The 54,021-nt window shown below is 74.7% G+C and carries 47 protein-coding genes and 2 tRNA genes; 15 read left to right on the plus strand and 34 right to left on the minus strand.

The genetic code is table 11. The annotated features are described in order from the left end of the window. The first annotated feature begins 371 nt into the window (after window positions 1-371). Window positions 372-444: transfer RNA gene (locus MUU72_RS20395), tRNA-Gly, on the plus strand. Window positions 445-491: 47 nt separating this feature from the next. On the opposite strand, the gene MUU72_RS20400 is transcribed toward MUU72_RS20395, so the two are convergent. Together MUU72_RS20400 and MUU72_RS20405 are read right to left on the minus strand one after the other, a co-directional pair. Beyond that, a complete protein-coding gene (locus tag MUU72_RS20400; RefSeq protein WP_248014762.1) occupies window positions 492-1,391 on the minus strand; it encodes a phosphoribosylaminoimidazolesuccinocarboxamide synthase in 900 nt (299 codons plus the stop codon). 88 nt (window positions 1,392-1,479) lie between these two features. Next, window positions 1,480-2,715, minus strand: a complete 1,236-nt coding sequence (locus tag MUU72_RS20405) for an MFS transporter (protein WP_248014763.1) — start codon at window positions 2,713-2,715, stop codon at window positions 1,480-1,482. Window positions 2,716-2,816: 101 nt separating this feature from the next. Here MUU72_RS20405 and MUU72_RS20410 point away from each other — a divergent pair, with 101 nt between their 5' ends. Then, on the plus strand, window positions 2,817-3,725 hold the full coding sequence (locus MUU72_RS20410) for a LysR family transcriptional regulator (RefSeq protein ID WP_248014764.1): 909 nt from the start codon (window positions 2,817-2,819) through the stop codon (window positions 3,723-3,725). 28 nt (window positions 3,726-3,753) lie between these two features. Here the strand turns inward: MUU72_RS20410 and MUU72_RS20415 are convergent, their stop codons facing one another. From MUU72_RS20415 to purD, 3 genes are all read right to left on the minus strand, one after another. After that, entirely contained in the window at window positions 3,754-5,235 is a 1,482-nt protein-coding gene (locus MUU72_RS20415; RefSeq protein ID WP_248014765.1) for a N,N-dimethylformamidase beta subunit family domain-containing protein, read from the minus strand. Window positions 5,236-5,445: 210 nt separating this feature from the next. Next, the gene (locus tag MUU72_RS20420) at window positions 5,446-7,326 is read right to left on the minus strand and encodes an amino acid adenylation domain-containing protein (RefSeq protein WP_248014766.1); all 1,881 of its coding nucleotides are present in this window, start codon (window positions 7,324-7,326) and stop codon (window positions 5,446-5,448) included. A 435-nt stretch (window positions 7,327-7,761) separates the two neighbouring features. Further along, window positions 7,762-9,018 (minus strand): phosphoribosylamine--glycine ligase, encoded by a 1,257-nt coding sequence (purD, locus tag MUU72_RS20425; RefSeq protein ID WP_248014767.1) that lies wholly within the window; start codon window positions 9,016-9,018, stop codon window positions 7,762-7,764. A 295-nt stretch (window positions 9,019-9,313) separates the two neighbouring features. Here purD and MUU72_RS20430 point away from each other — a divergent pair, with 295 nt between their 5' ends. Continuing rightward, window positions 9,314-10,126 (plus strand): SLATT domain-containing protein, encoded by an 813-nt coding sequence (locus MUU72_RS20430; protein ID WP_248014768.1) that lies wholly within the window; start codon window positions 9,314-9,316, stop codon window positions 10,124-10,126. A 64-nt stretch (window positions 10,127-10,190) separates the two neighbouring features. On the opposite strand, the gene MUU72_RS20435 is transcribed toward MUU72_RS20430, so the two are convergent. From MUU72_RS20435 to MUU72_RS20450, 4 genes are all read right to left on the minus strand, one after another. Further along, complete coding sequence (locus MUU72_RS20435) at window positions 10,191-10,841, minus strand: putative DNA-mimic protein (protein WP_248014769.1); 651 nt, start codon at window positions 10,839-10,841, stop codon at window positions 10,191-10,193. A 96-nt stretch (window positions 10,842-10,937) separates the two neighbouring features. After that, entirely contained in the window at window positions 10,938-11,615 is a 678-nt protein-coding gene (locus MUU72_RS20440; protein WP_248014770.1) for a GntR family transcriptional regulator, read from the minus strand. A 210-nt stretch (window positions 11,616-11,825) separates the two neighbouring features. Next, window positions 11,826-13,181 (minus strand): aspartate aminotransferase family protein, encoded by a 1,356-nt coding sequence (locus MUU72_RS20445; RefSeq protein WP_248014771.1) that lies wholly within the window; start codon window positions 13,179-13,181, stop codon window positions 11,826-11,828. Between the two features lie 240 nt (window positions 13,182-13,421). After that, window positions 13,422-14,222, minus strand: a complete 801-nt coding sequence (locus MUU72_RS20450; RefSeq protein ID WP_248014772.1) for a polyphosphate polymerase domain-containing protein — start codon at window positions 14,220-14,222, stop codon at window positions 13,422-13,424. A gap of 359 nt (window positions 14,223-14,581) precedes the next feature. On the opposite strand from MUU72_RS20450, the gene MUU72_RS20455 reads away from it, so the two are divergent. After that, the gene (locus MUU72_RS20455; RefSeq protein WP_248014773.1) at window positions 14,582-16,162 is read left to right on the plus strand and encodes a serine/threonine-protein kinase; all 1,581 of its coding nucleotides are present in this window, start codon (window positions 14,582-14,584) and stop codon (window positions 16,160-16,162) included. Between the two features lie 92 nt (window positions 16,163-16,254). On the opposite strand, the gene MUU72_RS20460 is transcribed toward MUU72_RS20455, so the two are convergent. After that, the gene (locus tag MUU72_RS20460; protein WP_248014774.1) at window positions 16,255-17,541 is read right to left on the minus strand and encodes an adenylosuccinate synthase; all 1,287 of its coding nucleotides are present in this window, start codon (window positions 17,539-17,541) and stop codon (window positions 16,255-16,257) included. Window positions 17,542-17,778: 237 nt separating this feature from the next. On the opposite strand from MUU72_RS20460, the gene MUU72_RS20465 reads away from it, so the two are divergent. Further along, on the plus strand, window positions 17,779-18,813 hold the full coding sequence (locus tag MUU72_RS20465; RefSeq protein WP_248014775.1) for a diacylglycerol kinase catalytic domain-containing protein: 1,035 nt from the start codon (window positions 17,779-17,781) through the stop codon (window positions 18,811-18,813). Between the two features lie 65 nt (window positions 18,814-18,878). On the opposite strand, the gene MUU72_RS20470 is transcribed toward MUU72_RS20465, so the two are convergent. The 14 genes from MUU72_RS20470 to MUU72_RS20535 all read right to left on the minus strand — a co-directional run bounded on the left by MUU72_RS20470 (window position 18,879) and on the right by MUU72_RS20535 (window position 33,408). After that, window positions 18,879-19,535, minus strand: coding sequence for a response regulator (locus tag MUU72_RS20470; protein ID WP_248014776.1), 657 nt, complete (start codon window positions 19,533-19,535; stop codon window positions 18,879-18,881). After that, window positions 19,532-20,851, minus strand: coding sequence for a sensor histidine kinase (locus tag MUU72_RS20475; protein ID WP_248014811.1), 1,320 nt, complete (start codon window positions 20,849-20,851; stop codon window positions 19,532-19,534). Before MUU72_RS20475 ends, MUU72_RS20470 begins: the two co-directional genes overlap by 4 nt. 122 nt (window positions 20,852-20,973) lie before the next feature. Next, window positions 20,974-21,747: an alpha/beta hydrolase family protein gene (locus MUU72_RS20480; RefSeq protein WP_248014777.1), complete on the minus strand. Its 774-nt coding sequence runs from the start codon at window positions 21,745-21,747 to the stop codon at window positions 20,974-20,976. Further along, window positions 21,744-23,057 carry a kynureninase gene (kynU, locus tag MUU72_RS20485; protein ID WP_248014778.1) on the minus strand — a complete coding sequence of 438 codons (1,314 nt, stop codon included), beginning with the start codon at window positions 23,055-23,057 and terminating at the stop codon, window positions 21,744-21,746. The genes MUU72_RS20480 and kynU overlap by 4 nt, the downstream gene beginning before the upstream one ends. Next, entirely contained in the window at window positions 23,050-23,934 is an 885-nt protein-coding gene (locus MUU72_RS20490; RefSeq protein WP_248014779.1) for a tryptophan 2,3-dioxygenase family protein, read from the minus strand. Before MUU72_RS20490 ends, kynU begins: the two co-directional genes overlap by 8 nt. Before the next feature lie 174 nt (window positions 23,935-24,108). After that, window positions 24,109-24,522, minus strand: coding sequence for a DUF3151 domain-containing protein (locus MUU72_RS20495; protein WP_248014780.1), 414 nt, complete (start codon window positions 24,520-24,522; stop codon window positions 24,109-24,111). A gap of 206 nt (window positions 24,523-24,728) precedes the next feature. Next, window positions 24,729-26,333, minus strand: a complete 1,605-nt coding sequence (locus MUU72_RS20500) for a DHA2 family efflux MFS transporter permease subunit (RefSeq protein WP_248014781.1) — start codon at window positions 26,331-26,333, stop codon at window positions 24,729-24,731. 127 nt (window positions 26,334-26,460) lie between these two features. Further along, window positions 26,461-27,483 (minus strand): class II fructose-bisphosphate aldolase, encoded by a 1,023-nt coding sequence (gene fbaA, locus MUU72_RS20505; RefSeq protein ID WP_248014782.1) that lies wholly within the window; start codon window positions 27,481-27,483, stop codon window positions 26,461-26,463. A 250-nt stretch (window positions 27,484-27,733) separates the two neighbouring features. Then, complete coding sequence (gene pyrE, locus MUU72_RS20510) at window positions 27,734-28,276, minus strand: orotate phosphoribosyltransferase (RefSeq protein WP_248014783.1); 543 nt, start codon at window positions 28,274-28,276, stop codon at window positions 27,734-27,736. Between the two features lie 43 nt (window positions 28,277-28,319). Then, complete coding sequence (locus tag MUU72_RS20515; RefSeq protein WP_248014784.1) at window positions 28,320-29,147, minus strand: aldose epimerase family protein; 828 nt, start codon at window positions 29,145-29,147, stop codon at window positions 28,320-28,322. Between the two features lie 79 nt (window positions 29,148-29,226). Beyond that, a complete protein-coding gene (locus MUU72_RS20520) occupies window positions 29,227-30,198 on the minus strand; it encodes an SRPBCC domain-containing protein (protein WP_248014785.1) in 972 nt (323 codons plus the stop codon). A 98-nt stretch (window positions 30,199-30,296) separates the two neighbouring features. Then, window positions 30,297-32,063, minus strand: a complete 1,767-nt coding sequence (locus tag MUU72_RS20525; protein ID WP_248014786.1) for a polyamine aminopropyltransferase — start codon at window positions 32,061-32,063, stop codon at window positions 30,297-30,299. 121 nt (window positions 32,064-32,184) lie between these two features. Continuing rightward, the gene (locus tag MUU72_RS20530; protein WP_248014787.1) at window positions 32,185-32,703 is read right to left on the minus strand and encodes a DUF2617 family protein; all 519 of its coding nucleotides are present in this window, start codon (window positions 32,701-32,703) and stop codon (window positions 32,185-32,187) included. A gap of 363 nt (window positions 32,704-33,066) precedes the next feature. Continuing rightward, entirely contained in the window at window positions 33,067-33,408 is a 342-nt protein-coding gene (locus MUU72_RS20535) for a hypothetical protein (protein WP_248014788.1), read from the minus strand. 222 nt (window positions 33,409-33,630) lie between these two features. On the opposite strand from MUU72_RS20535, the gene MUU72_RS20540 reads away from it, so the two are divergent. Both MUU72_RS20540 and MUU72_RS20545 read left to right on the plus strand, forming a co-directional pair. Continuing rightward, entirely contained in the window at window positions 33,631-34,824 is a 1,194-nt protein-coding gene (locus MUU72_RS20540; protein WP_248014789.1) for a pyridoxal phosphate-dependent aminotransferase, read from the plus strand. Between the two features lie 137 nt (window positions 34,825-34,961). After that, complete coding sequence (locus MUU72_RS20545) at window positions 34,962-36,236, plus strand: hypothetical protein (RefSeq protein WP_248014790.1); 1,275 nt, start codon at window positions 34,962-34,964, stop codon at window positions 36,234-36,236. A 103-nt stretch (window positions 36,237-36,339) separates the two neighbouring features. Here MUU72_RS20545 and MUU72_RS20550 read toward each other — a convergent pair whose 3' ends face one another. Further along, a complete protein-coding gene (locus MUU72_RS20550; protein WP_248014791.1) occupies window positions 36,340-36,876 on the minus strand; it encodes a type III secretion system chaperone family protein in 537 nt (178 codons plus the stop codon). 126 nt (window positions 36,877-37,002) lie between these two features. After that, window positions 37,003-39,642 (minus strand): ATP-dependent chaperone ClpB, encoded by a 2,640-nt coding sequence (clpB, locus tag MUU72_RS20555; protein ID WP_248014792.1) that lies wholly within the window; start codon window positions 39,640-39,642, stop codon window positions 37,003-37,005. A gap of 232 nt (window positions 39,643-39,874) precedes the next feature. On the opposite strand from clpB, the gene MUU72_RS20560 reads away from it, so the two are divergent. From MUU72_RS20560 to MUU72_RS20575, 4 genes are all read left to right on the plus strand, one after another. Then, the gene (locus MUU72_RS20560; RefSeq protein ID WP_372503230.1) at window positions 39,875-40,210 is read left to right on the plus strand and encodes a Uma2 family endonuclease; all 336 of its coding nucleotides are present in this window, start codon (window positions 39,875-39,877) and stop codon (window positions 40,208-40,210) included. Beyond that, window positions 40,150-40,554 carry a pyridoxamine 5'-phosphate oxidase family protein gene (locus MUU72_RS20565; protein ID WP_248014793.1) on the plus strand — a complete coding sequence of 135 codons (405 nt, stop codon included), beginning with the start codon at window positions 40,150-40,152 and terminating at the stop codon, window positions 40,552-40,554. The genes MUU72_RS20560 and MUU72_RS20565 overlap by 61 nt, the downstream gene beginning before the upstream one ends. A 175-nt stretch (window positions 40,555-40,729) precedes the next feature. Further along, window positions 40,730-40,975, plus strand: coding sequence for a hypothetical protein (locus MUU72_RS20570; protein WP_248014794.1), 246 nt, complete (start codon window positions 40,730-40,732; stop codon window positions 40,973-40,975). Then, window positions 40,972-41,376: a hypothetical protein gene (locus MUU72_RS20575; protein WP_248014795.1), complete on the plus strand. Its 405-nt coding sequence runs from the start codon at window positions 40,972-40,974 to the stop codon at window positions 41,374-41,376. Before MUU72_RS20570 ends, MUU72_RS20575 begins: the two co-directional genes overlap by 4 nt. A gap of 84 nt (window positions 41,377-41,460) precedes the next feature. Here the strand turns inward: MUU72_RS20575 and MUU72_RS20580 are convergent, their stop codons facing one another. From MUU72_RS20580 to dnaK, 4 genes are read right to left on the minus strand one after another with little or no spacing between them, the layout of a single operon-like run. Continuing rightward, on the minus strand, window positions 41,461-41,916 hold the full coding sequence (locus tag MUU72_RS20580) for a heat shock protein transcriptional repressor HspR (protein WP_248014796.1): 456 nt from the start codon (window positions 41,914-41,916) through the stop codon (window positions 41,461-41,463). A gap of 1 nt (window position 41,917) precedes the next feature. Further along, entirely contained in the window at window positions 41,918-43,084 is a 1,167-nt protein-coding gene (dnaJ, locus tag MUU72_RS20585; RefSeq protein WP_248014797.1) for a molecular chaperone DnaJ, read from the minus strand. Window positions 43,085-43,129: 45 nt separating this feature from the next. Continuing rightward, window positions 43,130-43,822, minus strand: coding sequence for a nucleotide exchange factor GrpE (gene grpE / locus MUU72_RS20590; RefSeq protein ID WP_248014798.1), 693 nt, complete (start codon window positions 43,820-43,822; stop codon window positions 43,130-43,132). Beyond that, on the minus strand, window positions 43,819-45,672 hold the full coding sequence (dnaK, locus tag MUU72_RS20595) for a molecular chaperone DnaK (RefSeq protein WP_248014799.1): 1,854 nt from the start codon (window positions 45,670-45,672) through the stop codon (window positions 43,819-43,821). The genes grpE and dnaK overlap by 4 nt, the downstream gene beginning before the upstream one ends. A 336-nt stretch (window positions 45,673-46,008) precedes the next feature. Between dnaK and MUU72_RS20600 the strand changes: the two genes are divergently transcribed. The 3 genes from MUU72_RS20600 (at window position 46,009) to MUU72_RS20610 (ending at window position 50,046) form a co-directional block, all read left to right on the plus strand. Continuing rightward, window positions 46,009-48,279 carry a (Fe-S)-binding protein gene (locus tag MUU72_RS20600; protein ID WP_248014800.1) on the plus strand — a complete coding sequence of 757 codons (2,271 nt, stop codon included), beginning with the start codon at window positions 46,009-46,011 and terminating at the stop codon, window positions 48,277-48,279. Between the two features lie 151 nt (window positions 48,280-48,430). Then, entirely contained in the window at window positions 48,431-49,012 is a 582-nt protein-coding gene (locus tag MUU72_RS20605) for a GNAT family N-acetyltransferase (RefSeq protein ID WP_248014801.1), read from the plus strand. Between the two features lie 98 nt (window positions 49,013-49,110). Continuing rightward, window positions 49,111-50,046, plus strand: coding sequence for a Yip1 family protein (locus MUU72_RS20610; RefSeq protein ID WP_248014812.1), 936 nt, complete (start codon window positions 49,111-49,113; stop codon window positions 50,044-50,046). A gap of 88 nt (window positions 50,047-50,134) precedes the next feature. Here MUU72_RS20610 and MUU72_RS20615 read toward each other — a convergent pair whose 3' ends face one another. From MUU72_RS20615 to MUU72_RS35350, 4 genes are all read right to left on the minus strand, one after another. Continuing rightward, window positions 50,135-51,709: a ricin-type beta-trefoil lectin domain protein gene (locus tag MUU72_RS20615; RefSeq protein WP_248014802.1), complete on the minus strand. Its 1,575-nt coding sequence runs from the start codon at window positions 51,707-51,709 to the stop codon at window positions 50,135-50,137. Window positions 51,710-51,860: 151 nt separating this feature from the next. Further along, window positions 51,861-52,358, minus strand: a complete 498-nt coding sequence (locus MUU72_RS20620) for a phosphoribosyltransferase (RefSeq protein WP_248014803.1) — start codon at window positions 52,356-52,358, stop codon at window positions 51,861-51,863. Between the two features lie 72 nt (window positions 52,359-52,430). Further along, on the minus strand, window positions 52,431-53,006 hold the full coding sequence (dcd, locus tag MUU72_RS20625; protein WP_248014804.1) for a dCTP deaminase: 576 nt from the start codon (window positions 53,004-53,006) through the stop codon (window positions 52,431-52,433). A gap of 162 nt (window positions 53,007-53,168) precedes the next feature. Further along, on the minus strand, window positions 53,169-53,291 hold the full coding sequence (locus MUU72_RS35350) for a hypothetical protein (RefSeq protein WP_267908576.1): 123 nt from the start codon (window positions 53,289-53,291) through the stop codon (window positions 53,169-53,171). 295 nt (window positions 53,292-53,586) lie between these two features. Here MUU72_RS35350 and MUU72_RS20630 point away from each other — a divergent pair. Continuing rightward, a tRNA-Gly gene (locus MUU72_RS20630) sits at window positions 53,587-53,660 on the plus strand. Window positions 53,661-54,021: the final 361 nt, after the last annotated feature.

The following is a 54,021-nucleotide window of genomic DNA, read 5'->3' on the forward strand; positions in this document are numbered from 1 at the left end:
GGGCCTTCGTCATTTCCGCGGGTCTTCCCGGAAGCGGTCCGGGGGATAAAGCCCGCGACGGGCGGGGTGTGGTGGTGGCCACATTGCCGGGGCGGCGGCGGGCGGGAACCGGGCGCTCGGGACGGAACGGGGCGACGGGGTGCCGGGGCGGCGGGCGGGGCGAAAGGCGCGGACCGGGGCGGGAATTGGGGCGGGCGGCGGCGCGCCCGCGGAAACGGCGGGGCGGCGGGTGCCGGGGGCCGGGGCGGTGCGGGGGCGGAAGCGCGCCACGGCCCGTCGGCGCCGGGCGTGCGTCCGGCGCCGGGAAGTTGGCTATAGTAGGGCTCGCACCGCGCGGCGGCGACCGGAACGGAAGCCCGCGCACGGAGCATGCGGACGTAGCTCAGTTGGTAGAGCGCAACCTTGCCAAGGTTGAGGTCGCGAGTTCGAGCCTCGTCGTCCGCTCAGAGGCAAAGGCCCCGGTCCTCGTGACCGGGGCCTTTTTCGTGCCGTCAGGACCAGGGCAGGCCGGTGAGGCGCTCGTACGCCTCCACGTACTTTTCGCGGGTGCGCTCGACGACCTCCTGCGGGAGGGCCGGCGGCGGCAGTGCGCCGGTGCGGTCCCAGCCGGCGGCGGGCGAGGTCAGCCAGTCGCGGACGAACTGCTTGTCGAAGGACGGCTGGGCGCTGCCGGGCCGCCACCGGTCGGCGGGCCAGAAGCGCGAGGAGTCCGGCGTGAGGACCTCGTCGGCCAGCACGAGCCGGTCCCCGTCGAAGCCGAACTCGAACTTGGTGTCGGCGAGGATCAGGCCGCGCTCGCGGGCGATGTCGCGGGCCCGGGAGTAGACGGCGAGGGTCAGCTGGCGAAGCCGGGCGGCGGTGTCGGCGCCGATCTGCCGGGCGACCTCCTCGTAGGAGACGTTCTCGTCGTGGTCGCCGACGGCGGCCTTGGTGGCCGGGGTGAAGATCGGCGCGGGGAGTTCGGAGCCGTCGGTCAGGCCCTCGGGCAGCGCCAGTCCGCAGACCGTGCGGGACTGCCGGTACTCGGCGAGGCCGGAGCCGGTGAGGTAGCCGCGGGCCACGCACTCCACCGGGACCATGGCGAGCGAGCGGCAGACCAGGGTGCGGCCGGCCCAGTCGGCGGGGGCGCCCACGGGGACGTCGGTGGACAGCACGTGGTGCGGGGCCAGGTCGGCGAGCTGGTCGAACCACCACAGGGACAGCTGGGTCAGGACCCGGCCCTTGTCGGGGATCTCGGTGGGGAGCACCCAGTCGTAGGCCGACAGGCGGTCGCTGGCGACCATGACCAGGTCGCCGCCGGCGTTCCGGTAGAGGTCGCGGACCTTGCCGGTGTGCAGGTGGGTGAGCCCCGGGACCTGCACGGGCTCGGGCTTTTCTACGAATCCGGACACGCTGCCTCCGCGTAGGTTGATCCAGGAGTCGGGGTGATTCTCCCGTATGCGGAACGGGGGCTCCGCCGCAGGGTCGGCGCAGCGGCCGTCAGGCGGAGGCGCGGGCTCCGGGGCGGGCGACGGCGGCGAGGGTGAGCAGGGCCAGGGCGGCGAGGCCGGCCAGGACCGCCGGCGGGGACCACACGCCGCTGAGCAGGGTGACCGCGTAGGGGGTGGCGAAGCCCAGGTAGCACACGGCCCAGAAGCGGGCGGTGAGGCGGGCCAGGAGGTGCGGGGGCGCCAGCGCGGCGACCTCGGTCAGGCCGTGGGCCACGCACAGGCCGTAGCCGGCGCCGAGCAGGGCGGCGGCGAGCAGGGCCAGGGCGGGGTCGGTGCGGGCCGCGGCGAGGGCACCGGTCAGCAGGCCCGCGGCGGTCACCGGCAGGCCGGCGGCGGCGGTGGCCAGGCGGTGCCGGGCGCTCAGGCGGCGGGCGAGCGGGGCGGTGAGGAGGCCGGCGCCGGGCGTGACGGCGGTGACGATCCCGGCGTAGAGGGTCTGCCAGCCGGGCACGCGGGGGGCGACCAGGGCTGGGAGCACGGCGAAGGCGAGCGCGGGGGCGGCGAAGACCCAGGGGGCCACCGGGAGGACCAGGCGGCGGAACGGGGTGCGGTACGCCGGGGCGGCCGCGGCCGGGGCGGCGTCCGGGGCCCGGGGCGGGGCGGTCTCCGGGGCGCGGGCGGCGAGCAGCGCGGCGGCCGCGGAGAGCACCAGGTGCGGGACGTACGCCAGCACCATCGGGTGCGGGGCCCACTGGGCTATCAGGGACGCGGCCAGGCCCCCGGTGGCGAAGCCGGCGGAGAGGAAGAGGCCGGAGCGGCGGGCGGCGGCGCCGGGGGTGGGGGCGGCGCCGTGCGGCGGGGTGGACAGCTCCTTGATCCAGACGCTGCCGGCGGTGAGCAGGGCGCCCGCGCCGGCGCCGGTCAGGAAGCGGCCGGGCCACAGCAGCGCGGGCGCGGCCGGGCCCGCCATCAGCAGGCCGGTCGCCGCGGCCGAGACGGCCAGGGCGGCGCGGGCGATCCGGCGGCGGCCGAGGCGGTCGGCGAGCGGGCCGCCCAGCAGGAGCCCGGGGATCAGGCCGACGACGTAGACGGCGAACAGCGCGGTGGTGGTGGCGGGGGTCAGGCCGAGGGCGGTGCGGTAGGCGCCGAGCAGGGAGGAGAACTGGTTGGCGCTCCAGCCGGAGGCGGTCATCAGCCAGCCGGCGCGGAGCCAGTGGCGGGGTGCGGGCGGTGCGGCCGCCGCGGCGGCGCCGGGCCGGTGCGGGCGGGTCGGTGTCACAGGCATGCCGGACGTTGTACGGCGCGGGCGGGCGGGTGCGCAGCGGGCGTTCAGGAAACGTGAACGGCGCCGGTCGGCGCGGCCGGGGGCGGCCTATCGTGGCGGCCATGGACCTGCGCCGGCTGTCATCGTTCCTGGCGGTGGTCGAGGAGCGGCACTTCGGCCGGGCCGCGGCGCGGCTGTTCCGCTCCCCCGCCGCGGTCACCCAGCACGTCCAGCAGCTGGAGCGGGAGTTCGGCACCCGGCTGCTGGACCGCGGGCGGGGGCCGGTGGTGCCGACCGCGGCCGGGCAGCGGCTGGCGGCGCACGCCCGGACGCTGCTGGCGGCCGCCGAGGCGGCGGTGGCGGACGTGACCGAGGCGGCCGCGGGCCGGCCGGCGCCGCGGCGCGGGCTGCGGGTGGGGGTGATGGGCCACGGGTCGGCGGAGGTGACGCCGGCCGCGGTGAACGCCTTCCGGCGGGCCCGGCCCGGCGTCCCGCTGCGGCTGGTCCAGCTGGACTTCACCGAGCACCTGAGCGCGCTGCGCGAGGACCGGGTGGACGCGGCGTTCGTCCGGCCGCTGGTGCGCGCCGAGGGCATCGAGGTGGACGTGCTGACCACCGAGCAGCGGATCGTGGCGGTCTCCGCGCGCTCGCCGCTGGCGGACGCGGCCCGGCAGGGGGCGCGGCTGGCGGACGTGATCGACCTGCCGTACCTGCGGCTGCCCGCGCGCACCCCGCGGCCGTTCGTGGACTACCTGTACTTCCAGGACGGCGAGCGGCGCGGGCCGGACTGCGCGCTGACCCCGCAGGACGTGCTGACGAGCGTGGCGGCGGGGCGCGGGGCGGGCTCCGGGCTGAAGTCCTTCGCCCGCTACTACCCCTGGCCGGGCGCGGTGTTCGTGCCGGTGCTGGACGCGCCGCCGGCGCAGAGCGTGCTGGCGACGCGGGCCGGGGACCCGCACCCGGAGGTGCGGATCTTCCGGGCGCTGACGGTGGCGCTGGCGCGGGAGCTGGGGGCGTACGCGGCGCGGTGACCGGCCCGGCGGCCCCGGGGGCGGGCGGTCAGTCGCGCTTGCAGATGCGGTCGAGGAGGTTGGCGGTGGCGCGCTGGACGCGCTGGTCGACGTGGCCGGGGCGGTCCAGGGCCGGGGACCAGGCGAAGGTGCCGGAGGAGAAGACCAGGGCGCCGCTGGGCGCGCGGTACAGCGAGGTCTCCTGGTGGCGGCGGGCGCCCTCGCCGTCGCGGTACGGGGAGTGCGCGAGCAGGATGCGGCGGGTGTGCTCGGGGAGGCTGGTGCGCGGGAAGTAGCGGTCGGCCTCGCCGGCGACCAGTCCGGGCAGTTCGTCGCCCTCGTGGGCGCCGGTGGCCTCCCACAGCCAGTGGCCGGCGTTGCGGACGATCAGGGGGGCGGGTTCGGGGACCCGGCCGGCGTACTGGATGCCCATCAGGCGCTGCTCGGGTTGGCCCAGCTCGCGCCAGAGGGCGGGGCGGCCGGGGCCCTGGCGTTTGCGGCAGCTGAGCAGGGCATCGGGGCCGGCCGGCGAGGGGGCCAGCTCGACCTGCCAGTACATGGTGTTGGCGGAGAGGAAGACCAGGGAGGTGCCGGCGTCCCGGGCGGCCTCGGCCGTACGGCGCATGGGCACCGACCAGTACTCGTCGTGGCCGGGGAAGACCAGGCCGCGGTAGCGGGTGGCGTCGACCCGGCCGGCGTGCAGGTCGCGGGCGGCGGCGTAGGCGAGGTCGTAGCCGTAGCGCTCGGCCCAGCGGATGAAGTCGTAGGCGTGGCCGACGTGGAGGGGCAGGCCGGCGCCGGCGTAGGGGCGGTCGAAGGAGACGGTGGTGGCGGCGTCCTGCTCGCCGAGGAGGGCGCCCTTCTCGTCCCAGGCGTGGTAGAGGCTGGCGCCGGTGCGGCCGTCCTCGGGGTAGAGGTTGTACGCCTGCCAGGTGATGTCGGGGAGCAGCAGGAGCAGGTCGGCGGGCTCGTCGTCGCGGACGGTGAAGGGGATGTGGGAGCGGTAGCGGCCGTCGGCGGTGGTCAGGACGGCGACGTAGGCGCCCAGCCGCCAGTAGGTGGGGACCTGGAGGCGCCAGGAGAGCCACCAGTGGTGGCAGGAGACGGTGCGGCCGACCAGCAGCGGGGCCGGCTGGACGATGCCGGCCAGGCGCGGGCTGGTGGTGATCTTGGCGGCGCCGGTGCCGGCGTAGTGGCCGATGCGGTAGACGTCGATGCTGAACGGCTGCGGGGGATCGACCGAGACCCGGAAGTCGATGGCCTCCCCGGGGGCCACCGCGCCGGGGACGGCGAAGCCCTTGATCTGGCGGTGGACGTCGTCGGCGGTGCGCGGGCCGTTGTGCTTCCGCGGCGCGGGCAGCCGCAGATCGCCGTGGGCGACCGCCGGGTCGACGTACCACGGGATGATCCGGCCGGAGTCGAAGTAGGTCTCGCTGCCGCGCAGCCAGGGCAGCGGGCCCTGGCCGAACGGGTCCGTGACCGCGTGGGCGAGGGCACCCGACTCCCAGCGCCTGATCTGTTCCGTCGCCACCTTCCACTCCCCTCCCGCGTCCCCCATGGCCGCGGCCGACCGGGCCTTACCCACCCCCCAGCACATCACATTACGCACTCACTTCGTCACCCTTCGTCGTGAATTTAGGTGCCCTTGCCCCGAAGCACGAACTGGAAGGGAACATTCAGCCGGTCCGGCCGGGCCGGGCGCCGGGCACCGCACGCCGGGCGCCGACCGCCGGGCCGGTGGTCAGGCCAGCCGGACCGGCTTCTCCGGGCGCACGCCGACCCGGTGCAGCCAGCCGCGGAGCGGTTCGGCATCGCCGTCGTCGACCAGGCTCAGCACCGGGCGGCCCAGGTCGGCGCGGCGGGCGCCGTCCACCAGGAGGGCCGGGCCGTCGAGCCAGTCCAGGCCGGGAGCGGCGCCGGCGGTGTCCACGGCGGCGCAGCAGACCATGGCGGTGACGTGGTCGGCGAGCAGTTCGCGGGCCGTGCGGGGCGGCTGCGGGGGGAAGAGCGGGAGGCCGCCGTCGGCCGGGCCGTCGCTCCAGGAGGCGCCGCCGCTGCCGGACCGGGCGGCCTGGCGGGCGGCCTCCTCGCGCTCCTCGCGGGCGACCTCGGCGCCCAGCCGGGCGGCCAGCAGATCGCCGGCGCGGGCGTCGTGGGTGAGGCGGTCGATGACCCGGGCGAGGGTCGGCCCGGCGGGGCCGCCGGGCGCGGGGGCACCGGCGGCCTGCGGGGTCTGGGGCGCCTGGGGTGCCTGGGGTGCCTGGGGGCGGCCCGCGGGGTGGTGGGCGGCGGCGGGCGTACGGGCGCGGGCTCCGGCGTACGTCAGGGGCGGGGCGGTGGTGGCAGCCGTGCGCCGGGGGGCGGCCGGGCGGGCGTCCGGGGGCGCCGGCCGGTCCGGGGTGCGGGCCGGGGCGCCGGGGGCGTCGTGGCCGGGCTCGGCGGGGGCGGTGGCCGGGAGCTCGTCCAGGACGCGGTGCAGCCGGGCGGCCTCCAGGCGCCACTTCCGGTCCACGATCTCCTGCGGATACTGCTGCCAGCCGACCGGGGACCAGTCCGGGCCCGGCTCGGCCGGACCGCCGTGGAAGAGCCGGGCGGCCAGCAGGGAGGCGGCGCGGTCGACGGCGCCGGGCTCCTCCAGCAGATCGCAGGCCGGCCGCTCGCCGAGGCGGGAGGCGAAGCCCTCGGCGAGGCGGTCGCGGCGGGACAGCTCGGTCAGCGCCGAGACCACGCCGGCGTCCAGCCGGGAGGGCCAGCGGCCCATCCGCCAGGCGGGCAGCGCGACCCTGGTCAGCAGGCGGTCCCAGCCGGCGTAGGCCAGGCCGACCTGCTCCTGGGCGACGATCCGCAGGCCGTAGTCGACGCCCTGGGCGCGCTCGGAGGCGGCGGCCGCGACCCCGCGCTCCATGAGGGCGGCGTGCTCGCGGGCGGCGCGCAGCAGCAGCCGGGCCACCCGGCCGACGAAGCGGAGCGGCAGCGCCCGCAGCGGGCCGCGGGCCCGGGCGGCGACCGCGACGGCCGCGTCCAGTCCGCGGATGAAGCGGCGGGCGGCGGCTATGTCCGGATGCGCGGACGGGCCGGTGCCGGCGACGACGGGGGCCAGCAGGGCGCGCAGCTCGGCGACCCGCATCCACCACAGGAACGGCGAGCCGATGACCAGGACCGGGGCCTCCGGGGCCCGGCGGCCGCTCCGCCGGGCGGGGCGCGGCGGACCGTGGGCGCGGTGGGTGCGGTCCTCCAGCCAGCTGTCGCAGTCGGGGGTGAGGGCTATCGCCGAGGGGGCGGGCACGTCGAGGCGGTCGGCGAGGTCGCGGACCAGGCGGTAGAGGTCGGGCGCGGCCTCCTCGGCGAGCGGTACGGAGGGGCTGAGCGCGGGCCGGGCCCGGGCGACGACCACCGAGACCAGGGCGGCCAGCAGCAGACCGAGGACGGCGAGGCCGCCGGCCGTCCAGCGGGCGAGGGCCCAGCCGCCGCCGGTGCCGAGCCGGCCGGTGGCGCCGCCGGTGAGCAGGACCACGGTGACCGCGGCGGGCAGCAGGGCGACCGCCAGCGCCCGGCCGCGGACGCGCAGCACCGCCAGGGCGCGGGTACGCGCCGCGAGGACGCCTGTTTCCGGGCTTGCCACGAGCCTGTACACCCCCTGCGGTCCGGGTGGAGCGGCGAGAACACGGGACGGACGGACGACGGTCGTGCGGTGTGCGGGCGAGCCAGCTCGCTCCCCACCCACTGTGGCACCGGCCACTGACATCGCAATGCCGGTGAGCCAGTTGCCGGACGCCGCCGTGGCAACCGCGCCGGGAACCGGCACCGCGACCGCAGGACGCTTGCGCGGCACCCTAGTTGGGGGTGGTGCGTTCGTCAGCCGGATAGCCGCGCGGTCACTCGATGGAATGGCTTTGGGCAAAGGCGGGCGCCGGATACGGGCGGTTATGGATCAGATACGGCCGGACAGAACGGACCCGGGACGCAACTGAGGCATATGCCACCGAAGTGACATATGCCTCAGGATGCTCATCTCGCCTGCCGCACCGGGGAGTCCGCGCGGGCCGGCGGCGGTGCGCTACGCGCCGGACGCCGCCTTCGCGGCGATGTCGGTGCGGTGCTGGGAGCCGTCCAGCGCGATCCGGCCGACGGCGCGGTAGGCACGCTCGCGGGCGGTGGGCAGATCGTCCCCGGTGGCCGTGACGGACAGCACCCGCCCGCCCGCGCTGAGCACCGCTCCGGACGCGTCGCGCCGGGTGCCGGCGTGCAGCACGTAGGCGTCCGGGGCGTCCTGTGCGGCGACCGCGGCCAGGCCCTCGATCGGGTCGCCGGTGCGCGGGGTGCCCGGGTAGTTGTGGGCGGCGATGACGACGGTGACCGCGGCGCCGTCGCTCCAGCGCAGCGGCGGGACGGCGGCGAGCGTGCCGGTGGCCGCGGCGTGCAGCAGGCCGGCCAGCGGGGTCTTCAGGCGGGCCAGCACGACCTGGGTCTCCGGGTCGCCGAACCGCGCGTTGAACTCGATCACCCGGATCCCGCGGGAGGTGAGCGCCAGGCCCGCGTAGAGCAGCCCGGAGAACGGGGTGCCGCGGCGGCGGAGTTCGTCGACGGTGGGCTGGAGGACGGACTGAAGGACCTCGTCGACGAGCTTGGGGTCGGCCCACGGCAGCGGGCTGTAGGCGCCCATCCCGCCGGTGTTCGGGCCCTGGTCGCCGTCGTAGGCGCGCTTGAAGTCCTGGGCGGGCTGGAGCGGGACGACGGTCTCGCCGTCGGTGACGGCGAACAGCGAGACCTCGGGGCCGTCCAGGAACTCCTCGATCACCACGCGGTCGCAGCCGAGCGCGTGGGCGCGGGCGGCCGCGGCGTCCTCGGTGACCACGACGCCCTTGCCGGCCGCCAGACCGTCGTCCTTGACGACGTAGGGGGCGCCGAAGGCGTCCAGCGCGGCGTCGATCTCCTCGGGGGTGGTGCAGACGTAGCTGCGGGCGGTGGGGACGCCGGCGGCGGCCATCACGTCCTTGGCGAACGCCTTGGAGCCCTCCAGCCGGGCGGCCGGGGCGGACGGCCCGAAGACCGGGATGCCGCGCTCGCGGACCGCGTCCGCGACGCCCGCCACCAGCGGGGCCTCGGGGCCGACGACGACGAGGTCGGCGGCCAGGCGCGCGGCCAGGTCGGCCACCGCGCCGCCGTCGAGGGCGTCGACCTCGTGCAGCTCGGCGACCTCGGCGATGCCGGCGTTGCCGGGGGCGCAGTGCAGCGCGGTGACGTCGGGATCGAGGGACAGGGAGCGGCACAGGGCGTGTTCGCGGGCGCCGCCGCCGATGACGAGGACCTTCACGGGGAGCAGCCTAGACGAACGCACCAAACGGCCGGCCGCCGGGCGTGCCCCGATCGCACAAAGCCGGGCCCCGGCCCGGAATCCCCCGGGCGCGACCGCCGTCCGCGCGTACCGGGGAACTCTTTCGGGTGAGCTCCGTGCGGGTCCTCTGGCGGATCCGCCACCACTTCCGGGCGGAAACCGGGCGATCTTGGGACAGCGCCCAGCCGTTCGGCGGTAGGAAGGGGGCGGTGCGCGGACCTCTTCCGTAGGCCGCGGGCGCACCGCACGTATCCGCGTACGAGGGAGCGCACGGGTGAGTCAGCCGGAGATGCAGCCCGAGGGGCCCCCTCGGGGCGAGGGCGGGCCCGACCGGGGCCGTGAGCGGCACCCCGACCGCCGGCCGGAGCGGAGCTGGCCGGCCCGCCGGGGCGCCGGGCCGCTGCGGGCCCGCGGCGACCTCCTGGGGCGGGCGTTCCCGCACGGCGACTGGGGCGAGCCGGGCGGCCGGCTGGACGCGCTCTACCTGTGGAGCGAGGAGGGCGCGCTGCGCACCGCCGACTGGTACCTGCGCGACCGGCTGGCCAAGCGGCGGGGGGCGCGGGCGCTGCGGCTGGGCGCGGCGGCCGGGGTGACCGCGGGCGGGGCGCTGCCGCTGCTCGACCTCGCCGGGGTCTGGGCGCACGGGGCGCCGTGGGGGGCGCTGACGCTGCTGCTGGCGGCGGTGTGCGTGGGCTGCGACCGGTACTTCGGGATGACCGCGGGCTGGATGCGGGACCTGGCGACCGCGCAGGCGATCCACCGGCGGGTGGAGGCGCTCCAGTTCGACTGGGCGGCGGAGAGCGTGCGGGAGGTGCTGGGGCCGGCGGAGGGCACCGCGGGCGAGGCGGCGGAGCGCTGCCTCGCCCTGCTGCGGCGGTTCAACGAGGACATCGGGGAGCTGGTGCGGGCGGAGACGGCGGACTGGATGGTGGAGTTCCGGTCCGCGCCGGTGCCGCGGGCCACCCACGCGGTGCTGCCGTGGACGACGCCACGGCAGGAGGGCGGCGGGCACCCCGGGCGGTACCCGCTGCCGCCCGGGACGCGGCCGAACATGCCGCGGCAGCGGCCGCCGGAGGCCCCGCGCTGAACGCCGCCGCGCCCGGCCGGGCCGGACGGCGCACCGGGGCGGGTCCCGGGCGGCCCGGTCCGCCTCAGCTGAAGACGATCATGGAGCCCTGGCCCAGGCTCCGGGTGGCGGCCGCGTGCAGCCCCAGCCAGACGTGCCGCTCCCGGGCGAACGGGCCGTCGTCCAGGGGGGCCGCGGCGGCCCGTTCCTCCAGGGTGGTGGGGCCGGCCGGCGGTGCGGGGGCGGCCGGCGGGTTGGCCGGGTCGATGCCCAGGGCCGGGGCGACCAGTTCGAGGTCCCGCAGCAGCCCGTGCGAGGAGCCCAGCGGGCCGCCGCCGGCCAGGAGTTCGTCGGTGGCGAGCGGGTGCGGGAAGTCGACCGGGACGTACGCGCCCGCGTGGTCGTAGTGCCAGACCAGGTGGGACTGCTGGGCGGTGGACTCGAACATCTCCAGCAACTGCTCGTAGTCGCCGCCCAGTTCGTCGACCGGGGTCACCTCCAGGCCGCACAGCCGCAGCAGGTAGGCGCGGCGCAGGAAGTGCAGCGCGTCGTAGTCGAAGCCGGCGACCGGCGCCACGTCGCCGGACAGGCCCGGCATGTAGGAGAAGACCGGGATCTCCGGCAGGCCCGCACCGGCCAGGGCCTCGTTGTAGGCGGCGATCTCTTCGGAGAAGGGGTTGTCGGGGCTGTGGCACAGCACATCGACGAGGGGTACCAGCCACAGGTCACATGCCACGGGTGAGGGCTCGCTTCCGGTCGGGGACGAAGGGCACCGGCGCACGTACAGCCACGGGTACGGCCCATTACGGCCGATGGTCGGGACAGCGTAGTGCTAGCGGGCCGTTCCGACGAGAGCCAGGGAGTGCTCGGTGTAGTCGGCGATCAGCCGCTGGGCGTCCGGCAGGTCGTGCCGCAGCAGGGCGTCGGCCAGTGCGCCGTGGCCGTGCCAGAGGCGCTCGCGCAGGTGCGGGGCGCCGCGCAGCAGCGGTACCGCGTACATCCAGGTCTGGACGCGCAGCCGGTCCAGGAAGTCGCTGATGTAGGGGTTGCGCACGATGCCGCTCAGCTCGCGCCAGAACCGCAGGTCGTAGCCGATCAGCACGTCGAGGTCGCCGGCCCGGGCGGCGCGTTCGGCCTCCTCGGCGCGGCGGCGGACGGAGATCAGCACCTCGGCGGGGGTGGCCAGCAGGGCCCGTTCGGCGTCGCTGCGGAAGATGCCCTCGATGACCAGGGTGCGGGCCTCGACCATGGCGCGGAAGTCGTCGGCGGTGAAGGCGTGGACCTTGAAGCCGCGGTGCTGCTCGACGTCGAGCAGACCCTGGGCGCACAGGTCGAGCAGCGCCTCGCGCACCGGCGTCGCGGAGACGCCGTACTGGTCGGCGATCTCCTTGACGGTGAAGGGGTGGCCGGACGGCAGCCGGCCGGCCAGGATCTCGTCGCGCAGGGCGTCGGCGATCTGCTCGCGCAGGGTGCTGCGCCGTATGACGGAGCTGTCCGGGCCGGGGGCCATCCGGTGCGTCTCCTTCCGCGTCCATGACCGCGGGGTGAGCGGCTCCGGGACAGCCTAGGGGGTGTCCGCGACGTCGCGTCGTTCGCCCGGAGGGCGGCCGGGACCTTGCGGACACCCCCTGGGCGAGGCGGCCGCCGCGGATTCCCGGGAATCCGCGGCGGCCGCCCCCGTTTCCCGTGGAACCACGCGGCGGGCGCGGGGCCGGGCGGCTCAGACGGTGTGCGCGTCCGCGGCCGCCAGGGCCTCGTCCAGGGCGGCCAGGCCCTCCTTGGCCTCGGCCTCGGTGACCGTGCAGGGCGGGACGACGTGGGTGCGGTTCATGTTCACGAACGGCCACAGGCCGCCGCGCTTGCAGGCCGCGGCGAACTCGGCCATGGGGGCGTTGTCGGCACCCGCGGCGTTGTAGGGCACCAGCGGCTCGCGGGTCTCCTTGCTGCGGACCAGGTCCAGCGCCCAGAAGACGCCCAGGCCGCGGACCTCGCCGACCGAGGGGTGCCGCTCGGCGATCTCGCGCAGCCCCGGGCCGATGACCTTCTCGCCGATCTCCGCGGCGTTCTCCACGATGCGCTCCTCGGCCATCGCGTTGAGCGTCGCGACGGCGGAGGCGCAGGCCAGCGGGTGGCCGGAGTAGGTCAGGCCGCCCGGGTAGGGCCGCTGGTCGAAGGTGGCGGCGATCTCCGCGCTGATCGCCACGCCGCCGAGCGGGACGTAGCCGGAGTTGACGCCCTTGGCGAAGGTCAGCAGGTCGGGGGTGACGCCGAAGTGGTCGGCGGCGAACCAGCGGCCGGTGCGGCCGAAGCCCGCCATCACCTCGTCCAGGATGAAGACGATGCCGTAGCGGTCGCACAGCGCGCGGACGCCGGCGAGGTAGCCGGGCGGCGGGACCATGATGCCGGCGGTGCCGGGGACGGTCTCCAGGATGATCGCGGCGACCGTCCCGGGGCCCTCGAAGGCGAGGGTCTGCTCCAGGTGGGCCAGGGCGCGCTCGCACTCCTGGGCCTCGTTCTCGGCGTGGAACGGCGAGCGGTACAGGAACGGGCCCCAGAAGTGGACGACGCCGGCGGCGCCGGTGTCGGAGGGCCAGCGGCGCGGGTCGCCGGTGAGGTTGATCGCGGCGGCGGTGGCGCCGTGGTACGAGCGGTAGGTGGAGAGGACCTTGTGGCGGCCGGTGTGCAGCCGGGCCATCCGGACGGCGTTCTCCACCGCCTCGGCGCCGCCATTGGTGAAGAAGATCTTGTCGAGGTCGCCGGGGGTGCGCTCGGCGATCAGCCGGGCGGCCTCGGAGCGGACGTCGACCGCGAAGCCCGGGGCGAGCGTGCAGAGCTTGCCGGCCTGCTCCTGGACGGCCGCGACGACCTTGGGGTGCTGGTGGCCGATGTTGGTGTTGACCAGCTGGGAGGCGAAGTCGAGGTAGCGGTTGCCGTCGTAGTCCCAGAAGTACGAGCCCTCGGCCCCGGCCACCGGCAGCGGGTCGATCAGGCCCTGGGCGGACCAGGAGTGGAAGACGTGCGCACGGTCAGCGGCCTTCACGGCGGCGCCGGCGGCGGGGTCGGGGTGCGTGGTCACGGTCAGTACCTCGGATCGGGTCGCTCGGTTCCGCCGCCGGACAGGGCGGCGGACGGCTCCCAGCCTAAGGATGACGGTCCGTCGGCGGGTACCGACACTGTGTATGGCGCTCACCACGGGCGCGGACAGTATGTCTACGGTCCTGGAGGAAACTCCAGGGATGCCCGGGGGTGAGGGGTACGGCCCCCGGGCTCCGTCAGGATCCGCGGCGCGCGGGGCGCGGGGCGCCCGGCACCGCGGTCAGGCCGCCGCGGCGGTGGGGAAGGCGGTGCGCACCGCCCCGCGCGGGTGGTTGGCGTAGAGGTGCGGGCGCAGCGCCGACAGCCCGCCGCAGTACTTGGTGAAGTCGGCCGCGTGGAGGCCGTGGCTGGCCAGCAGGCGGTCGGCCTCGGTCAGCCGGCCGCAGGTCTTGGTCTCGACGAGCACCAGCCCGCCGTCGGCGCGCACCGTGCGGCCGGTCTCCAGATCGCGGCAGACCAGCCCGATGTCGCAGGTCACCCGCTGGCCGTCGGCGACGAAGGTGGCGCGGGTGTACTCGGTCTCCAGGGCCCGGCCGAGGTCGGCGGGGGCCTGGATGCCGTAGCTGCGGTCGAGGACGGCGTCGAGGAAGTCGCGCGGCGCCTCGCCGAGGGCCGGGTCGCCGGGCATCAGCGGCTGCCGGTGCTTGACCGTGCGGCCGTGCTGCCCCTTGAGCTTGACCTCCAGCTGGCGCTCGCCGGTGTCCGCGTAGAGCCGCTCGCGGACCCGGAAGCGGAGCCGGCCGTGCTGCCGGTGGTCGTGGAAGGAACGCAGGTCGGGGGTGTCGTAGTGGACGGAGCGGTAGCGGAACCAGCGGCGGCCGTTGATGCACAGCGCGGCGAACGGGCCGCCGGGGCGGCGGCGGTCGGTGAGCTCGGCGGCGAAGGCGGTGAAGACCTCGGCCGGGACGAGGTAGGTGGAGCTGTAGCGGGCGAGGAGCTCGGCGCGGGCCTGCACCTCGGACAGCGGGACGGGGCGGGCGGCCATGGCGGCGCGCGCGAGGGCTCGTACGGCGGGTGTCACACGGTCTCCTTGCGGAAAGGGGGACGGGGGATCGTGCGGGTCCTGTCGTCGCTCGTGCGGTTTTTCTCCTTTCTTTACGATCCATAACCGCGGAAAGTTCCAGCACGCGGAATCAGCCATCCACCCCGTCACTTTCCGGCCTCCGGCGGGGGGTTGACGGCCCCTCACCTCACCTGCCCGTCCGCCCGCCGGGGGCGCGGCCGCCCGCCGGGAGCCGCGGCGCACCGGCCCGCCGTACGCGCCCGAGGCTTGGCCGAATACCACCCGCCGCGGCCGCCCGGACCGCCTCGGTATCCTCACCGCGGACAAGCGGCCGCTCCCTGGGGCGGGGCCGAAGCCGGGCAAGGGGGCGGCGGGACATGACACAGCCTGGACGGACGGGGCGGCAGGGGCCGGCGGGGCGGGCCGGCGCGCTGCGCCCGCTCGATGCCCACGACCCCCGGCGGATCGGCGACTACCGCCTGCTGGGGCGGCTCGGCGAGGGCGGTATGGGGCGGGTCTTCCTCGCCCGTTCGGACCGCGGCCGGACCGTCGCCGTCAAACTGGTGCGCACGGAACTGGCCGACCAGGAGGAGTTCCGGGCCCGCTTCCGCCGCGAGGTGCGGGCCGCCCGCACGGTCGGCGGCGAGTGGACCGCCCCGGTCCTGGACGCCGACACCGAGGCCGCCACCCCGTGGGTGGCCACCGGCTACATCGCCGGGCCCTCCCTCCAGCAGGTCGTCGGCGGCGGCGGCCCGCTGCCGGAGCGCACGGTGCGGATCCTGGCCGCCGGGCTGGCCCGCGCGCTGCGCTGCGTGCACGCCGCCGGCATCGTCCACCGCGACCTCAAGCCCTCCAACGTCCTGCTGACCCTGGACGGCCCGCGGGTCATCGACTTCGGCATCGCACGCGCCCTGGAGGGGATGGCCGGCGGCGGCGTGACGCATACCGGGACGGCGGTCGGCTCCCCCGGTTTCATGGCGCCCGAGCAGGTCCGCGGCGAGCCGATCACCCCGGCCTGCGACGTGTTCTGCCTGGGGTCGGTGCTGGTGTACGCGGCGACCGGCCGGCAGCCGTTCGGCTCCGCGACGACCCTGCCGCACGCGATGATGTACCGCATCGCCGAGGAGCAGCCGGACCTGACCGGGCTCCCCGAGGGGCTGACCGGTCTGGTGGCCGCCTGTCTGGCGAAGGACCCGGCCCACCGCCCCGCGCCGGAGGACGTGGTGGCACTGGCGGAGCGGGGGCTGCCCGCCGGGGCGGCCGAGGACGAACCGTGGCTCCCGGGGGCGCTGGTGGCCCGCCTGGGGCGGCACGCCGTGGAGCTGCTGGAGGCGGAGGACCCGCACGACGGCGGCGCGGCGCCGGCCGCGCCCACCGCCGTCCCGTACCCGGGCGCCGCTGCCGCCGCGGTCCCGGCCGACGCGTCGTCCGCCACCGCGGCACCCGCCGCGGCGGCCCCGGCACCGGCCCCCGCGCGCCGCCGCCGCACCGCCCGGACGCTGCTGGCCGGCGCCGCGCTGGCGCTGGCCGGGGCGGGCGCGGTCACCGCGTACGTGCTGCTCCCCGGCGGGCCCGGCAACGCCTCCGCCACCGACCGGCCCACCGCCCCGGCCCGGCCCGCCGGGGACGGCATCCCGGCCGGCTACCTGGGCGTCTGGTCGACCACGGTGGGCGACTCGGCGGCGGACGTCCGCCGCTTCACCCTCGTCCAGGGGAAGCCCGGGCAGACCGTGCTCCGGATGCAGGCCACCGGCCCCACCTACGACTGCCGGTTCACCGCCACCCTGGAGAGCGCCGGGCCGCCCGTCCGCCTCGGCCCGTCCACCGTGGTGTCCGGACCGCCCGACACCTGCCGCCCCGGTTCCCCGAGCACCCTGGAGCTGGTGGCGGGCGGGCTGCGGCGCACCTTCGACGACGCGGGCGGCAAGGCACCGCTGCTGTACACCCGGGCGAAGTGACCCGCCCCCACGGGAACGGGGTGGGGGGGGGGGGGGGCGGGCCCCCCCCCCCACCCCGGACGGCTCGCCGGCCCGGTGGCCGGCCGCTCCCCTTACGACAGGAACGAGTTGATCTCGATCGTCTCGTCGCGGCCGGGGCCGACGCCGATCGCCGAGATCGGGGCGCCGGACATCTCCTCCAGCGCCTTGACGTACGCCTGGGCGTTCTTCGGCAGGTCGGAGAAGGTCTTGGCCTGCGTGATGTCCTCGGACCAGCCCGGCAGCATCTCGTAGACCGGCTTCGCGTGGTGGAAGTCGGTCTGGCTGTAGGGCAGCTCCTCGACGCGCTTGCCGTCGATCTCGTAGGCCACGCAGACCGGGATCTGCTCCCAGCCGGTGAGCACGTCGAGCTTGGTGAGGAAGAAGTCGGTCAGGCCGTTGACGCGGGTGGCGTAGCGGGCGATCACCGCGTCGAACCAGCCGCAGCGGCGGTCCCGGCCGGTGGTCACGCCGCGCTCGCCGCCGATCCGCCGCAGCGCCTCGCCGTCCTCGTCGAACAGCTCGGTCGGGAACGGGCCGGCGCCCACGCGGGTGGTGTACGCCTTGAGGATGCCGATGACCCGGCTGATCTTCGTGGGGCCGACGCCGGCGCCGGTGCAGGCACCGCCGGCGGTCGGGTTCGAGGAGGTGACGAAGGGGTACGTGCCGTGGTCGATGTCGAGCAGGGTGCCCTGCCCGCCCTCGAAGAGCACGACCTTCTCCGCGTCCAGCGCGTCGTTGAGGATCAGGGTGGTGTCGGCGACGTAGCCCTTGATCTTGTCGGCGTAGCCCAGCAGCTCCTCGACGACCTGCCCGGCCTCGATGGCGCGGCGGTTGTAGAGCTTGGTCAGCAGCTGGTTCTTGACGTCGAGGGCCGCCTCCACCTTCTGGATCAGGATCGACTCGTCGTAGAGGTCCTGGACCCGGATGCCGGTGCGGTTGATCTTGTCGGCGTAGGTCGGGCCGATGCCGCGGCCGGTGGTGCCGATCTTCCGCTTGCCGAGGAAGCGTTCCGTCACCTTGTCGACGGTGATGTTGTACGGCGTGATCAGATGCGCGTTACCGCTGATCAGCAGCTTGGACGTGTCGACGCCGCGCTCGTTGAGTCCGCTCAGCTCGGAGAGCAGGACCGCCGGGTCCACGACGACACCGTTGCCGATGACCGGGGTGCACCCCGGCGAGAGGATTCCGGAAGGGAGGAGGTGGAGTGCGTACTTCTGGTCGCCGACGACGACCGTGTGGCCGGCGTTGTTGCCGCCCTGGTAGCGCACCACGTAGTCCACGGACCCACCGAGCAGATCGGTGGCCTTTCCCTTGCCTTCATCACCCCACTGAGCACCGAGCAGCACAAGTGCGGGCACAGGCGTACACCCCTTCCGGGCGGGGCATGTCCAACGTGCGTGGACGGCGTCGCGTCGCGTGTCGCACACGGACGTCGCCGCCGGAGCCGTCGGACCGGTGCCCCGGAATAGACGAAGCCCCTGGCGCAATAGCGCAAGGGGCTCTTGCACCGAGATGCTACCTGAGGAAGGACCGAGGTGTCGGCGCAGTCTTCTGGGCACTCTCCCGCGGACTCCGTCCGGGGGTGCCCCCTGCTCGTGGTCATCGACCCGGTAGCCCGCAGGACGGACGGCGAGTCCGTACGGATCGCGAAGGACGTCCTGTGCGCGGGCGCGGGGGCGAAGATCTGCCTTCCCGAGGGGCCCGCGGAGTTCGACCGGGCGCTGGCCCGGCGGGGCCGCCGGCGGCCGGTGCTGGTCGGCGACGACCGGGCGCTGCTGCGGGCGGTGGAGCTGCTCCACAAGGAGCGGGAGCTGTCCGGTGTGCCGCTGGCCCTGGTGCCGGTGGGGCCGCCGGAGGCGGTGGCGCTGAGCCGGACGCTGGGCGTCCCCACGAGCGCGGTGGCCGCCGCGCGGGCCGTCCTGGACGGCGGGGAGCGCCCGATGGACCTGCTCACCGACGACAGCGACGGCATCGTGCTGGGCGGCCTGCGGATCCCCTGCGGCGACGGGGACGGGCCGCTGCCCGCCTACGGGCCGTACGGGCCGCTCGGGGCCCTGGAGGGGCGCGGCGGGGCCGCCGTCCCCGGGGCGGTGGCGGCGGCCGGGGCCTTGGGGACGGCGGCGGCCGGGGGCGGGCCCGGGGGTGCGGGCGGCGCGGCGGGGCCGGTGGCCGGACCGCGGCACTGGTGGGAGCCGGCGGCGCGGACCGCCCGGACGGCGCTGTCCCTGCTGGCGGCGCCGGCGGCCGGGCGCCGGGGCGCGGTCCGGCCCGGTGCCGCGGGGGCCGGCGGGCGGCGGGTGCCGGCGCAGCGGCTGCGGCTGCGGGTGGAGGCCGACGGGGCGCTGCTGGCGGATCTGGACCGGCCGGTGCGCGGGGTGTCGGTGATACCCGGCGCACCGGACGGCGGCCCGGCCGGCGCCGGCCCGGCGGGGCTGCCGGGCGGACTGGCCGAGGTGGTCGTGCACTGGGCCGGTGAGGAGCGGCCGGTGCGGACCCGGGCGCGGGCGGTGACGGTCTCCGGGGCGGACTTCCACTACCGGGCGGACGCGCTGGTCGGCGGGCCGGTGCGGACCCGGACGTGGACGGTGCAGCCGGGCGCCTGGCGGCTCCTGCTGCCGCGGCAGGGCTGAGCGGACGCACGCCGCGGCACTGTCCACAGGCTGTGGACAGTGCCGCGGACGGCGGTGCCGCCGGGTCAGCCGCCCGGGGTCACCAGCCGCGCCTCGTAGGCGAAGACCGCCGCCTGGGTGCGGTCGCGCAGCCCGAGCTTCACCAGGATCCGGCTGACGTGCGTCTTCACCGTCGACTCGGCGACGACCAGATGCGCGGCGATCTCCCCGTTGGACAGCCCCTGCGCCACCAGCACCAGGACCTCGGTCTCCCGCTCGGTCAGCTCGCCGATCCGCTCCTGGGCCGGGGCGCGCGGCGAGCCCAGCCGGGAGAACTCGTTGATCAGCCGCTTGGTCACGGTCGGGGCGAGCAGCGCCTCGCCGGCCGCGACGATCCGCACGCCCTCGGCGAGCTGGCCGGCCGAGGCGTCCTTGAGCAGGAAGCCGCTGGCCCCGGCGCGCAGCGCCTGGTAGACGTACTCGTCCAGGTCGAAGGTGGTCAGCACCAGCACCTTGGCGTCCGCGTCGGCGGCGACGATCTCGCGGGTCGCCTCCAGACCGTTCATCTCCGGCATCCGGATGTCCATCAGGACCACGTCCGGCTTGAGGAGCGCGACCTTCCGCACCGCCTGCCGGCCGTCGACGGCCTCCCCGACGACCTCGATGTCCGGCATCGCGTTGAGCAGTACGGAGAAGCCCTCGCGGACCATCACCTGGTCGTCGACGATCAGTACCCGGATCATGCCCTGCTCCCGCCCGGCGCGGCCTCGCCCGCCGTGTTCGCCACCGGCAGGAAGGCCGCGACCTCGAAGCCGCCCTCCTCGGTGTGGTCCGCCGTCATCTCCCCGCCCAGCATCTGCACCCGCTCCCGCATGCCCAGCAGCCCGTGGCCGGCGCCCGGCGAGGGCTTGGCGAGCCGGCTGGGGGCGCCGTTGACGATCCGCAGCCCGATCCCGCCCAGGACGTAGGAGATCTCCACCCGGGCGTCCGCGCCCGGCGAGTGGCGCAGCGCGTTGCTCAGCGCCTCCTGCACGATCCGGTACGCCGACAGCTCCACGCCCGGCGGCAGCGGCCGGACGCTGCCGGTGATCACCGCCTCGACCGGCAGCCCGGCGCCGCGGACGCTGTCCAGCAGCCCGTCCAGGCTGGCCAGCGTCGGCTGCGGGGCCTCCGGGTCGCGCTCGGCGAACGCGTCGGGGTCCTCGGAGCGGACCACGCCCAGGATGCGGCGGAGTTCGGTGAGCGCGGCGACGGCGTTCTCCCGGATGGTGGCGAACGAGGTGGCCAGCTCGGGCGGCGGGTCGGCGACCCGGTACGGCGCGGCCTCGGCCTGGATGGCGATCACCGACATGTGGTGCGCCACGACGTCGTGCAGCTCCCGCGCGATCAGCGCGCGCTCCTCCAGCAGCGTGCGGCGGGACCGCTCCTCGGCGGTCACGCTGCGGGTCTCGACGACCTGCCGGCGCTCCTCCCGCCAGGCCCGGACCGCGGCCGCGGCGACCAGCAGCACCCCGGTGAAGAACGCCAGCGGCGCGAGGTCGCCGGTCGCGCCGCCGCCGGCGAGCACCGACAGCACCGCGCCCGCCCCGAAGGTGACCAGCCACATCTCCGCCGCCAGCCGCGGCCGGGTGCGCAGCACCACCAGCAGCATCACGGCCAGGTGGGCGGCGAAGGTGCTCTCCCACAGGGTGGAGTAGCCCATGAGGAGGCGGTTGACCACCGCCCCGGCGAAGAGCGCCAGCAGCGACAGCCAGAAGGCACCCACCGGCCGGAACAGCACCAGCGCCACCGGCACCGCGTACAGCAGCGCCAGGGTGCCCTCGAACACCTGGCGGGGCGCGCCGGCACCGTAGCCGCCGGAGACGGCCGCCAGGAAGACGCAGACCGCGAGGAAGGCGACGGCCGTGTGCGGGAGCCAGCGGGCCCACCGCCGGGCCCGGGCCGGCATCCCCGGCAGCCACCGGGTGAGCTTGGCGTCGGCCAGCGGTGGCAGCGGACGGAGGGCGAAGGCGCCGGCGAACAGGTCCTGGCGCAGGGTGTGCAGCGCGCCGTGGACCATCCGCGCCTCCGAGCGCAGGTGGCTGTGCGTCTGGATGGTCTCGTTCACGTACCCCACGGTAAGCAGCCCGGGGCCGTCAGGCGTCCGCTCGGAAGCGGATCTGCGGGGGTCCGTCTCAAGTACTACGCGGCGGGCGGCGCGGTGCCGCCGAGCAGGCCCAGGAAGACGGCGAAGGCGGCGGTGCCGGGCGTGACCGGCGCGTAGTGGCCGGTGCCGGGCAGCTCGCGCAGCGCGGTGCCGGGGTGGGCGGCGGCGTAGCGGCGGGACAGCTCCGGGGGGACGTCGGGGTCGGCGGTGCCGTGCAGGAGCACGACCGGCACCCCGGCGGGCGGGTGGCGCACCGGATCCGCGGCGGCCAGCCGGCCGGCGAACCCGGGCCCGTCCCCGAGCAGCCCGGCCACCGCGCCGCCGCTCAGCCCCAGCGCGTGCGCCCGGGCCAGATCGGCGACCGGCGCCACCGCGACGACCCGGGTCAGCGGCGTACCGGGGCGGGCGGCGGCCAGCAGCGCCAGATGGCCGCCCGCGGAGTGCCCGGCGAGCACCACCGGGCGGGGCGGCGCCGCGGGCCCGGCCGCCCCGGCCGCCGCCGCGACGGCCGCCGGGACGTCCTGGAAGGTCTGCGGCGCGCCGCCGCCCGCGCCGACCCTGCGGTACTCGGCGAGCGCCACGGTCAGCCCGCGCCGGGCCAGCTCCGCCGCGCACGGCGAGAGATGGCGCCGGTCGTACGCGGCCCGCCAGAAGCCGCCGTGCAGCAGGACGACGAGCGGACCGGTGCCCGGCCACGGCCCGTAGACGTCCACGACCTGGTCCGGGTGCGGGCCGTACGCCAGCGTCCGGTCCGGGGCCACCGGGGCGAGCCCCAGCAGCGCCGCCTCCTCGTCCGCCGCCGCGCTCACCCCGCGCCGCCGCCCGGCACGCCGGGGTCCGCCGCCGCGGGGTCCGCGGCGGGGCCGGGGTCCGCCGCCCGGTCCCGCAGCACCTCACCGAGCACCCACGCCGCCCGCTCGGCGTCCGCGAACGAGGTGTAGAGCGGGGTGAAGCCGAAGCGCAGCACGTCCGGCGGGCGGTAGTCGCCGACCACCCCGCGCCGGATCAGCTCCGCCATCACCTCGCCGGCCCCCGGGCACGCCAGCGAGACCTGGCTGCCGCGCCGCCGGTGGTCGGCCGGGGTGACCGAGCGGACCCGCCCGGCCGGCACGTACGCGGCCACGCACGCGAGGAAGAAGTCGGTCAGCGCCAGGCTCTTGGCCCGCACCTCCTCGATGGCGACGCCCTCCCACGCCTCCAGCGCCGCCTCCAGCGCCAGCATCGAGAGGATGTCGGGGGTGCCGACCCGGCCGCGCAGGATGCCGTCGGCCGGGGTGTAGCCCGGCGCCATCCCGAACGGGTCGCTGTGCGAGTTCCAGCCCGGCAGCGGCGACTCGAACCGCTCCTGGAGACTCCGCCGGATGTAGAGGTACGCGGGCGCGCCCGGACCGCCGTTGAGGTACTTGTACGTGCAGCCCACCGCGAGGTCCGCACCGCACGCGTCCAGCGCGACCGGCAGCGCGCCCGCGCTGTGGCACAGGTCCCACACCGCCAGCGCGCCCGCGGTGTGCAGCGCGGCGGTGATCGAGGCCATGTCGTTCAGTTCGCCGGTGCGGTAGTCGACGTGGTTGACCAGCGCCAGCGCGGTCCGCTCGGTCACCTCGTCGGCGATCCGCGCGGGCTCGACCGGCCGCACCGCCAGCCCGGCCATCCGGGCCGCGGACCGGGCGACGTAGCCGTCGGTGGGGAAGGTCGTGGCGTCGACCAGGATCTCGGTGGTGCCCTTCCCGGCCATCCGGATCGCGCCGGTCACCGCCTTGAAGACGTTGACGCTGGTGGAGTCGCCGACCACCACCTGGCCGGGGGCCGCGCCGAGCAGCGGGGCGATCTTCTCGCCGATCCGCTCCGGCGCCGTCCACCAGCCGGCCTCCGTCCAGGACCGGATGCGCAGTTCGCCCCACTCGCGGCCGATCACCTCGGCGATCCGGCCGGGCACCGACCGGGGCAGCGCGCCCAGGGAGTTGCCGTCGAGGTAGACGGTGTCGTCGTCCAGGACGAACCGCTCGCGGGTCGCGGTGAGCGGTCCGGCCGCGTCCAGCTCCGCCGCGCGGGCCGCCTCGGTGCGCGCCCCGGGGCCGGCCGGGCCGGGGCTCTGCGGGGTCTCGGGGCGCTCAGACATGGCTGCGCGCCGTCCACAGCTCGGGGAAGACGTTCTTGCGGGCCCGCTTCTCCAGCCAGGCCACCCCCGCCGATCCGGCGGTGCCCATCTTCGCGCCCATCGCCCGCCGGGTCGCCACCAGGTGGTCGTTGCGCCAGCGCCAGACCAGCTCCGCGACGTCCGTCAACAGCTCGGCCAGCCGGACCAGTTCGCCGTCCTGCGGCCCGGCGAGGATCGCCGCCCAGACCTCCTCGACGGCCGGGTCCGGCTCGTACCGCCCGGCCGGGTCGCGGTGCAGCACCGCCTCCGGTACGGGGTGGCCGCGGCGGGCCAGCAGGCGCAGCACCTCGTCGTACAGGCTCGGTTCGTGCAGCGCCTTCTCCAGGGCGGCGTGGTCCTCCGGGGAGCCGCGGTGCGGCACCAGCATCGACGCGGACTTCTCACCGAGCAGGAACTCCAGCCGCCGGTACATCGCGGACTGGAAGCCGCTGCCCTCACCGAGCGCGCCGCGGTAGGCGTTGAACTGCGCGGGCGTCAGCCGGGCCAGCGGCCGCCAGGCGGCGTTCAGCGCCTGGAGCTCCCACGTGGAGCGGCGCAGCGCGTCCATCGCGACCGGCAGGTCGTCCCGGCGCAGCGCCTCGGAGGCGGTGTGCCACTCGTGCACGATGACGGTGAACCACAGCTCCATCACCTGGGTGGTCACCAGGAAGACCATCTCGCCCGGATCGTCGGACTGGAGCTGCTGGAGGTGGGTGAGGACGCTCGCGCGGACGTAGTCCTCGTACGGGGTGGTGGAGCCGGCACCGATACCGAGGTCGGGGCCGAACGGCGGCTCCGCCTCGGGGGACGCGGCGGCCGGGGCGCGGTCCGCGGGGTCGGTGGGAGACGGCTGCGACATGAGGGACTCCTCAGGTGCGAACTACCGGGTAGCGGTCCGCTCCTTCCTCGTCGGCACGGGAGCCCCGGTCCCCTCGGGCGCGGGATGTCCCGGCCCACTGAAATCATGAGCGCTGCACCACCACCGCGCAAGGCCCGGCCGCGATCGCGCGGCCGGGCCCGGGGGGCGGCGGCGTCAGGAGAGGGTGTCGGCCGCGGTCGGCGAGGAGTCGCGCAGGAAGGCCGAGCAGCGCTCGTACTCCTCCTGCTCGCCGATCGCCCGCGCGGCGCGGGCCAGGGCGTGCAGCGCGCGCAGGAAGCCGCGGTTGGGCTCGTGCTCGAACGGCACCGGGCCGTGGCCCTTCCAGCCGGCCCGGCGCAGCGCGTCCAGGCCGCGGTGGTAGCCGGTACGGGCGTACGCGTACGACTCGACGGTCCGGCCGGCCTCGAAGGCGTCGTCGGCGAGCTGGGCCCAGGCCAGGGAGGAGGCCGGGTACTTCGCGGCGACATCGGCCGGTGCGGTGCCCGCGGCGAGCGCCGAGCGGGGTTCGGGGTCGTCGGGCAGGTGGGTCGGGGGCGGTCCCCCGAGGAGGTTCTCGTGAATGGGCATGGGTCCAGTCTGCCGGGTCGCCTGGCGGCTGGGCCGCCACCCACGTGCTCGGGTGTCCCGCCGTGCGGGCCGCTGCGCGGGGCCGGGCCGGGTTTCGGGGGCCGCCGCGCGGGGGCTGAGGCGCGCCTGCGGCGGGGGCCGCTGCGCGGGGCTTTCGGGGTGCGGGGACGGGCCGGTGCGGGGGGCGGGGACCGGATTGCTTCGCTTTACGTCCGGCCCCCGCCCCCCGCCGGCCCGTCCCCTCCCGTGGGTGGGTGGGGAGAGGACGGTGGGGGCGGGCCCGATGGGGCAGGTGTGCGTTCGGTCTCCCCCGGGTCGAGCGGGGGTGCGGCGATGCCGCAGTGGTAGGTGCATTCGGGGTGGCAGGGGTGGAGGGTCGGGGGCGTCGCGGGGTGCAGGGCCTCGGGGCGGACGGTGAGCCAGGCGATCAGGGCGCCGGCCAGCAGGACCAGGGCGCACAGCGGCATGGCGCGGCGGAAGGCGGCGGCGAAGGCCGGGGCCGAGCGGTACGCCTCGGGGCCCATGCCCGCCAGCAGCGGGAGGGCGGCCACCGCCATCAGACCGGCGGCCCGCGCGGCGGCGTTGTTGATGCCGCTGGCCAGGCCGGCCCGGTCGACGTCCACCGCCGCCAGCACGGTGGCGGTGAGCGGCGCGACCAGGGTCACCATCCCGGCGCCCAGCACCACCAGCGCCGGCAGCACGTCGGTGAGGTAGGAGGCGTCCGGGCCGACCCGGGTCATCAGCAGCATGCCGGCCGCGCAGAGCACCGGGCCGACGGTGAGCGGGATCCGCGGGCCGATCCGCTCCCCCAGCTCGCCGGAGCGGGCGGACAGCAGCAGCATCAGCACGGTGGTGGGCAGCAGCGCGGTCCCGGCCCGGAGCGGCGAGTAGCCCGCGACGACCTGGAGCTGGAGCACGGCGAGGAAGAAGAACCCGCCGAAGGCGGCGTAGACGCAGACGGTGACCGCGTTGACGGCGGAGAACTGGCGGATGGCGAAGATCTGCGGCGGCAGCATCGGATCGGCCCGCCGCCGCTCCACGTGGAGGAAGACCCCGCCGAGCAGCACCCCGGCCACCGCGGGCACCAGCACGGCCGGTGCGGCGCCCCGGCCGGGGGCCTCGATCAGCGCGTAGCTGACCCCGGCCAGCGCCAGGGCGCCCAGGACCGCGCCCGCCACGTCGAAGCCGCGGGCCCGGCCGGTGCCCCGTTCGCGCGTCTCGGGGACGTGCCGCAGCGCGATCGGGACGCAGACCGCCGCCAGCGGCACGTTCAGGAAGAACACCCAGCGCCAGCTGGCGCCGTCCACCAGCCAGCCGCCGACGAACGGACCGACGGCCGCGGCCACCCCGCCCAGCCCCGACCAGGCGCCGACCGCGCGCGCCCGGTCGTCGGGATGGAAGACCGCCTGGATCAGGGCGAGCGAGCCGGGGGTGAGCAGCGCCCCGCCGACGCCCTGGAGCGCCCGGGCGGCGATCAGCACCGCCGCGCTCGGTGCCAGCCCGCACAGCAGCGACGCCGCGGCGAACCAGACCGCGCCGATGACGAAGACCCGGCGCCGCCCGAACCGGTCGCCCAGCGCCCCGCCCAGCAGGATCAGCGCGGAGAGGGTGAGCAGGTAGGCGGTGACGGTCCACTGGAGGGCCGCCAGGTCCACGTCGAGGTCGGTGCCGATCCTCGGCAGCGCGACATTGACGACGGTGCTGTCGAGCAGCGCCATACCGGAGCCGAGGACCGTGGTGAGCAGCACCCACCGGCCCTGCGGCGACGCCAGCCGCACCCCGCCGGGACCGTTCCCGCCCGCCTCGTCCATACGGTGAGCATGCCCCGGCCGGCGGCGGTCCGCGCGTCCGCCGTACGGCCCGCCGCCCCCAGGACGCCGAAGGGCCCCGCGGCCGGAACGGCGGCGGGGCCCGGTGAGCCGCGGTGCGGCCCGGCGCCTACTTCAGCTTGGTGCCGGTGGACCGCAGGTTGGCGCACGCCTCGGTGACGCGCTTGGCCATCCCGGCCTCGGCCAGCTTGCCCCAGCTGCGCGGGTCGTAGGTCTTCTTGTTGCCGACCTCGCCGTCGACCTTCAGCACACCGTCGTAGTTGCGGAACATGTGGTCCGCGACGGGGCGGGTGAAGGCGTACTGGGTGTCGGTGTCGAGGTTCATCTTGACCACGCCGTTCTCCAGCGCGGTGGCGATCTCCTCGGCGGTGGAGCCGGAGCCGCCGTGGAAGACGAAGTCGAACGGCGCCGCCTTGCCGTACTTGGCGCCGACACCCTCCTGGAGGTCCTTCAGCAGCTCGGGGCGGAGCACGACGTTGCCCGGCTTGTAGACACCGTGGACGTTGCCGAACGAGGCGGCGAGCAGGTAGCGGCCCTTCTCGCCCAGGCCCAGCGCCTCGGCGGTGCGCAGCGCGTCCTCGACCGTGGTGTACAGCTCGTCGTTGATCTCGTGGGTGACGCCGTCCTCCTCGCCGCCGGTCGGGGTGATCTCGACCTCAAGGATGATCTTGGCGGCGGCGGCGCGGGGCAGCAGCTCCTGCGCGATGGAGAGGTTGTCGGCGAGGTTCTCGGCGGAACCGTCCCACATGTGCGACTGGAAGAGCGGGTTGCGGCCCTTGGCGACGCGCTCGGCGGAGATCTCCAGCAGCGGGCGGACGTAACCGTCCAGCTTGTCCTTCGGGCAGTGGTCGGTGTGCAGCGCGACGTTGACGTCGTACTTCTCGGCGACCACGTGCGCGAACTCGGCGAGCGCCACCGCGCCGGTGACCATGTCCTTGTTGTACTGACCGCCCAGGAACTCCGCACCACCGGTGGAGATCTGGATGATGCCGTCGCTCTCGGCCTCGGCGAAACCGCGCAGCGCTGCGTGCAGCGTCTGCGAGGACGTCACGTTGATGGCCGGGTAGGCGAACTTGCCTGCCTTCGCCCGGTCCAGCATCTCGTTGTAGACCTCAGGGGTTGCGATGGGCATCTGTCCGCTCCTTGTGTGTGCGGGGTGTGCGTTCTTGGCCCTGACCAGGGGGCGACGACTTCGCCGTGGCACATCTTCCCAGACTCACCGGGCGGGTCCACATCGCCCGTATGGCGGCCCTGTGCGCAGGGGGCGCGGTTTCCCGGGCAACGGCGGGCGATGTTTCACGTGAAACCAGGCGCAGGTTTCCCGTGAAACATCGCCGAGCGCGGCAAAACCGCAGGTCAGCGGCGAGTGCCCGGAGGGGCGCTCAGCTCAGGCCGAGATCGCCGAGCTGGTAGCCGGTGAGGTACGGCAGCCCGGCCGCGTCGATCGCCGACGCCGCACCGCGGTCAACGATCGTCGCAACCGCAACCACCTCGGCGCCCGCCTCGCGGGCCGCCTCGACGGCGGTCAGCGGCGAGCCGCCGGTGGTGGAGGTGTCCTCGACCACCAGGACGCGGCGGCCCGTGATGTCCGGGCCCTCGATACGGCGCTGCATACCGTGGGCCTTCTGCGCCTTGCGGACGACGAAGGCGTCCAGCCGGCGGCCGCGGGCGGCGGCCGCGTGCAGCATGGACGTCGCGACCGGGTCGGCGCCGAGCGTCAGCCCGCCGACCGCGTCGAAGTCGAGGCCGGCGGTGAGGTCCAGCATCAGCTGACCGACCAGCGGCGCCGCCTCGCTGTCGAGGGTGATCCGGCGCAGGTCGATGTAGTAGTCGGCCTCCTTGCCGGAGGAGAGCGTCACCTTGCCGTGCACCACGGCCTTGTCCTTGATCTGTTGCAGCAGCGCGCCGCGCACGTCGTCCGTCATGCGCACGAGCTTAGGACAGCGCCCCGCCCCCGGCGTCCGCCGCCTACGGCGTGCGCCAGCTCCAGGTCGTGGAGACCTCCAGCGGGTCGATCGGGGTGACCAGCCGCGGGGCGGTGTTCAGTCCGTTCGGCGGGCCGGACTGCGGCTCGACGCAGACCGCCTCCTCCTGCTCGTCGTAGACCACCACCCACTCGGCGCGGCTGGCGACCGTCAGCTCCAGCCGGCCGGGCCAGGTGAGGGTGACCTCGACGCCGCGCGGCATGCCGAAGCAGTCGTCCCAGGGGCCGGGCAGCGGGGTGATCCGGCGGCCGGTCGGCAGGTGGTCGGCGCCCCGCTCCTCCTGCCACTCCGGGGCGAAGTCGATCCGGACGTCCCCGCCCTCGCCGAGGTTGCGCAGGAACCACGGGTGCCAGCCGGCCTGGGCCGGGAAGGAGTCGCCGGCCGCCTCGACACCCATGGTGAGGGTGAGCGAGCCGCCGTCCTCGGCCAGTTCGACGAGCTGGGTGACCTGCCCCGGGTACGGCCAGGGGGCCGCCGGGTCGGACAGGTCGTAGGTGAAGGCGGCCGCGGCGGTGCCGGTCCGCGCGGTGCGCCAGCGCAGGTCACGGCCGGTGCCGTGGATCGCGTGCGGCGGGGAGTTGACCGGCAGCTGGTGCAGGTGACCGCCGTTGCGGAACCGCCCCTGGTCGGTCCGGCCGCACCACGGAACCATCGGGAAGCAGCCGTACTTGTCGCCCTGCCGCAGCAGCTCGGTGCCGCCGACGCGCAGGCTGCCGATCCGGCAGCCGTTCTCCGGGTGGACGGTCAGTTCGGCGTCGCCGGCCCGGAGCCGGACGCCGTCCGCGCGCTGCGTGGTGTTCTCGGTGCTCACGGAAGCGACCCTAACGGTGCGCGGGCCACCGCACCCGGAGCCGGCCGCCGCCGCACCGTCCGCGTCCCGGCCCGGCCGGTCACCGGCGCCGCCGCAGCACCCGTCCGACCACCACCGCGGAGGCCAGCACCACCGCGGCGGCCGGCGCCGCCCAGCGCAGCGGCACCGAGCCCGAACCGGTCTCCGGCGCGGGCACCGGTGCGTACCGGCCGCGCGGCGGGGCGTGGTCGACCTCCTCCGCGCTGCGCCCGATCATCGTCCGGCGGGCGTGCGCGGCCTCCGCGGGCGCCTCGTCCGCCAGGTCGCCGGGAGCGGCGGCCCCGTCCAGGGCGTCCGGCCCGTCCTCCGCCTCGTCCGCGAAACCGTCCGCCGCGGTGCCGTCCGCCGCCGGGGTCCCGGACCGGTCCGCGTCCGCCGGGGCGGCGGCCTCCGGCCCCTGCGGGTCGTCGGGGTCGGCGACCACGCTGACGTCGTCCTCGGCATCGCTGAGCGGATCGAGCGACGGGGGCGGCACCTCGGTGTCGAAGATGCTCTGCGGAACCGGACCGGTGGCCTCCTCCGCGGCCCCGGCGGGCGGCCGCTCGCCCAGGTCCGCGGTGAGGTTCTCCGCGAAACGCTCCAGCAGCCGCCGCCCGGCCGTCTCCGCGGCCCGGTCGCCGGCGGCCGCGAGCCGCCCCGTGCTGCGGACCGTGCCGGCGCACACCAGCGTCGTCCCGGGGCCGGGCTCGGTGGCCGCGGCCAGCCGCACGGTCAGGGTCAGCGCGACGGTGCCCTCGCCGCGGGTCTCGGTCCCGGCCGCCTCGACGGTCACCGGGTCCGCCGCGCCCCCGGCCGCCGGGGCGCCGTCCGCCGGGCCGCCGCTGACGGTGAGCGTGCCGCGGTAGGTGATGGTGGAGCTTCCGACGCGCAGCCGCAGCCGGCCCTGCGGGCGCCGCGGAGCGGCTTCGGCGTCGAGCTGGACTCCGGGAACGCAGCGCGCCACGCGCTCGGCTTCGGTGAGCGCCTGCCGCACCGTCCGGACGGGAAACGGAACGTACACCTCGTGCTCCATGACACGGGAGCCTACCCAGCACCCCCGGCCCGTGCGCCCGCCGCGGCGCGAACTTCCGGCGGATACGGGCACCGGCGCCGGCCCGGTGGGCACCGTGCTCACTCCAGGTACCGCGGGCGCATCAGGGTCGAGGGCGGCAGGCCGGGGATGCGCTCGCGGGCCTCGGCGCGGGAGCCGGCCCGCAGGTCGGCCGGTCCGACGGCGCCGGGCGGGGCGTCCGGCGCCGCGCCGAGCCGGGGCGGCCGCCGGGCGGCCAGGACGAACCCCCAGTACCGCGCCCGGTCCGGGGCGCCGGTGAGCCGCTCGGCACCGCCGGACCGGGCGCCCGGCTCCGGTCCGGCCGGCTCCGCCCCCTGTGCCGGGCGGTGCCGCGGCACCGCCCGCTCGGGCCCGCCGGAGAATCCCGGCGGCCGGCCGGGGATGCGGTACGGCAGGGTCCGCAGCCCCACCGAGCGCAGGGTCGTCTCCACCGTCCAGAACGTCCGCGGCCGGGTGCGCGGCGGGCCGGCGTGCACCGCCAGCCGCCCGTCCCCGGCCAGCACCCGCAGGGCCAGGCCGTAGAACTCCTGCGAGTAGAGCTTGGTGCTGGCGGTGATCCCCGGGTCGGGCAGGTCGGAGACGATGACGTCGTACCGCTCCGCACGGGCGGCGGCGGGCCCGCCGGCCCGGCGGCGCAGCCAGGTGAAGGCGTCGGCGGTCACCACCCGCACCCGGGGGTCGGCGAACGCGTGGCGGTTGAGGGCGGACAGCCCCGGGTCGGTGCGCGCCAGCCGCACCACCTCCGGATCGAGCTCGACCACCGTCACCGCGCGGACCGCGCGGTAGCGCAGCACCTCGCGCACGGCCAGGCCGTCCCCACCGCCGAGGACCAGCACCCGGCGGTGCGGGCCGCCGGCCATCGCCGGGCCCACCAGCGCCTGGTGGTAGGCCCGTTCGGTGTCCGAGCTGACCTTCAGCCGGCCGTCGAGGAACAGCTCCAGCGGTCTGCCGGAACCTTTCCTCGCGCGCCCGGCACCGGCTCCGGGCGCGCCGCCCGTGCCACCGGTCAGCACCACCTCCTGGACGCCGGTCTGCTCGGCGACCCGGGCCGCCGTCCCGTACACCGCGCGGCGCGCGGCCTGTTCGAACGGGCCGGACAGCGCCACGCCCGCGCCGAGCAGCGCCAGCACCGCGACGGTGAGGCCGGCCAGCGCCCAGCGCGCCCGGGCGGTCAGGTCGCCGCCGAACAGCCACAGCACCAGGACCGCGCCCGCGACGAGGTTGACCGCGCCGGTGACCAGCGCGCCGCTGAGCTGCCCCAGGCACGGCAGCAGCAGGAACGGGAAGGCCAGCCCGCCGACCAGCGCGCCGACGTAGTCCGCGGCGAACAGATCGGCCACCGCACCGCCCGCGTCCTGCCGGCGCACCCGCTGGATCAGCGTCATCAGCAGCGGTATCTCCGCGCCGACCAGCACCCCGATGGCCAGCGAGAAGCCGACCAGCGCGGTGCGGGACTGGCCCAGCCAGGCGAAGCAGGCGTGGAGCGCCATCGCCGAACCGCCGCCGACCAGCGCGAGCACCGTCTCGACCGCGGCGAAGCCGGCCGCGGCCCGGCAGCGCAGCCGCTTGGCCAGCAGCGCGCCGACGCCCATCGCGAAGACCATGGAGGAGAGCACGACCGACGCCTGGGTGACCGAGTCGCCGCTCAAGTAGCTGGCCAGCGCGACCAGTTCGAGTTCGTAGACCAGGCCGCAGGCGGCGCAGACGAAGACCACCGCGAGGACCAGCAGCCGGCCGAGCCGGGCCGGCACCGGCAGTCGCGCCGGCGCCCTGCGCTCCGACGGCCCGCGGGCACCGGCGGCGAGAGACTCTGGCAGGTCGATCATGACATGAACGCTACGTGACGAAACGGTCGCAATAGGTCACCCACACGAGTGCAGTGTGGGTGCCGGGCACACCCGTTGCACGCGCCGTCCGACCGGTGCGCCGGCCCGGCGGACCGGTCCGTCAGGCGGCCACCGCCGCCCGCACCCCGACCCGCGTACGGGTGGCCACCAGCCGCCCTTCCTGCGGGTACGCGTGCCAGGTGCGCCAGCGCACCTGGCCGTGCCGGCGCTGCGCCAGCATCGCGGTGAAGGCGTGCGGCGAGCCGGGGAAGGTGCCGGCGAGGCCGTGCGGATGCTCGGCGACCAGCGCCAGCAGCTCCTGCGCCCGGCCGGCGAACGAGCCGCGGGAGAGCGTCTCGACGTGCGCGGCGAACTCGTACTCCCAGTCACCCAGCCGCTTGGCCACGCCGAGCGGCAGCGGCGTGCTGCTGCCCGGCATGCAGGCGACGGTCTCGGAACAGGCGCCGTGCTCCTCGTCGAGCAGCACCTGGTGCGAGGCGCCCAGCAGCCTCAACTGCACGCGGGCGCCGTCCAGTTGGAGGTTCAGTACGGCCAGCGCCGGCAGGGGTTCCCTGCCCAGGGCCCAGGCCAGGTCGGATGCTCGGGTATCGGTATAAGCCGTTTTCAAGGTGGTGAGCATGGGTCGGCTCCGCAAGCACGCAGGGGATGGTGGGCCGGCCCGCCCGAGATGGGGATCAGGGATGAATGACTGCCTGCCGGCTCGTGCCCACGCGGGGTCCGAGAACTGGGGGATTCTCAAGGGAGAGGGAATCACGGATGCGGCGGCGGCCACAGCGTTTTTACCCATCTTCGCCCTGGTTTCCATCCCTAGAGGGCCATGCAGTTCACCTGTTCAACGACCAATCCCACAAAGGTTGTTGGGCTGCTTTCCGCCATCCTCGCGGTGCCCGTGCGGCGCCGCAGGAGCACGGTGCGGGTGCGCCCGCCGAGGGGGCGGGTACGAGCGCGCCGGGGGCGCACCGCCCGCCCCGGGCGCCCTCTTTCAGGACCCTCCGCCGCAGCCGCCCCCACCGCCGCAGGACGATCCCCCGCCGCAGGAGTGCCCGCCGTGGTGGCCGCCGCCCCCGCCGCACGAGGAATGGTGGCCGTGGTGCCCGTGGTGCCCGCCGCCGTCCGGCACGGAACCGGAGTCCGCACCCCCGCCGGCCGCCCACCAACTCCCGCCGCCACTGCTGCTGTTGCTCCTGTTCCCGCCCTTGCTCCTGCCGCCGGACCGCGGATACCGGCCGGACGTCCGGCCGTTCTTGCGGCCGCCGCGCACGGCGGCCGCCACGATCGCCAGCAGCACCACCACGATCCCGGCGAAAACCAGCAGACCGATCATCGTTCGCCCCCCTCTTCCTTCCGTCCCCCGACGCGGGGCTCCTTCTCCCCGCCGGCCCCCGGTGCGCCACCGGGTGGGCCGCTGTGCGGCGCCGTCCGCGCCGCCGGGCCGCCGGCCGCCCCCGGCGGCCGCCGCGGTCCTCGGTGCGGGGCTCCTGCCCCGGCCCCCCGCGGCTCAAAGCACAGTTGAGGAACTCCAGAGGTTCGGCGCAGGATGGCGCGCATGGACCGACCGCTGCTCAACCGACGCCTCGCCGCCTTCGGCACCACGATCTTCGCCGAGATGTCGGCGCTCGCCCAGCGCACCGGCGCGATCAACCTCGGCCAGGGCTTCCCGGACGCCGACGGCCCGGAGGAGGTCCGGGAGGCCGCGGTGCGCGCGCTGCGCGACGGCCGCGGCAACCAGTACCCGCCCGGCCCCGGCGTCCCCGAGCTGCGCGCCGCCGTCGCCGCCCACCACCAGCGGTTCTACGGGCACCTCGGGCCGGGCTACGACCCGGACACCGAGGTCCTGGTCACCGCCGGCGCCACCGAGGCCATCGCCGCCTCGCTCCTCGCCCTCCTGGAACCGGGCGACGAGGTCATCGCCCTGGAGCCGTACTACGACTCCTACGCCGCCTGCATCGCGCTGGCCGGCGCCCGCCGCGTCCCGGTGACCCTGCGCCCGTCCGCGGAGACCGGCCGCTACCACCTCGACCTCGACGAGCTGCGCGACGCCGTCACCGACGACACCCGCCTGCTCCTCCTCAACACCCCGCACAACCCCACCGGCACCGTCCTCTCCCGCGAGGAGCTGACCGCCGTCGCCGCGCTCGCCGTCGAGCGCGACCTCCTGGTCGTCACCGACGAGGTCTACGAGCACCTGGTCTTCGAGGGCGAGCACCTGCCGCTGGCGTCGTTCCCCGGGATGCGCGAGCGGACCGTCACCATCGGCTCGGCCGGCAAGACCTTCTCCTTCACCGGCTGGAAGGTCGGCTGGGTCACCGCCCCGCCCGCGCTGATCAACGCGGTCCGCTCCGCCAAGCAGTTCCTCACCTACGTCTCGGCCGGGCCCTTCCAGTACGCCGTCGCCGAGGCGCTGGCCCTGCCGGACTCCTACTTCAGCGCGCTCCGCGACGACCTGCGGACCAAGCGCGACATCCTCGCCGCCGGCCTCGCCGACGCCGGCTTCGGCGTCTTCCGCCCGGCCGGCACCTACTTCATCACCACCGACATCCGCCCCCTGGGCGCCGCCCGCTCCCAGGGCGGCGACGGCTTCGCCTTCTGCCGCTCGCTCCCCGAACGCGCCGGCGTCGTCGCCATCCCCAACGCGGTCTTCTACGACCACCAGGACGAGGGCGCCCCCTTCGTCCGCTTCGCCTTCTGCAAGTCCACGACCGTCCTGGAACAGGCCGCGTCCCGCTTGAAGCGGCTGTAGGGGCGGCGCGGGACCCGTCCGCTCCGCACCGCCCCGCACCGCCCCGTCCGGGCCGCCACCCGATCGCCCACCCCCGCTGGCGGGGTGGGGTGGGGGCCTTGAGAGTCGGGGCGGGAACGGGTGAGTGGAGGTGGGCGGTGGGCGCCGGGGCCGTGGCGGGGGGCGGGGGCGCGGCGGCGCGCCGGGGGCGGATCGGGGCGGCGGCGCGGCGGGCGCGGACGGCGCTGGTGCTGTTCGCCGCGCTCCGGGCCGCCGGGGCGGTGTGCGCGGCCGGGTGGGCCTGGCGCACCGGGCGGCACGCGCGGACGCTGCTGGGCACCTCCTGGGACTCGGCGTGGTACCTGAGCATCGCCCGGCACGGCTACGGGGCGGCGCTGCCGCCCGGGCGGTGGCCCGGTGTCCCGCTGGCCGACCTGGCGTTCTTCCCGCTGTACCCGTGGCTGGTGCGGGCGGTGGCCGCGGTGGTCCCGGTGGGGGCGGTGAACGCCGGTCTCGCGGTGGCGTGGGCGGCGGCGCTGGCGGCCGCCTGGGGGATCTTCGCGGTGGGGGAGCGGCTGCACGGGCGGCGCACCGGGATCTGGCTGGTGGTCCTGTGGGCGGTGCTGCCGCACGCCGTCATCGAGTCGCTGGCGTACACCGAGGCGCTGCTGACCGCGCTGGCCGCGTGGTCGCTGTACGCGCTGCTGACCCGGCGGTTCGTGTGGGCCGGGGCGCTGGCCGCGGCGGCGGGGCTGGCCCGGCCCAGCGGGCTCGCGGTGGCGCTGGCGGTGGTCGCGGGGGCGGCGGTGCAGGCGTGGCGGCAGCGCGGGACGGGCCGGGGCGGCGGGCGCGGCGGGGGCGCGTGGGCCGGACGGGCCGGACGGGCTGCGCGCGCCGGGCAGCCCGCGCGGGCCGCGCCGGGCGGGCGGGTGCCGGGGGTGCGGCTGGCGGTCGGGGCGGTGCTGGCGCCGGCCGGGTGGGCCGGGTACGTGCTGTGGGCCGGGGCCCGCAGCGGCGGCGGGCCGCTGGGCTACTTCGCCGTGCAGGAGCGCTGGGGGTCGCGGTTCGACTTCGGGCGGGACGCGCTGCACGAGGTCCGGCACCTGGTGCTGGCCGGGGCACCGCCCGCGTACCTCATGGCGGCCGCGGTGGTCGCGGTGGCGCTGCTGCTGTACGCGCTGCTGGTGCTGGACCGGCCGCCGGCCGCGCTGCTGGTGCTCACCACGGCGCTGGTCGTGCTGGCGCTCGGCGGCACCCACTACTTCCCGTCCAAGCCGCGCTTCCTGCTGCCGGCCTTCCCGCTGCTGCTGCCCGCGGCGCTGGCGCTGGCCCGGGCCCGTACGCGCACCGCCGCCCTGGTCGCCGGGGGCCTGGCCGCGTTCTCCTTCGGCTACGGGGCCTACCTGCTCACCCTCGCCGCGGTGCCGCTGTGAGGCCGCGCCGGTCCGGGGCCCGCCGCCCGGCCGGGTACGACACGGGCCCCGGTCCGACGGTGTCGGCATCCGGGGCCCGGGCAGCCGGGGCGCGGCGGGGCAGTCAGCCCTCGTCCTCGCCCGGCTTGTTGTCGGAGTCGCCTTCGATCTCGGCCTCCAGACCGAGCTGCTCGACGATCCACCTGTCGAATTCGATCGAGGCACGCACCCAGCTGACCGTGCTCGACACGAAGTGTTCGAGCGAGACACCGGTGCCGACCAGCATCGATGCCTCACCGATCAGACGGACGGTGCCGTCGTCGTGGGTGTGGGTGTACACCTTCGGCCAGAGCGTCCGGCGGTTCCAGTCGTCGATCGCTTCCAGCAGCTTCAGCTTCTCGTCGATGCCGTGGACGCGGTCGTAGAACGTACGGACGGAGAAGATCTCCTGCTCCGCCTCACCACGGAACATGAAGTACGTGCGGAACTGCTCCCACGGGGCGGCGAGGTCACCCTCCTCGTCGACGACGTACTTCAGCTCCATCTGCTCAAGGAGCTGCTTGACCAGGTCCTGGTCGGGGACGACGGGACCATCAGGCCCCGACGGCTGCGGTTCGGGCTGGCCCCCGAAATTCGGAATCGAGGACGGGTCGATGCTCACCGTGGAATTCCCTTCGTATGGTCCCTGCCATCCTCCCCCATACGCGCCCGGTCCTGGCAAGTGCGGGCGCCGGACCGGCGCGTACGGGGGCGGGGCGGGGCCGCGGGGGGCCGGCCCCGGGCGGCGTCAGGCGCCGGGGCGGACCGCCTGGACCGACAGCCGCTCGCCGTCCGCGGCCCCGTCGACATCCACCCGGACCGTGTCCCCGTCCAGCACCTCGCCGGCCAGGATGGCGCGCGCCAGCTGGTCGCCGATGGCGGTCTGGACCAGGCGGCGCAGCGGGCGGGCGCCGTAGGAGAGGTCCGGGGCCGGGGCGTCCACGACCGGCTCGCGGCCGAGCCAGGCGAGCCAGCCCAGCGCGCGGTCGGTGACATCCAGGGTGAGCCGGCGGTCGCCCAGCCGGCGCTGGAGGTGCGCCAGCTGGAGGCGGGCGATCCGCTCCAGCTGCTCGGTGCCCAGCGGGTGGAAGACGACCACGTCGTCCAGGCGGTTGAGGAACTCCGGCCGGAAGGCGGCGCGCACCGTCTCCAGCACCTTCTCCCGCTTCTGCTCCTCCTTCAGCAGCGGGTCCATGAGGAAGTTCGACCCGAGGTTGGAGGTGAGGATGAGGATGGTGTTGCGGAAGTCGACGGTACGGCCCTGGCCGTCGGTGAGCCGGCCGTCGTCGAGCACCTGGAGCAGGATGTCGAAGACGTCGTGGTGGGCCTTCTCCACCTCGTCCAGCAGCACCACGCTGTACGGGCGGCGGCGGACCGCCTCGGTGAGCTGGCCGCCCTCCTCGTAGCCGACGTAGCCGGGGGGCGCGCCCACCAGGCGGGCGACGGAGTGCTTCTCGCCGTACTCCGACATGTCGATCCGGACCATCGCCCGCTCGTCGTCGAAGAGGAAGTCCGCCAGCGCCTTGGCCAGCTCGGTCTTGCCGACGCCGGTCGGGCCGAGGAAGAGGAACGAGCCGGTCGGGCGGTCCGGGTCGGCGATCCCGGCGCGGGTGCGGCGCACCGCGTCGGAGACCGCGCTGACCGCCTCGCGCTGGCCGATCAGCCGCTTGCCGATCTCCTCCTCCATCCGGAGCAGCTTCTGGGTCTCGCCCTCCAGCAGGCGCCCGGCCGGGATGCCCGTCCAGGAGCCGACCACGTCGGCGATGTCGTCCGGGCCGACCTCCTCCTTGACCATCGACTCCTTGGCCGCCTCCTGCTCGGCCTCCGCCTCGGCGGCCTCCTCCAGCTCCCGCTCCAGGCCGGGGATCTCGCCGTAGAGGAGCTTGGAGGCGGTGTCGAAGTCGCCGTCGCGCTGGGCCCGTTCGGCCTGGCCGCGCAGGTCGTCCAGGCGCTCCTTGAGCTCACCGACGCGGTTGAGGCTCTGCTTCTCCTTCTCCCAGCGGGCGGTCAGGCCGCGCAGCTCCTCCTCCTTGTCGGCGAGGTCCTTGCGCAGCTTCTCCAGGCGCTGCACGGACCCGGCGTCGGTCTCGTTGCGCAGCGCCAGCTCCTCCATCTTCAGCCGGTCCACCGAGCGCTGGAGCTCGTCGATCTCGACGGGCGAGGAGTCGATCTCCATGCGCAGCCGCGAGGCGGCCTCGTCGACCAGGTCGATGGCCTTGTCGGGGAGGAAGCGGGAGGTGATGTAGCGGTCGGAGAGGGTGGCCGCGGCGACCAGCGCGGAGTCGGCGATCTGGACCTTGTGGTGCGCCTCGTAGCGCCCCTTGAGGCCGCGCAGGATCGCCACGGTGTCCTCGACGGTCGGCTCGGCGACCAGCACCTGCTGGAAGCGCCGCTCCAGCGCCGCGTCCTTCTCGATCCGCTCGCGGTACTCGTCCAGGGTCGTCGCGCCGACCATCCGCAGCTCGCCGCGGGCCAGCATCGGCTTGAGCATGTTGCCCGCGTCCATGGCGGAGTCGCCGCCGGCGCCCGCGCCGACGACGGTGTGCAGCTCGTCGATGAACGTGATGATCTGCCCCTCGCTGGCCTTGATCTCGGCCAGCACGGTCTTCAGCCGCTCCTCGAACTCACCGCGGTACTTCGCGCCCGCGACCATCGCGCCGAGGTCGAGGGCGACCAGCCGCTTGTCGCGCAGCGACTCGGGGACGTCGCCCTTGACGATGCGCTGGGCCAGGCCCTCCACGACGGCGGTCTTGCCGACGCCCGGCTCGCCGATCAGCACCGGGTTGTTCTTCGTCCGGCGGGAGAGCACCTGCACCACCCGGCGGATCTCCTGGTCCCGGCCGATGACCGGGTCGAGCTTGCCCTCGCGGGCCGCCGCGGTGAAGTCCGTGCCGAACTTCTCCAGCGCCTTGTACGTGCCCTCGGGGTCGGGGTTGGTCACCCGGCGGCCGCCGCGGCCGGCCTCGAAGGCGGCCAGCAGCTTCTTGGCGGTGGCGCCCTGCTGCTCCAGCAGCTCACCGATGCGCCCGCCCTTGGCCGCGAGGCCGATGAGCAGGTGCTCGGTGGAGAGGTAGGCGTCGCCCAGCTCCTTGGCGCGCTGCGCCGCGTCCGCGATGACGGCGAGCAGCTCGCGGTCCGGCTGCGGCGGCGCCACCGTCGAGCCCTGGACGCTGGGCAGCCCGGCGAGCTGCCGCTCGGCCCCGGAGCGCAGCTGGGCGGCGTCCGCCTCCACGGCCGCCAGCAGGTCCATGATGTTCTCGTTGTCCTGCCCCTGGAGCATCGCGAGCAGGAGATGGGCGGACGTCATGTCCGCGTGCCCGGCGGCGATCGCCCGCTCGTTGGCGGCGTTCAGCGCCTCCCGGCTCTTGTTGGTCAGCTCGGCGTCCACGTCTGCCTGGTCCTCCTCGTTCGTCCGTCCGGCGCTCCGCGCGCTTCCCTACCCGATTCCTGCCTTGGTCAACGTGCGATAAGTTGAGTCTATTCCACTCAAGGCGCTCGATCACGCTTCCGGGTGACCTCCGGCAACCGTCCCCTTCGCGGGCCGCGCCGCCGACACCGGCCGTCGACCACGAGCACCTGTTCCGGGGCGCCGAGTCCTGATGCCCTGTGACGGCGTCACCATGGTCGTCGAGGTGACCTCAAGCAACCCCGATCACCACCGGGTGGCCAAGCGCCACTGCTACGCCCGCGCCGCCCTCCCACCCCACCTCCTCATCGACCGCGACACGTCCGCGGTGACGCTCCTCAGCGACCCCACGGCGGACGACTACACGGCCCACACCACCGTCCCCTTCGGCAAGCCCCTCCCCCTCCCGCCCCCTTCTCCTCCGACCTGGACACCGGCGAACTCCTCTGACCGGGGGGTGAGGCCCCGGCCCCGATTACCCTGGCCCCCATGGCCCACGACCTCGACGCGCTCTCCCCCGCTTACCTCGCCTTCTGGGGCGAGTACCTGATGCCGACCCTCACCACGCTGCGCGCGAACGGCACGCCGCACGTCGTCCCGGTCGGGGTCACCTACGACGCCGGGCAGCGGATCGCGCGGGTCATCACCCGCAAGGACAGCACGAAGGTCAAGAACATCCTCGCGGCCGGCGCCGGCGGGGCGCGGGTGGCGGTCTGCCAGGTGGACCGCGGCCGCTGGGCCACCCTGGAGGGCATCGCCCGGGTGCGGACCGACGCCGCGGCGGTCGCCGACGCGGTGCGGCGGTACGCCGAGCGGTACGGCCGGACCCCGGCGTCCAACCCCGACCGCGTGGCCGTCGAGATCGCCGTGACCCGGGCCCTCGGACGGGCCTGAGCGCCCCTTTGCCGCGCCAGGTCCGGACCTGGCCGAAACCGTTCCCTCCGCAGCGGTCCCCCGGCGCCCACCTGGTACTCAGGAACGGCAGGAACCGAACAGCTCCGCGCACCCGCGCGCACCCGTGAGCGGTATCGGTCCCGTACCGGGCAGAACGACGGCAGCTGGAGGCCGCATGGCGTCGGCATCACAGGACACCGCGGCGATTCCGCGCCGCCCGCCCCGCACCCCCGCCGTCCGGCCCCGCCCGGCCGCCGAGACCTGCCCCCGCTGCGGCGGCCAGCTGGCGGTGAACCAGGACGGCTGGAAGATCTGCCACGCCTGCGGCTACGCCTCGCCGCCCGGCGCCGCCCCGCCGCCCCGGGCCCGCCGCGGGGGTATCGTCGCCCCCACAGTCGCCACGCCCCGGAGGGCACGATGAATGCGGTCCGAGTGACGGCGATCGCCTGTCTGATGCCGCTGTCCGAGCTGGACGAGGATCCGTTCCTGGTCGATGACCGCAGCCAGCACGCCATGTGCAAGGAGTGGGCGGCGGCCCGTGACTACCGCCTGACCTGCCGGCTCAGCCTGCACCAGCTGCGCGCCGACCACCGCGCGCTGTGGCAGGACGTCGAGGCGGGCCTGGTCGACGTGTTCGTCGCGCCCAACCGCCGGGCGCTGGAGAACGCCATCGACGGCGCCGACGAGTTCACCGAGCGGTGCGCGGCGGCCGGCGTCCGGCTGGAGACCGCCGATCTCGCCGAACCGGTCTACTCCCTGGCCATGAAGTCCCGGGTGCACCGGCGGCTGTCGATGCCGACGGCCGGGTACAACGGCTCCTGACCGCGGCGCCGTTGCCGGAGGGGGACGGCGAAGGGCCGGGGTGGTGCGGCCACCCCGGCCCTTCGCCCGCGTCCGCGGGACCGCTCAGTCCGCCGCCCGCTTGGGCCGCCAGACCACCAGCGCGCTGGACTGCTGCACGTCCTGATAGGGCACCAGGTCGCGGCGGTAGGAGGCGTGCACCGCGGCCTCCCGCTGCCGCATCGCGCTGGCCGCGCCCTCCAGGGCGCCCTGGAGCTCGGCGATCCGCTGCTGGAGGGCCGCGACCTGGTTCTCCAGCTCGATGATGCGCTTGATGCCGGCGAGGTTGATGCCCTCCTCCTGCGACAACTGCTGCACGGTGCGCAGCAGTTGGATGTCGCGGGCGGAGTAGCGGCGGCCCCGGCCGGCGGTCCGGTCGGGCGAGACCAGGCCCAGGCGGTCGTACTGCCGCAGGGTCTGCGGGTGCAGGCCGGAGAGCTGGGCCGCGACGGAGATGACGTACACCGGCGAATCATCGGTCAGTTCATACGGGTTACGACGCTGCCCGCCCCGGCTGTCCATCTCATGCTCCCTTCGCGGCCCGGAACAGCTCCGCCCGCGGGTCGGCGCCCGCGGTCGCCTCGCGGTAGGACTCCAGCGCTTCCCTGGCCCGGTCGCCGAGGTCCTGGGGGACCGTCACCTCTATGGTGACCAGCAGGTCACCGCGGGTGCCGTCCTTGCGGGCCGCGCCCTTGCCGCGGGCCCGCATGGTGCGTCCGTTGGGCGTGCCGGCCGGCAGCTTCAGCGTGACCGGCGGACCGCCCAGCGTCGGCACCTTGATCTCGCCGCCGAGCGCGGCCTCCGGGAAGGTGACCGGCACCGTGACGGTGAGGTTGTCGCCCTTGCGGCCGAAGACCGGGTGGGAGTCCACGTGGACGACCACGTAGAGGTCGCCGGCCGGGCCGCCGTGCTCGCCCGGGGCGCCCTTGCCGCGCAGCCGGATCCGCTGCCCGTCCGAGACGCCCGCGGGGATGCGGACCTGCATGGTGCGGGCGCTGGAGGCCCGGCCGCTGCCCTTGCAGACCTCGCAGGGGTCCTGCGCGATCAGGCCGCGGCCCTTGCAGTCGGCGCACGGGTCGGTGAGCGAGAAGCCGCCGCCCGCGCCCCGGCTGACCTGCCCGGTGCCGACGCAGGTCGGGCAGACCCGCGGCGTACCGTTTCTGTCGCCGGTGCCCGAACACGCCTTGCACGGCGCCTGGCTGGACATCCGCAGCGGCACGGTGGCCCCGTCGACCGCCTCGGTGAAGCTGAGCGTCACCTCGGACTCGACGTCCTGGCCGCGGCGCGGCTGCGTACGGGTGCCGGCGCCGCCGCCGCGGTTGAACAGCCCGCCGAAGACGTCCCCGAGACCGCCGCCGAAGCCCCCGGACCCGCCGGCGCCGCCCCCGAAGAGGTCGCCGAGGTCGAAGTTGAAGCTCCCGCCGCCGCCCGGGCCCGGGCGGAAGCCGCCGTTGCCGAACAGCGCCCGGGCGTCGTCGTACTCCTTGCGGCGCTTGGCGTCGCCGAGCACGTCGTTGGCCTCGGAGATCTCCTTGAAGCGCTCCTCGGCCTTGGCGTCGCCCTTGTTGGCGTCCGGGTGGTACTCCCGGGCGAGCTTGCGGTACGCCTTCTTGATCTCCGCTTCGGTGGCGTCCTTGGGGACGCCGAGGACCTTGTAGTAGTCCTTCTCCACGAAGTCCTTGGTGCTCATCCCCGACGTCCCTCCTTCCGGGCGGTACTCGCTCCGGTCCTCGCGTCAGCCCTTGTCCGGGCCACCGCTCTCCTCGTCCGCGGCCTTGGCTCCCTTGGTCCCCTTGCCGCCCTTGCCGCCCTTGGCGCTCTTGCCCTCCTCCTCGGAGGACTTGGCGTTCTGGGCGCCCGGCTGGGGCTCGGCGACCGCGACCCGCGCGGGGCGGATCGTCCGTTCACCGATGCGATACCCGGGCTGCAGGATGGCGACGCATGTCGTCTCCGTCACGTCGGGCGCGTAGGAGTGCATCAGCGCTTCGTGGATCGTCGGGTCGAAGGGCTCACCCTCCTTGCCGAACTGCTGGAGCCCCAGCTTGGCGACCACGGTCTCCAGCGATTCGGCCACCGACTTGAAGCCGCCGACCAGTTCGCCGTGGTCCCGGGCGCGGCCGATGTCGTCGAGCACCGGGAGCAGTTCGGAGAGCAGGTTGGCGACCGCGATCTCCTTGACCGTCACCCGGTCCCGCTCCACGCGGCGGCGGTAGTTCTGGTACTCCGCCTGGAGCCGCTGGAGGTCGCCGGTGCGCTCGTTGAGCGCGGTGCGCGCCTGGTCCAGCTGCGCCTGGAGCGCTACGTCCTTCACGTCCCCGGCCGGGGCCGAGCCCGCCGTGTCGGCGGACTCGGCCTGCGCCGCGTCGTCGGAAGCGGCGCCGGAAGGGACGTCGGGCTTCTTCTCGGAGCCCGGGGTCTCCTCCGTCACGCGGCACCGTCCTTCTTCTGCTTCTCGTCGTCGACGATCTCGGCGTCCACGACGTCGTCCTCGGCCTTGGCCTGGCCGGCCTTGGCACCCTCGCCGCCGGCCGCGGCCTGGGCCGCCTGCGCGTCGGCGTACATGGCCTGGCCCAGCTTCTGGGAGACGGCCGCGAGCTTCTCGGACGCGGTGCGGATCTCCGCGGTGTCCTCGCCCTTGAGCTTCTCCTTCAGCTCGCCGACGGCGGTCTCGACCTCGGTCTTGACCTCGGCGGGCACCTTGCCCTCGTTGTCCTTGAGGAACTTCTCGGTCTGGTAGACCAGCTGCTCGCCCTGGTTGCGGGTCTCGGCGGCCTCCCGGCGCTTGTGGTCCTCCTCGGCGTACCGCTCGGCCTCCTCCCGCATGCGGTCGACCTCGTCCTTCGGCAGCGAGGAGCCGCCGGTGACGGTCATCTTCTGCTCCTTGCCCGTGCCCAGGTCCTTGGCGGTCACGTGCATGATGCCGTTGGCGTCGATGTCGAAGGAGACCTCGATCTGCGGGACGCCGCGCGGGGCCGGCGGCAGACCGGTCAGCTCGAACATCCCGAGCTTCTTGTTGTACGCCGCGATCTCGCGCTCGCCCTGGTAGACCTGGATCTGCACGGAGGGCTGGTTGTCCTCGGCGGTGCTGAAGATCTCCGAGCGCTTGGTCGGGATCGTGGTGTTGCGCTCGATCAGCTTGGTCATGATGCCGCCCTTGGTCTCGATACCGAGGGACAGCGGGGTGACGTCGAGCAGCAGGACGTCCTTGACCTCGCCCTTGAGCACACCGGCCTGGAGGCTGGCGCCCATGGCGACGACCTCGTCCGGGTTGACGCCCTTGTTGGCCTCCTTGCCGCCGGTCAGCTCCTTGACGAGCTCGGCGACGGCGGGCATCCGGGTCGAACCGCCGACCAGGACCACGTGGTCGATGTCGGCCAGCGCGATGCCGGCGTCCTTGATGACGTTGTGGAACGGGGTCTTGCAGCGGTCGAGGAGGTCCGCGGTCAGCTGCTGGAACTGCGAGCGGGTGAGCTTCTCGTCCAGGTGCAGCGGGCCCTCGGCGGAGGCGGTGATGTAGGGGAGGTTGATCGTCGTCTCGCTGGACGAGGACAGCTCGATCTTCGCCTTCTCCGCGGCCTCGCGCAGGCGCTGGAGCGCCATCTTGTCCTTGGCGAGGTCGACGCCGTGGCCGTTCTGGAACTGCTTGACCAGGTAGTCGACGACGCGCTGGTCCCAGTCGTCACCACCGAGGTGGTTGTCGCCGTTGGTGGCCTTCACCTCGACGACGCCGTCGCCGATCTCCAGCAGCGACACGTCGAAGGTGCCACCGCCGAGGTCGAAGACGAGAATGGTCTGGTCTTCCTTCTCCAGGCCGTAGGCCAGGGCGGCGGCGGTGGGCTCGTTGACGATGCGCAGGACGTTCAGACCCGCGATCTCACCGGCCTCCTTGGTGGCCTGGCGCTCGGAGTCGTTGAAGTACGCCGGGACGGTGATGACCGCGTCGGTGACCTTCTCGCCGAGGTAGGACTCCGCGTCCCGCTTCAGCTTCTGCAGGATGAACGCGGAGATCTGCTGCGGGTTGAAGTCCTTGCCGTCGAGCTGGATCTTCCAGTCGGTGCCCATGTGGCGCTTCACGGACCGGATGGTCCGGTCGACGTTGGTGACGGCCTGCCGCTTGGCGACCTCGCCGACGAGCACCTCGCCGTTCTTGGCGAAGGCGACGACGGACGGCGTGGTCCTGGCGCCCTCGGCGTTGGTGATGACGGTGGGCTCACCGCCTTCGAGAACACTGACGACGGAGTTAGTCGTGCCCAGGTCGATGCCGACCGCACGTGCCATTTCGATTCCTCCAGCTGACTTGAGTGGAACAGGCTCAAGGGTGCAGCACCGAGCCGAACCTGTCAACAGACCTGAGTCGGGGGCGCTCAACTTTTATGTCGCTCTTATCGTCACCAGGTCGCCGGGGAGGACGCCGGCGGAGCGCCGGCGGTTGCGTGCGCGACACAGATCACCGGCCGGGCGGCTTCATGGGGCCCGGAATACTGGGTAACCTCAGCGCAGACCCGAAAAGTTACCGCTTAGTAGTTACCGCTCGACCTCTGCGGCCCGGCCCGTTCCGATCACCGCGGATCCTTTGAAGATTTCGCCCGCTCTCGCAGGTCCGAGGAGCCCCCAATGCAACTCGCCGCGATCATCGTGTCGCTGGTTCTCATCGCGGTCGGCGTCGCGCTGTTCGGCCGTGCCATCCTGCAGATCTTCCGCCAGGTCCGGCTCGGCCAGCCCGTGCCCGCCGGCACCCGCACCGACCAGCCCGTGCAGCGCACGGCCACGCTGGCCAGGGAGTTCGTCGGGCACACCCGGATGAACCGCTGGGGCGTCGTCGGCGTCGCCCACTGGTTCGTGGCGGTGGGCTTCCTGACCCTGCTGCTGACGATCGTCAACGCCATCGGGCAGCTCTTCACGGCGGACTGGATCCTGCCGCTCATCGGCAACTGGCTCCCCTGGGAGCTGTGGGTCGAGGGCATGGGCACGCTGACGACCGTCGGCATCCTCGTCCTGATCGCCGTCCGGCAGCTGAACCGCCCGGGCGGCGCGGGCCGCAAGTCCCGCTTCGCCGGCTCCAACACCGGCCAGGCGTACTTCGTCGAGTCCGTCATCCTCATCGTCGGCATCTGCATCGTGACGCTGCACGCCCTGGAGGGCGCCCAGCACGGCGTGGACCACTACCAGGCCGCCTACTTCGTCACGTACCCGCTGGTCGCGGCGTTCAAGGGGCTCAGCGTCGGCACGCTGCAGAACCTCACCTACCTGTTCGCCGGCGTCAAGATCGCGACCTCGTTCATCTGGATGATCACGGTCGCCCTCAAGACCGACATGGGCGTGGCCTGGCACCGCTTCCTGGCGTTCCCCAACATCTGGTTCAAGCGCGAGGCGGACGGCGGCACGGCGCTCGGCGCGCTCCAGCCGATGACCTCGGCGGGCAAGCCGATCGACTTCGAGGACCCGGGCGAGGACGACCAGTTCGGCGTCTCCCAGATCGAGCACTTCTCCTGGAAGGGCCTGCTGGACTTCGCCACCTGCACCGAGTGCGGCCGCTGCCAGTCGCAGTGCCCGGCCTGGAACACCGGCAAGCCGCTCTCCCCGAAGCTGCTGATCATGTCGCTGCGGGACCACGCGCACGCCAAGGCGCCGTACCTGCTCGCCGGCGGCGGCACGACGGCGGAGGGCGAGGAGAAGGCGTCCGCGGAGCAGCTGACGGACGTCCCCGCCGCCGCCCTGGCCGAGGCCGCGCGCCCGCTGGTCGGCACCGCGGAGGAGAACGGCGTCATCGACCCGGACGTCCTGTGGTCCTGCACCACCTGCGGCGCCTGCGTCGAGCAGTGCCCGGTGGACATCGAGCACGTCGACCACATCGTCGACATGCGCCGCTACCAGGTCATGATCGAGTCCTCGTTCCCGTCCGAGGCGGGCACGATGCTGAAGAACCTGGAGAAGAAGGGCAACCCCTGGGGCCTGGCCAAGAAGCAGCGGCTGGCCTGGACCAAGGAGGTCGACTTCGAGGTCCCGGTCGTCGGCAAGGACATCGAGGACCTCTCCGAGGTCGACTACCTCTACTGGGTCGGCTGCGCCGGCGCCCTGGAGGACCGCGCCAAGAAGACCACCAAGGCGTTCGCCGAGCTGCTGCACATCGCGGGCGTGAAGTTCGCGATCATGGGCGGCGACGAGGCGTGCACCGGTGACTCGGCCCGCCGCCTGGGCAACGAGTTCCTCTTCCAGCAGCTCGGCCAGCAGAACGTCGAGATGCTCAACACGGCCTTCGGCGAGGACACCGAGGACGAGTCCACCCGGAAGCCGAAGGCGTCGAAGAAGATCGTCGCGACCTGCCCGCACTGCCTCAACACGCTCGGCAACGAGTACCCGCAGCTCGGCGGCGACTACGAGGTCATCCACCACACCCAGCTGCTCCAGCACCTGGTGGACGAGGGCAGGCTGATCCCGGTCACCCCGGTCGAGGGCCTCATCACCTACCACGACCCGTGCTACCTGGGCCGCCACAACAAGATCTACACGCCCCCGCGCGAGATCATCGGCAAGGTCCCGGGCCTGCGCAACGAGGAGATGCACCGCCACAAGGAGCGCGGCTTCTGCTGCGGCGCCGGCGGCGCCCGGATGTGGATGGAGGAGCGGATCGGCAAGCGGATCAACAACGAGCGCGTCGACGAGGCCCTCTCCCTCAACCCCGACATCGTCTCCACCGCCTGCCCGTTCTGCCTGGTCATGCTGACCGACTCGGTCAACGGCAAGAAGAACGACGGCCAGGCCAAGGAGTCGGTGCAGGTCGTGGACGTCGCCCAGCTGCTGCTGGACTCCGTCCGCACGCCGCTGGACCCGCCGTCGGACGACGCGGAGCCCGCGGACGCGCCGGAGCCCGAGCCGGTGAAGTGACCTGCGGCGGCGTCCCCGGCGGACGCCGCCGCACGGACGGCCGGTCCCGCGGTGCGCGGGGCCGGCCGTCCGGCTTCTCCCCCCGGCGGGCCCGGGCGCCCCGGCGGTAAAACCGGTTGCCCGGATCCGGCGCGGCGCCCACGATGGCCGGATGACGGACAGGGGCGGGGACACGCAGCGGGCCGGGACGGCCGGACCGGCACACCGGGCGGGGCAGGACGGACCGGCCGCGCCGGCCGGGCAGGGCACCGCGGACGCCGAGGTGCGGCCCGCCCGGCCCGCCGACGCCGCCGCGATCGCCGCCGTCCACCAGGAGTCCCGGCGGGTCGCCATGCCCTACCTGCCGCCGGCCCGGCGCAGCCACGCCGAGGTCACCCGCTGGATCCAGGACGTCGTGCTGCCCTCCTGCCGCACCGTCGTCGCCGTCCGCGGCACCGAGGTCCTCGGCTACGCCGCCGTCGAGGGCGACCTGCTCGACCAGCTCTACCTCCGCCCGGACGTCCGCCGGACCGGCCTCGGCAGCCGGCTGCTGGCCGAGGCCCGGCGGCTCTCCCCCGGCGGCCTGACCCTGCACGTCTTCCAACTCAACACCGAGGCCCGGGCGTTCTACGCCCGGCACGGCTTCCGGGTGGTGGCCACCGACGACGGCGGCGCCAACATGGAGGGCCTGCCGCAGCTGACCCTGCGCTGGACCCCGGAGCCCGGCCCCAAAACCCCTCCGGGTACCCCCTAGGGGATGTCACAGCTCGGCACCGAACCCCCTCCGGCCGCCCGCTGGGGCCCCCCGCTCCGCCCGGACCAGGTACTTTCGAAGGCGTGGCTGGATTCAGGATGGGGCGCGGACAGGATCCGCGCGCCGCGCAGGACGCACCGCAGACCGTGCAGCAGGGCCCGCCCGGGTACGGCCCGCCGGCGGCGCCGTACGGGCAGCAGCCCGCGGCACCGCACGCGCCGTGGCAGCCGGCACCGCAGCCGTACGCCGCCCAGGGCGGTCCGGTCGCCCACGGGCAGCCGGAGTACTTCGGCGACGGCGGCTACGAGCCCCAGGGCCCCGCGTACGCCCCCTACGACGCCCGGGACAACGCCCCGGGCCACACCCAGCAGTTCAGCGTCGGCGACGTCCCGGACCCCTACGGACCGGGCGGCGGCGGCCCCGGCGGCGGTGACGATCGGTACGCCGAGGGCGGCACCTACCGCGCCGGCGGGCCCAGCGCGGTACCGGCCGGCCCGCGGCTGCCCTGGAAGCAGCTGCTGTCCGGCATCGTGCTGCGCCCCACGCCCACCTTCTGGCAGATGCGGGACCACCCGGTGTGGGCCCCGGCGCTGCTGGTCGCGTTCGGCTACGGCCTGCTCGCGGTCTTCGGCTTCGACAAGGCCCGCGAGGACGTGCTCAACGCCACCCTGGGCAACAGCATCCCCTGGGTGCTGATCACCGCGGTGATGTTCATCGTCGGCAGCCTGATCCTGGGCGCGGTCACCCACACCATGGCCCGCCAGCTGGGCGGCGACGGCGCCTGGCAGCCGACCGTCGGCCTGTCCATGCTGATCATGGCGATCCCGGACGTGCCGCGGCTGCTCTTCGCGATGTTCCTGGGCGGCGACAGCACCCTGGTCCAGATCCTGGGGTGGGCCACCTGGCTCGCCACCGGCTACCTCCTGACCTCCATGGTCAGCAAGTCGCACGACCTGCCGTGGCCCAAGGCGCTGGGCGCCGCCGCGATCCAGCTGGTCGCACTGCTGGCCCTGGTCAAGCTCGGCACGCTGTAACGGGCGCGGCGGTCCGGCCCGTGTACGAGGGGCCCGTCCCGGGAGCACACCGCTCCCGGGACGGGCCCCTCGCCCGTACGGCGACCGGTCAGGCGAACCGCTGGCCCGCCGTCCCGTCGCACTTCTGGAGCCGCAGCGGCTCCTTCGCCCCGGCCAGCGCCAGGCACAGCGCGGGCGCGGCGGCCGGCCGCAGGGTGCCGCCGTCCCGGACGAACCGCTGGTTGGCCGCGCCCGAGCAGCTCCACAGCACCAGCGCGGCACCGGCCTCGTACCGGGCGCCGGGCACGTCCAGGCACCGCGCCTGGGTCAGCTCCACATGCAGCGACCCGCGCTCCTGGTCGTACCACCAGCCCTGGTTGCGCTGCCCGTGGCAGTCCCAGCCGCCGACCGCCGTCCCGTTGCGGGACAGTCCTCCGGTGGCGTCCACGCAGGTGCCGGTCGCGGCGTTCTTCAGCGGCCGGTAGGCGTCGTCCCAGGCACCGGGGTACAGCTGCGGCCGCCCGGTGTCCGCCGGGTCGGCGCAGGACGCCTCGCGCAGCCGCGGGTCCGCGTACAGCTGGGTCAGGCAGGACGCGAACGCGGCGTGCCCGCGGACGTTGGGGTGGAAGGACTGGCGGACCGAATTGGCGTCCGGCGGGAAGGGGTTGGTGACGTTGACGTACAGCCCGCGGGCCCAGGTGTCGGCCATGCACACCTCGTGCCCGTGGAAGAGCCGGGAGGCGTCGAGGTAGGTGGCGCCGGTGTCCTGCGCCGCCTTGCGGACGCCCCGCTCGAAGGCCGGCACCGCGGCGTTCCGCCCCCAGCCGGCGTCCGAGGTGTAGCCCGTGCACCCGCCCGGCAGCTTGCCGGGGTAGTGCGGGTTGTCCTCCACGTCCGGCCCGATCGGGCTCGGGTACGCCATCACCACCAGCCGGTAGTCGCCGTCGGCGTACCCGGCGTCCCGCATCACGGTCCGCAGGTCCCGCACGGTCGCCTCGACCTTGGGCACCAGTCCGTCGACCCGGGCCTGCCAGCCCGGCTGGTACTTCGGCTCGCAGGTCCCCTGGAGCAGGAACCAGCGCTCCACGCAGTCGGTCATCACCGGCCCGAACTGGAGGTCGTCGTTGGCGCCGGCCACCAGCAGCACCATTTTCAGCCGGGTGTTGCGGGCCGCCACCGCCAGGCTGTCGCTCTGCACCAGCTCGTCGGGGTACTGCTTGCTGCCGCCGATCCGGATGTTGCCGGTGTACGCGCCCGAGCAGGCGGCGTTGTACGTCACGTCCGCGGCGATCCCGGTCCGGTGGATGGCCGCGTCGGGCGACCGGTGGCACCAGTTGTCCGGCCCGTCGGTGCCCGGCTCGTACGTGCCCACGCCCTCGCCGGAGATCTCGCTGTCGCCCAGCGAGATCAGCGAGGTCTTCCGCTCGGCCAGCGGCCGCACCGCGGTGTCGCCGCCGTACAGCTTCGCCGCCTCGCGGGCCCGGACCCGCTCCAGTTCCGGCGCCAGCGGCGTCGCGGCCGGGCGGCCGGCCGCCGCCCCCGCGGCCACCGCCGGCCCGCCGGCGGACGGCCCGGCGGCGCTCGCCCCGCCCGCCGTCACCGTGAAGGCCGCGGTCAGCACCGCCGCCGATAGCGCGACGGCGGCCCGCAGCCGCCGTCCTCGCCCGCGTCTCGCCCGCCCCATGGGGCCTCCCTCCGGTCTGCTGTTACCGCCGGTTTCTACTCGGAGGTAGCGACCGGTGGAACAGCCGGGACCGAAGTGGCCGGAACGCGCGCCACAAAACACCGCGAGCCCGCCGAAAAGGCGGGCTCGCGCACCGGACCGGCAGCGGCCGTCAGGCGTCCAGGATCTGGCCCTCGCGCCGGACCACCGGCGGCTCCACGCTCCAGGGGAAGTTGATCCAGTCGTCCGTGCGCTTCCAGACGTACTCGCACTTCACCAGCGACTGCGACTTCTCGTAGATCACCGCGCTGCGCACCTCGGCGACGGTCCCCTGGCAGAAGTCGTGCACCAGCTTCAGCGTCTTGCCGGTGTCGGCGACGTCGTCGGCGATCAGCACCTTCTTGTCCGAGAAGTCGATCGCGTTGGGCACCGGCGCCAGCATCACCGGCATCTCCAGGGTGGTGCCGACCCCGGTGTAGAACTCCACATTCACCAGGTGAATGTTCTTGCAGTCCAGCGCGTACGCCAGCCCGCCGGCCACGAACACCCCGCCGCGGGCGATCGACAGCACGATGTCGGGCTCGTACCCGTCATCCGCGATCGTCTGCGCCAGTTCCCGGATCGCTCCGCCGAACCGCTCGTACGTCAGGTTCTCCCGCACGTCACCCACGACTCTCCCAGACCTTCTCTTCGCCTCCGGGGCCCGCAGCGGCCCCCGCCTCGCACCTGCGCGCGAGCTGCCTCACACCTGCGTACGGTGGAAATTCTTGAACGACCGGGACGGGGTCGGCCCCCGCTGTCCCTGATACCGCGAGCCGTAGCGCTCGCTGCCGTAGGGGTGCTCCGCCGGCGAGGTCAGCCGGAACATGCACAGCTGCCCGATCTTCATGCCCGGCCACAGCTTGATCGGCAGCGTGGCGACATTGCTCAGCTCCAGCGTCACGTGCCCGCTGAACCCCGGGTCGATGAACCCGGCGGTCGAGTGCGTCAGCAGCCCCAGCCGCCCCAGGCTGGACTTCCCCTCCAGCCGCGAGGCGATGTCGTCCGGCAGGCTGATGACCTCGTACGTGGAGGCCAGCACGAACTCGCCGGGGTGCAGGATGAACGCCTCGTCGCCCTCCGGCACGACCTCGCGGGTCAGGTCGGACTGCTCGACGGCGGGATCGATGTGCGGGTAGCGGTGATTCTCGAACACCCGGAAATAGCGGTCCAGCCGCACATCGATGCTGGACGGCTGCACCATCGACTCGTCGTAGGGATCGATGCGCACCCGACCGGCGTCGATCTCGGCCCGGATGTCCTTGTCTGAGAGAAGCACGCAGACGAGGATACGCGCCCGCACACCACCCTCCGCACGACGAGGGCCCGGCCCCACCGGGGACCGGGCCACTGCGCCCTCACCTCCGCGGCCCCGCCCCGCACCCCGGCGAAGATCCACCACGCCGGGGCTCCGGGGACCGGGAACCGCGCACGACCGCCGCTACCGCTTGGCGTGCTCCACCGGCACCGAGTGCCGCAGCCGAGCACAGCGCGGGCAGCGCAGCAACCGCCCGGGACCGAGCCGGTCGGTGGTCTGCATGGGGAACGAAGCGGTGCTGAACACGTGCCCCTCGGCACAACGTACGACGGTGCGCTCCATCAAGTCCCTCTCCCAACTGCGTGGACAACAAAAGCCACATTAGGGGATGAACTGGGCGGCCTCGCAGGCGGCACTCCGACGCCCCACCGTACGCCTCAACTCCCGCCCCCCGCACCCGCGTACCGCCCCCGGCGACCTCCCCGCGACCCCTGCCCCCGCCCCCCCGGACATGCCGAATGCACCGCAACGCGGCGATGGGGTAGAGTGTGCGACGACGCTCCGCCTCCAGGCTGGTTCCCACCAGTCCGGGCGGTGTTACGCGGGTGTAGTTTAATGGTAGAACATGAGCTTCCCAAGCTCAGAGCGCGGGTTCGATTCCCGTCACCCGCTCCATATGGAAGCCCCAGGTCAGTGGCCTGGGGCTTTACTTATTGTCTAGACACGCGTGCCCTCCGCGTGCCCCAACCCAGCAGGAATCAGCGGGCTACGGAGCAACGGGGCGCCCTCAAACCCCCGCCGCCAGCCGCCCATCTCGAATGGCGAGACGGGATTCATGTGACGTGTACCACCGAAGCGTCGAATAATTGCCGACTTGCGCTTGCGAAGTGCACCGGTTTCGGGCTTTGGGTAGCGCTCGTCAGTGACCAACTGGCCTACTGGTGCCCGGAGATAAGACGTCGTTTCTGATGGCGTGATCGCTCGTTGAGCCGTGCATGACGGATCTGGTGAAGCGGTTGGTGCCGGACGAGCTGTG

Source organism: Streptomyces rhizoryzae (genome assembly GCF_023155275.1).
Lineage (GTDB): Bacteria > Actinomycetota > Actinomycetes > Streptomycetales > Streptomycetaceae > Streptomyces > Streptomyces rhizoryzae.

Coding starts and splice junctions, on each gene's coding strand:
- MUU72_RS20530 (WP_248014787.1), bottom strand. CDS start 32,703: ATGCTCACCACCTTGAAAACGGCTTATACCGATACCCGAGCATCCGAC.
- MUU72_RS20570 (WP_248014794.1), top strand. CDS start 40,730: ATGGCGTCGGCATCACAGGACACCGCGGCGATTCCGCGCCGCCCGCCC.
- MUU72_RS20475 (WP_248014811.1), bottom strand. CDS start 20,851: ATGGTCCACGGCGCGCTGCACACCCTGCGCCAGGACCTGTTCGCCGGC.
- pyrE (WP_248014783.1), bottom strand. CDS start 28,276: ATGACGGACGACGTGCGCGGCGCGCTGCTGCAACAGATCAAGGACAAG.
- MUU72_RS20495 (WP_248014780.1), bottom strand. CDS start 24,522: ATGCCCATTCACGAGAACCTCCTCGGGGGACCGCCCCCGACCCACCTG.
- MUU72_RS20410 (WP_248014764.1), top strand. CDS start 2,817: ATGGACCTGCGCCGGCTGTCATCGTTCCTGGCGGTGGTCGAGGAGCGG.
- MUU72_RS20565 (WP_248014793.1), top strand. CDS start 40,150: ATGGCCCACGACCTCGACGCGCTCTCCCCCGCTTACCTCGCCTTCTGG.
- MUU72_RS20540 (WP_248014789.1), top strand. CDS start 33,631: ATGGACCGACCGCTGCTCAACCGACGCCTCGCCGCCTTCGGCACCACG.
- MUU72_RS20455 (WP_248014773.1), top strand. CDS start 14,582: ATGACACAGCCTGGACGGACGGGGCGGCAGGGGCCGGCGGGGCGGGCC.
- MUU72_RS20500 (WP_248014781.1), bottom strand. CDS start 26,333: ATGGACGAGGCGGGCGGGAACGGTCCCGGCGGGGTGCGGCTGGCGTCG.
- dnaJ (WP_248014797.1), bottom strand. CDS start 43,084: ATGAGCACCAAGGACTTCGTGGAGAAGGACTACTACAAGGTCCTCGGC.
- MUU72_RS20600 (WP_248014800.1), top strand. CDS start 46,009: ATGCAACTCGCCGCGATCATCGTGTCGCTGGTTCTCATCGCGGTCGGC.
- MUU72_RS20535 (WP_248014788.1), bottom strand. CDS start 33,408: ATGATCGGTCTGCTGGTTTTCGCCGGGATCGTGGTGGTGCTGCTGGCG.
- MUU72_RS20580 (WP_248014796.1), bottom strand. CDS start 41,916: ATGGACAGCCGGGGCGGGCAGCGTCGTAACCCGTATGAACTGACCGAT.
- MUU72_RS20520 (WP_248014785.1), bottom strand. CDS start 30,198: ATGGAGCACGAGGTGTACGTTCCGTTTCCCGTCCGGACGGTGCGGCAG.
- MUU72_RS20575 (WP_248014795.1), top strand. CDS start 40,972: ATGAATGCGGTCCGAGTGACGGCGATCGCCTGTCTGATGCCGCTGTCC.
- MUU72_RS20610 (WP_248014812.1), top strand. CDS start 49,111: ATGGGGCGCGGACAGGATCCGCGCGCCGCGCAGGACGCACCGCAGACC.
- MUU72_RS20440 (WP_248014770.1), bottom strand. CDS start 11,615: ATGGCCCCCGGCCCGGACAGCTCCGTCATACGGCGCAGCACCCTGCGC.
- MUU72_RS20490 (WP_248014779.1), bottom strand. CDS start 23,934: ATGTCGCAGCCGTCTCCCACCGACCCCGCGGACCGCGCCCCGGCCGCC.
- MUU72_RS20470 (WP_248014776.1), bottom strand. CDS start 19,535: ATGATCCGGGTACTGATCGTCGACGACCAGGTGATGGTCCGCGAGGGC.
- MUU72_RS20615 (WP_248014802.1), bottom strand. CDS start 51,709: ATGGGGCGGGCGAGACGCGGGCGAGGACGGCGGCTGCGGGCCGCCGTC.
- MUU72_RS20560 (WP_372503230.1), top strand. CDS start 39,875: ATGGTCGTCGAGGTGACCTCAAGCAACCCCGATCACCACCGGGTGGCC.
- kynU (WP_248014778.1), bottom strand. CDS start 23,057: ATGTCTGAGCGCCCCGAGACCCCGCAGAGCCCCGGCCCGGCCGGCCCC.
- MUU72_RS20525 (WP_248014786.1), bottom strand. CDS start 32,063: ATGATCGACCTGCCAGAGTCTCTCGCCGCCGGTGCCCGCGGGCCGTCG.
- fbaA (WP_248014782.1), bottom strand. CDS start 27,483: ATGCCCATCGCAACCCCTGAGGTCTACAACGAGATGCTGGACCGGGCG.
- MUU72_RS20605 (WP_248014801.1), top strand. CDS start 48,431: ATGACGGACAGGGGCGGGGACACGCAGCGGGCCGGGACGGCCGGACCG.
- dnaK (WP_248014799.1), bottom strand. CDS start 45,672: ATGGCACGTGCGGTCGGCATCGACCTGGGCACGACTAACTCCGTCGTC.
- MUU72_RS20405 (WP_248014763.1), bottom strand. CDS start 2,715: ATGCCTGTGACACCGACCCGCCCGCACCGGCCCGGCGCCGCCGCGGCG.